Source organism: Corynebacterium sp. MSK047, assembly GCF_030232285.1.
Taxonomy (GTDB): domain Bacteria; phylum Actinomycetota; class Actinomycetes; order Mycobacteriales; family Mycobacteriaceae; genus Corynebacterium; species Corynebacterium jeikeium_D.
In genome coordinates, this window is the sequence record NZ_JASPJI010000017.1 from 1 (window position 1) to 57,671 (window position 57,671).

The window sequence follows — 57,671 nt, forward strand, 5'->3', positions numbered from 1 at the left end:
GGTAGTGCTCGGCGGGTTAACTCCCCGGGAGGTAATCTCTGGTGTTATCCATGATGCAATGACCGCCTGACCCTACCAGGTCATTTTTGTCATAAACGCAGTCAGTAACTCGCATTGGGGTAAGTAGCGAAGGGTGCCCGCCCGCCGACGCACCGGTCGACACGCCAGACGGACACACTTTTGCCAATAAACCCGATTTTGGTTTCTGAAAGTTTTAGTAGAACCGTTTTAAGAGAACCACTGAGTCGGAGGTCCCGCCATCAGCAACAGTGTGAAGACCACGACGAGAACAATCAGGATGACGAATGCCGAGATAAACGGGCGGCGAATAATCATCGCGAGTGCCCACTCGAAAATGCCCTGTGGCTCCTCGGATTCGTCGGTAAAGCGCCAGGGCCGATCCAAGAGGCCTGCCTTCAGTGTGTTTCGTTCAAACGGATAGGTTGCGAATGGAATGATAGAAGAGGCGAGGCCGATGACACCGCGGCCAAAGCTCCACTGCTGGTTGATCCACACCATGATGGTGGTGACTACGTAGCACAGGAACGTAAAACCGTGGATGCCGCCGAAGATGGTGGTGGCGATGTCAGTGACTTTGAACAGGTACTTCAGTGCCAGCCCCAAGAGCAGCAGAGCCCACGTGACCATTTCAGCTGCAGCGAGAACGCCGTAGAGCTTCTTCGGTGAATTCATGGTGTTAAACCTATCAGAACCAACGGTTGGTACCCCGTGTAGCTACGATACAAACAGCTGTTCGAAATGTGGTATTAGTGGAGAGGTGAATTATCGAGCTGGATCTCTGCGGGTGATGGGTATCGACCCTGGCCTTACTCGTTGTGGTCTCTCCATTGCGGAAGGTGCTCAGGGCAGGAAAGTCATTCCCATTGCGGTGGGGGTCGCCCGCACACCAACCACGGCATCGTTGGAAGATCGTCTTCTACGGCTTTCCAATGCCGTGGAGCAGTGGATGGATGAGTACGAGCCGGACGTGGTTGCGATGGAACGGGTATTCGAGCGCGGCAACGTGTCCACCGTAATGCAGACTGCGCACGCGGTTGGTGTCCTTGTCCTCGCTGCGGCGAGACGCGGTTTGGAAGTGCATATGTACACGCCGTCGGAGGTAAAGAAGGCGCTTACCGGCAACGGTCGGGCTGATAAGAAGCAGATGACCATGATGGTGACGAGAATCCTCGGGTTGGAAACTCCGCCAAAACCTGCGGACGCAGCGGATGCGTTGGCCATCGCTATCTGCCACTGTTGGCGTGGTCCGGTTCTGCAACGCCAGCGCGACACCTTGGCTGCGCTTGCTAGGCAACACGAGGAGCGGGAGTTGGAGCTTTCTCGCCGTGAGAATCCCTCGCGGTAGGGGAGCCTGCTAGAGCACACTTGTGAGTTCGGCGTTTATCGCGGTGTCTTTAGGGAAGCCGTAGTGAAAGGAATTGTGAGAAGTGATTGCATCTCTACGCGGTGAGGTTATCGATCTCGGTGCGGACTATTGCGTTATCGAGTGCGGTGGTGTCGGGCATTTGGTCACCATTACGGGCAGGTTAGCTTCTCAGTTGGTGAGGCATGAGCAAACTTTTATGTTGACCACAATGGCGGTTCGTGAAGATGCGATAACGCTTTTTGGTTTCGCCAACTCGCAGGAACGTGAGATGTTTGCGCTCTTGCGCACTGTCTCGACAGTGGGGCCAAAGGTAGCGATGTCTGTTCTTTCGGTACTGTCGCCGGCCGAGATTGCCAATGCGGTTGCCTCAAAGAATGCCAAGGCCCTGCAGGCGGCTAACGGCGTCGGCAAGCGATTGGCGGAGCGCCTGTTGGTTGAGTTGAAGGATAAGGTCGAGGTTTTCGCGGATAGGGCGGTATCCCAGCCGGAGGAAGCTGCAAGCGGAGCAGCGCCTGGCATTGTTTTGAAGGCAGATTTGGATCAGGTCGTTGGTGCTTTGGTCGGGCTTGGGTTCCCGGAAGCTGAGGCGAATGAGGCAGCGGAGACCGTTGTTCGGATTGATCCGACCTTGGATACATCAATGGCGCTGAAGGCGGCGTTAAAGACATTGGGCGAGAAGTAAATCCACGTCGAGGACCTGCAGCTACATTGATGATGAAAATTGGTAGTGCACTAGGATGAGGGGACTATGAGCGATATCGAGCGCACGGAGTTTAACGTGTCGGGCAATCCCTTCAGGGACTCTTTAGGTGGAGCAGCCAACGACCATTTTGGCGGTGGGGGAAATGGTGCACAACGTGATGTCGATGCCCGCGCTCAGGTCGAGGAAGTCGATGCGGAATCGAACCTGCGACCAAAGTCGTTAGGGGAGTTTATCGGCCAACCCAAGGTCCGCGAGCAGCTGGATTTGGTGCTCTCCGGGGCACGGGGACGAAATGTGACTCCGGACCACATTCTGCTGTCGGGACCTCCCGGCCTGGGTAAGACCACCATGGCCATGATTATTGCGCAGGAGATGGGGTCCTCCCTGCGAATGACGTCCGGTCCGGCGCTTATTCGCGCTGGCGATTTGGCAGCAATGCTGTCGAACCTGCTCGAGGGCGATGTACTATTCATTGACGAGATCCACCGCATTGCCAGGCCCGTGGAGGAAATGCTCTACATGGCAATGGAAGATTTCCGTATTGATGTCATCGTGGGAAAGGGGCCTGGAGCTACGTCAATTCCACTCGAGATTCCACCTTTTACGCTGGTAGGCGCAACGACGCGCTCGGGTATGCTGACTGGCCCACTGCGTGACCGTTTCGGTTTTACTGCGCAGATGGAGTTCTACGAGGTCGAGGATCTGACAAAGGTGGTTACCCGTGCCGCTGGGATCCTCGGGGTGGATATCAGCCCTGAGGCTGCAGTGGAGATTGCCTCGCGTTCGCGAGGTACGCCGCGAATTGCCAACCGTCTACTGCGTCGCGTTCGCGATTTCGCAGATGTTCACTCCGGTGGCGTTATTGATCTTGGTGCGGCCAAGGCGGCGTTGATTGTCTTCGATGTCGATGAGCTTGGGCTGGACCGCTTGGACCGCGCAGTGCTGACTGCCCTGGTCAAGGGGCACGGTGGCGGCCCGGTGGGCGTGAATTCCCTGGCGTTGGCAGTCGGTGAGGAGCCCTCGACTGTGGAAGAAGTGTGCGAGCCCTACCTGGTCCGTGCCGGGATGATTGCGCGTACATCGCGCGGACGCGTGGCAACTGCCCGAGCATGGCGGCACTTGGGGTTGCAGCCGCCGGAGGGAACTATCGGAGAATAGCTTTCTCATCGACCCGGCCGGGGCAGTGTGGAATTGCTAGCTGGCAATTCGTTAAACTCGGCAGACATGGATCAAACTATTCTCCTCCTACTTATTTTCTTGTTCCTGGCGCTGCCAATTTGGCAGATTATCAAGCAGAACAAGCAGGTGCGCACCATTCGGGACATGCAGGATAAGTTGGCCCCGGGCGCAGAGGTCATCACCGGTTCCGGTATGCATGGTGTGGTCGTTGATACGACCGAAACGACCGTCGACCTCATCATTGCTGACGGCATCGTGACCCGTTGGGAAAAGGGCGCCATTGCCCGCAACCTCACCACCGGTACCGGAGCTAGCTACGCTCACCGTGACCGACGTGGCCGTGTTTCCGATGCGCCAGATGACCACGTCGGCGACGTCCAAGAAATCACCGGCCACGGTCCGGCTGACAATGCAGCTTCGGACGCCAATGAGCAGGTTGAGAACCCAAATACTTCGAGTACCCCGGATAACCCGGGTACAGACGGTTCCGCTTCCACCGAAAAGCAGTAGCAGTTTTTTGCACGCCCACACTCCGCCGGTTTGCATGCATCCAAGCTGTCGCGTGCGCCGTGAGGCTAGCGGGCGCGTCCCAGGTTTCGCCGTCGGCAAGCGTGGGCAAGATTTTCACTAAATAGGTACAAGTCAAAACCGGCGCACTACGCTAAATCGGTTATTCTCTAGCGGTTGGTGTTTATAGCTTTGCTTAGCGACGCCCGCAATGCCTCTTCCTGGTATCGCGCGATTTCGCGGTGCGGTTATAGACCTGCGTTTCTACCCGAAGCGCTTAAGTACCTAAACGTCACGATTCAGGAGACTTTGCTTTGAACAGCAAATCCAGATCCGGTGCGAATACATTCAAGAGGAACTGGCCGCAGTGGCTGTTGGCACTGTTTGTTGGCTTCCTCATCCTTACGTACGCACTCGTCTTTTTCACCGGCGGCGGATCAGCCAAGCCAAAGTTGGGCATCGACTTGCAGGGTGGTACCCGAGTAACCTTGGTGCCGCAGGGCGAAAAGCCGACGCGCGATCAGCTGGACCAGGCTCGCAAGATTCTGGAGAACCGCGTAAACGGCATGGGCGTCAGCGGCGCTCAAGTTGTCACCGACGGTGACACGCTGGTCATTACCGTGCCGGGTGAAGACTCACAGGAGGCGCGTACGCTCGGCCAGACTTCGCAGCTCTTCTTCCGTCCGGTAGAACAGCCCACCCAGGGCCCTGATGAAGCTGCCTTTGGCGAGGTAGTTAAGAAGACTGCTGAAGATTGGGTGTCAGTCGGTGTCCTCTCGAAGGAGGACGCCACCAAGCGTGTTGATGACCTCTACAAGGACATGAACGAAACGCAGAAGCGTGCAATTGATGCCTTCAAGGAACAGAACCCAGATCAGCCGGTTCCCGAGGAGCTGTCCAAGTCGCTGGGCGAGGCCCCGAAGTTGGACGCAACAGCTCCGGCAAAGCCGGCGAACTCAATTGAAGCGGCCGAGCTGCGTACGAAGGTTCGTGACGTGCTGTTGGCGACTCGCCAGTCCGAAGACCCAACGACACAGTTTGCAGCCGCTGCGCTGATGACCTGCGATAACCGCGATGCAGTTGATCCGCTACAGGGTGCCGATGACCCGGCCAAGCCGCTGGTGACCTGTGCGCCCGAAGGCGGTAAAGCCATCTTCCTGGGCAAGGCTCCGCTGTTGATTGGGCAGGAGGACGAGGCCAAGGGCCAGCGTCTGTCCGGCGACGCTATTGATACCAATGCGCCGATTAACGGTGGTTACGATCAGCAGTCTGGTCAGATTCAAGTCTCCTTTAGCTTCAAGTCCGGGAAGAATGACACCGGCGCTCGCACATGGACCAAGTTGACCAATGACTACCTGCAGCGGCAGGTCGCTATCGTGTTGGACTCGAAGGTCATTTCCGCCCCGGTGATTCAGGAGGCAACCCCAGTTGGTTCTGCCACCCGCATCACGGGCGACTTCTCAATCGACGAGGCACAGGGGCTGGCCAATAACCTGCGTTATGGTGCACTGCCGCTGTCGTTCGCAGGTGAGGACGGCGAGCCGGGCGGCACCACCACGACTATCCCGGCCATGCTTGGTTCGGCTTCCTTGGAAGCCGGTCTGCTTGCCGGCATTATCGGTATCGCCCTGATTGTCGTCTACGCGATTGCTCTCTACCGCGGCCTGGGCGTGATTTCGCTGGTTTCGCTGGCAGCAGCTGGAGCGATGGTCTACGGCGTCCTTGTCCTTCTTGGTCGTTGGATTGGCTACTCGCTCGATCTCGCTGGCATCGCCGGCATCATCATCTCTATCGGCGTAACGGCTGACTCCTTCATCGTCTTCTTCGAACGCATTAAGGACGAAATCCGCGCGGGTAGAACTTTCCGCTCCGCGGTTCCGCACGCTTGGCGACGAGCACGGCGCACCATCCTATCGGGTAACTTTGTGTCCATCATTGCGGCTGTGGTTCTTTACATCCTGGCCGTTGGCGATGTCCGCGGTTTCGCGTTCACACTTGGTCTCTCCACAGCATTCGACATTGTGACGGCTTTCCTCGTGACTGCGCCGTTGGTCATCCTGGCTACTCGTAAGTGGCCAGCTTTGTCCAAGCCGTCGATGAACGGCTTCGGCTCGGTCATGGAGATTGCACAGAGGAATAAGACTGTAGCTGCCGGTAAGAAGGCCGGAGCCTCCGATGCCTCCGCCAGTACGGCTGCCGACACCGGTGCAGCTCACTCCAGCGCGAATGAGGGGAAGTAGGAATCCATGAATACTACTCAGACGAATCCGGCGCTAATCACTGAGCCAGAAAGCGTGAAAGACGACTCCTTCTTCCGCCGCCTCTACACCGGCGAGGGTGGAATCAACATCGTCGGCAAGCGGAAGCGCTGGTACCAGATTGCCGTCGCCATCATCGTTGTTGCTTTCGCAGCGATGCTGATTCGCGGGTTCAGCTTCGGTATCGACTTCGAGGGCGGTACCAAGATGACTATGCCGCCGGCCTCAGTGACAACTGAGCAGGCCGAGGAGGTTTTCACCGAGGCGACCGGCGTGAAGCCGGAGCTGGTGCAAATTATCGGTTCTGGTGAGGGCCGAATCCTGGAGATCACCTCTGAGAAGCTGACTCAGGACCAGATTAATAGTGCTCGTATCGCGTTGAATGATGCATTCAAGCCCGTCGATGTGCAGGGGCAGCAGACCCCGGATGCCATTGGTGACTCGACCGTGTCGGAGTCGTGGGGCTCTTCGATTACCAACCGAATGCTGCTGGCTGCAGTAGTGTTCCTGGGTCTGGTGTTCATCTACATCACCATTCACTTCGAGCGCGACATGGCCATTGCCGCAATTCTCGCCCTGGTTGTGGATGCAATCGTGATTATGGGCATCTACGCGCTCATTGGTCTTGACGTCACCCCGGCAACCATTATCGGCTTGCTGACAGTGCTGTCGTTCTCCCTGTACGACACCGTCGTGGTTTTCGACAAGGTCGACGAGAACACGGCAGGCTATCGTTCATCGACCCGTAGAAGTTACGCCGAGTTGGTGAACCTGGCGGTCAACCAAACCATCATGCGTTCTATCAACACCACGGTGTCGACGCTCCTGCCAATCCTGGCACTGATGGTCATCGCCGTGGGCATGCTAGGGGTCGGAACGCTGAAGGACCTTGCACTCGTTCAGCTCATCGGCATTATTCAAGGTACGTTCTCTTCGATCTTCCTGGCTTCGTCGCTGTTGGTGTCTCTTAAGTCGCGGCAGCGTGAATACCGCAAGCATGAAGAGGCGGTACTGTCTGCCCGCGCAAAGGCATCTGAGGGAGCCGGTTCGGGCACCGATTCCGCCACCACTGATGTTGCGGAGGACTCGGCCTCGAAGGAGCCGTCGGCAAGCGAGATGGAACATTCGACGCCGAAACGAACGGTGACGACTCCGAAGCTTGAGGGCGATGAAGACAAGCCGCTGTCCTGGCGTCCGGGGCAGTAGGAGGTAGCGCCTCCCAGTGGTTCGGGTGAAACTACTTTAAAAGCGCATTGTGCGGGTATCGTTGACAGGTACCCGCACTTTTTCTTTTCGCCGAAAAGGAGCTTAAACCTGTGTCGTATGCACACGCGCGTGAGGCATTAGCCGATCAGATTCGGTTCGTGCCCGATTTTCCAGTTGAGGGCGTACTCTTCGAGGACCTGACGCCGGCGCTTGCCGACGCCACGACGTTCGCCCTGATTGTGGACGAGATTTCCGCCAAGGTGGAAGAGTTCGGGGCTGATGTTATAGGCAGCCTAGATGCGCGTGGATTCCTGCTGGGTTCTGCGGTGGCGTACAAGCTTGGACTGGGAGTGCTCGCTATTCGTAAGAAGGGTAAGCTACCACCGCCTGTGCTGACCGAGACCTATGAACTGGAATATGGTACGGCTGCGCTTGAGATTCCGGCTAGTGGGTTTGAGCTGAAGGGCAAGAAGGCCGTACTTGTCGACGATGTGTTGGCAACTGGTGGCACCCTGTGTGCAGCTCGCGCCCTGCTGGAGACAGCTGGTGTCGAGGTAACCGGGCTGTGCACCGTGCTGGAGGTTGAAGGCCTGGGAGCTCGGGAGAAGCTTGCTGATCTGCCTTTGTACGTGGTTAATAAGGGGTGAATGAGTCATGGCTGAAGGGCCCGCACGCCGTTATGGTGCCCGCCTAGCGCGAAGCCTTACCGGCAACAGAACGAAAATCCGCCCGGTGCTAGATCCCCTTGTCGCGGTGCATCGACAGGTGCATCCGCGCGCAGATTTGGCTGTGCTTCAGCGTGCCTACGATACCGCCGAGCGCCTTCACGACGGCGTGTACCGGAAATCCGGCGAGCCATACATCACTCACCCGCTTGCAGTCGCCACTATTGCCGCCGAGATCGGCATGGATACCACCACGCTGGTGGCAGCGCTACTACATGACACGGTCGAAGATACCGATTACACGCTGGAGGACCTGGAGCGGGACTTCGGCCCAGAAGTCGCACGACTGGTCGACGGCGTGACCAAATTGGATAAGGTCGCGTTGGGCTCCGCCGCCGAGGCAGAGACCGTGCGAAAGATGATTATCGCCATGAGCCAGGACCCGCGCGTGCTGGTTATCAAGGTGGCTGACCGGCTGCATAACATGCGCACAATGCGCTTCCTGCCGCCGGAAAAGCAGGCTAAGAAGGCCCGTGAGACCCTCGAGGTGATTGCACCGCTGGCGCATCGTTTGGGAATGGCCAGCGTGAAGTGGGAGTTGGAAGATCTCTCCTTCGCCATTTTGTACCCGAAGAAGTACGACGAGATTGTGCGTTTGGTCGCAGATCGAGCGCCGCAGCGGGACCGGTACATCCAGGAAGTCTCCGAGATGATTCAGAAGGATCTGAAGGAGTCTCACATTGCTGCTGAGGTACAGGGCAGGCCGAAGCACTACTGGTCGATTTATCAGAAGATGATTGTCCGCGGCCATGAGTTCGACGAGATTTTTGACCTGGTCGGACTTCGAGTTCTGGTGGACACGACCAAGGATTGCTATGCCGCGATGGGTGCCGTCCACTCGCTGTTCAAACCTATGCCGGGGCGATTCAAGGACTATATTTCCGCGCCGCGTTTCGGGGTTTACCAGTCGTTGCACACAACGGTCATCGGTCCAGGTGGCTCCCCGCTAGAAGTGCAGATTCGCACCCATGAGATGCACTACAACGCTGAGTACGGCATTGCCGCACACTGGCGCTACAAGGAAACCAAGGGCTCTCACAAGGGAGATTCCGCCGAAGTCGATCAGATGGCGTGGATGCGTCAGCTGCTGGATTGGCAGCGGGAGGCCGCAGATCCTAACGAGTTCCTGGACTCCCTGCGCTATGACCTCTCAGTCACTGAAATTTTTGCGTTCACACCTAAGGGCGATGTCATCACATTGCCTGCGGACTCCACGCCGGTCGACTTTGCCTACGCGGTCCATACTGAAGTAGGTCACCGATGTATTGGTGCCAAAGTCAACGGCAAGCTAGTGGCGTTGGAATCACCGCTAAAAACTGGCGACCGCGTCGAGATTTTCACGTCCAAGGATGCCGATTCCGGTCCGTCTAAGGACTGGGAGAAGTTTGTTAAAACTCCACGTGCGCGGGCAAAGATCCGTCAGTGGTTTGCCAAAGAGCGCCGCGAGGAGGCACTCGATGCCGGCCGTGACGCGCTGGCTGCAGAGGTACAGCGCGGCGGTCTGCCGATGCACCGCCTGTTCACTCCGGCGTCCATCAAACAGATTGCCTCCGAGCTGCACTATGCGGATGTCGATGCGCTCTATACCGCTATCGGTAAGGGGCAGGTCTCAGCGCAGCATGTGACTCACCGGCTGATGGCGCAGTTCTCGAGCGCGGACGATGCCGAAGAGCAGTTGGTCTCCCGCACGCCAATTTCAAAGATGAACGTGCACAACACTCCGCGCCGCGCTGACAGCACGGGTGTGTTGGTAGAAGGCAGCGCGGATATGGCCGCTAAGCTTGCCAAATGCTGTACGCCTGTGCCGGGCGATGCCATCTTTGGCTTCGTCACCCGCGGCGGTGGGGTCAGTGTGCACCGTACGGACTGCACTAATGCGGAGAAGCTGCACCAGGAGCCGGAGCGCATTATCGAGGTCTCCTGGGCAACAGATTCCTCCGGTGCGGTCTTCATGGTTACGGTGCAAATCGAAGCACTTGACCGTCATGGACTGCTCTCGGAGATTACTCGCGTCTTCTCCGATCAGAAGGTCTCAATCCTGTCGACGTCCTCCCATACCTCCGATGACCGCGTTGCCGTAATGCGTTTTAGCTTCGAGGTTTCGGACACTAAGCAGATGGGCTATATCTTCAACATTCTGCGCGGTGTCGAGGGAGTCTTCGATGTCTACCGCATTACTTCTGGTCAGTAGGCGGTTTAGCAGCCCATCGATATGTGAAAAAGGATGAGGCCGCGTAGGTATTAAAACAGGGCCAAGGTGAAACACCTTGGCCCTGTTTTTGATTAATTTCTGAATCAATCAGTTGAGTCAGCTACTTGACTTCCGCCTTCTCAATACGGACTTCCTTAGCTGGCTTACCGTCAGAGGTACCGCCGCCCTCGATACCGTTCTTCGCAATGTCCGCAACCGTCTTGGTGCCCTCGTCAGTCATGGAGCCAAGCACGGTGTACTGCGGAGGCAGCTGAGAATCTGCCCAGTTGAGGAAGAACTGGCTGCCGTTGGCATCTGGGTCGCTCGGGTTTGCCATGGCGATAGAGCCCTTCGGGTACACCAACGGGGTATTCTGATCCAGACCAGAATCCTTGACCGGCCATTCGCCAGCGAACTTGAAGCCCGGGCCGCCGGTACCGGTACCAGTCGGGTCGCCACACTGCAGAACGTTCAGGCCACCACCGGTAATACGGTGGCACACAGTGTCATTGAAGTAGTCGGACTTGGCCATGTGCTCAATTGCATTGACGCCGCAAGGTGAAATAGCGCGGTCCAGCTCCATCGGAATGTCGCCCTGGTTAGTCTTCAGGGTGATGGTTACAGTGCCAGTGGCGGGAACGTTGTCGGTAGCTGGCTTATCTATGTCCTTCGATGCCTCGCCATCATCCGGGTAGTCACAGGTCACGGTTTCCGGAAGTGGGGAAGAGCGCTTCATTGGAACCTTTTCACCGCTGACAGGAGTAGCTGTCAGAGCTGCAGGTTCGACTGGAGTCGTGGATTCATCAGCGGCCTCATTGTCGTCAGCGCCGCCAGCCGTGGTCAGCAAGTAGATGCCGCCACCGATAAAGAGCAGGATAGCCAAGGTGGTTACGACAACGCCCAGTGGCTTCAGCTTCTCGGCACGTGCACGGCGCTTAAGTTCGCGCTCGAGCGTCCGCATCGCATCTTTGCGCCTTTGCTCATTATTGGCCACTAGTCTTTCTCCGTATCTGTTAGTCATCTATTGCTGGTGACGGAACACCAGCGGACGATTTTGCCCATTGATAGTGACCGCATTTGAAGTAACAGCTCAGTCGGTCACCGTCGCGTACACAATCGACCATTATGCCCGGGATTGCTTCCCATTTGCGAGATGACAGGCCAAGGCGCTAGGGGAAAGGTGCTCCTTCCTGTTTTCGGAAGGAGTAATCAGCCTGCCGGGGGCTGTACGGAATCGATACAATGGAGCGCCATGGAGATATTTGGTTTTGCAGCCGGCCCTTTTCAGACCAACTGCTACGTGGCAACAGGCGCTCCGGAAATGGACGGCCTGTCCACCCCATGCGTCATTGTTGACCCGGGCATGGGGGCGTTCGAGGTAGTACGCGGCGAGGTTGAGAAGCGAGATTGGAAGCCGGAAGCAATTCTGCTGACCCATGGTCATATCGACCATGTCCGCGATGTCGCGGAGGCCGCCGACTTCTGGGATATTCCCGTCTTCATTCACGAAAGCGACAATGTGTTGCTGGCCAATCCGAAGCTCGGCGGTTCTTCTTTCGGACACCTCTTTGACATCGATTCCATGCAGGCTTATACGAAAGCCGATTTCTTCGAGGATGGCGACGAAGTAAAGTGGGCAGGGTTGAATTTCGAAGTCATTCACGCACCGGGTCACTCTCCGGGCTGTGTAATGCTGCGCGCTTCCGATGGGGAAGATGAGATTGTCTTCAGCGGGGACGTCCTCTTTAAGGGGGCTATCGGTCGCGTAGATTTGCCGGGCAGTAGTCCGGAGCACATGCAGCAGTCGTTGAAGGATAAGGTCCTCCCGCTGGCGGATGACCTCATGATTCTTCCGGGCCATGGCTCCGCATCGTCGATAGGCGAGGAACGCGCGACCAACCCGTTCCTGCAAAACCTCACCTAGCCTGGCTGACACCTCGTGAGAGTTGGCAGGTAGAGTTAGCGGGGTGAACTCTAGCCAGAAGCCAAAGAAGTTGAAGCCATTCTCCGCGCCCAAGGGCGTGCCGGATTACGTCCCGCCGGTCTCCCGCGAATTCGAGGCGGTGCGAAACTCATTCCAGCACCGCGCACGACTTGCGGGCTATGAGCACATTGAGCTGCCAATTTTCGAGGACACCGGGCTTTTTGCACGTGGCGTAGGTGAATCGACGGACGTCGTCACCAAGGAGATGTACACGTTCGCCGACCGCGGCGACCGCTCCGTCACCCTGCGCCCGGAGGGTACCGCGGGCGTGATGCGCGCGGTCATTGAGCACAATTTGGACCGCGGTCAGTTGCCGGTCAAGCTTTCCTACGCGGGGCCGTTCTTCCGCTATGAACGCCCGCAGGCAGGCCGTTACCGTCAGTTGCAGCAGGTGGGCGTAGAGGCAATCGGCGTCGATGATCCTGCGCTGGACGCTGAAGTCATCGCGCTTGCCGACGCATGTTTCCGCGGCATCGGCCTGGAAGGATTCCGGCTTGAGCTGACAAGCCTCGGTGACAACACCTGTCGCCCCGAATACCGCGCTAAGCTGCAGGAATTCTTGTTTGACCTGCCTCTGGATGAGGAAACGCGCCACCGTGCAAACATCAACCCGCTGCGCGTTCTCGACGATAAGCGACCGGAAATGCAGGAAATGCTCGCCGACGCGCCGCTGATGCTGGACCACCTTTCCGACAGCGCCCGCAGTCACTTTGAAGCTGTGACTGGACTGTTGGATGACATGAAGGTGCCCTATGTCATCAATCCTCGAATGGTGCGCGGACTGGACTACTACACCAAGACGTGCTTCGAGTTTGTTCACGACGGCCTTGGTGCTCAGTCGGGTATCGGTGGCGGTGGTCGCTACGACGGGCTGATGGCGCAGCTCGGCGGCCAAGAGCTGTCTGGAATTGGCTTTGGTTTGGGTGTGGATCGCGCGCTGCTCGCACTGGAAGCAGAGGGCAAGCAGGCCAGCGATGGTCGACGCGTCGATGTGTATGGTGTTGCGCTCGGTGAAGAAGCCGCTCACGCTATGGCGGTGCAGATCAATAAGCTGCGCCAAGCGGGTATTCGCGCGGATATGTCCTACGGTGGCCGCGGGCTGAAGGGGGCAATGAAGGGTGCCGATCGCGCTGGAGCCCGATTTGCGTTGGTCCTCGGCGAGTCTGAATTGGCCGCGGGCGAGGTTCAGCTGAAGAACCTTGAGTCCCACGAGCAGCACGCAGTCGCCCTAGATGCACTGGTTCCGGAGTTGCAGTCGCGCATCTAGGAAACGCGCATTTGTTGAGTGCGGAGTCTAGCTGTAGACGCCGCGCTCGAGAGTGTCGCACTGAGACATCTTTCCTGACTTGTAGCCGGTCAGGAATGCCTTCGTACGCTGCTCGGCCGAGCCGTGGGTCCAGGAGTCCGGTTGAACACCACCGCCTGAATGCTGCTGGATGGTGTCATCGCCAATGGCCTTCGTAGTTTTGAGGGCATCGGCAACCTGCTCGTCGGAAAGCGGTTCGAGGATTGCGTCCGGACCCTTGTCCGCGTAATGAGCCCAGATACCCGCGTAGCAGTCGGCCTGCAGCTCAATCTTTACAGCGTCGGAATCGGGGCCCGGTTCGTTGTAGTTACTGCGGCCGAGGGTGCCCTCCAACTTCTGGATGTGATGTCCGAATTCGTGGGCCACGACGTATTCCTGAGCGAGCGGTCCGTTGCCTCCGCCCATGCGCTCCAGGGTGCTAAAGAACTCCGTGTCGAAGTAGGCCGTTTGATCAGCGGGGCAGTAGAACGGGCCGGTGGACGAGGACGCTGCGCCGCAGCCCGACTGAGTGGAGCCTTCAAAGAGGACTAGACCTGGGTTCGTGTACTCGATGCCGGCCTGTGCGGGGAGTTGTTCTTCCCAGACTCGGTCGACCGAAATACCGGTGAATTCCATCCGGCAATCGATGCGGCTGTTGGCATCTTCGCCGGTCTTGCAGGGATCCTCGCCAGGGGACTGCTGTGCAGTCTGCGAGGACTGGTTGTTCTGGGCACCTGTCAGCTGTCCCAATTGTCCCGGGTCGCCGCCGAGAAGTAAGTACAGGCCGATGAGGACAAGGCCGCCGATACCGCCACCGCCTACGGCGATAGCGCGGCCACCACCCGAGCGTCGCTCGGCACGAGCCGAGCTCTTTTGGAAGTCATTCCGGAAGGTCATAGGAGTAAGACTATTGCATAAGGTGCGGAAAACGGGCCATTGAATAGCGCTGCGTCATAGTATCCGCATGTAAATCAACGTCAGGATCTACGGAGAACTTTGTCTAAGTGAGTACATGAAGCCCGAGGTAGGCCCACGGCGATGACCGGTAATAAGCAAAATAGCCGGGGTCTTCTTCTCACCTTTCTGGCTTCAAGGTAGACTACACGGACGAAACCGCTATCCACAGCGTTAATCCCTATAGCACCAATTTTGGAAGGACCAATTCGCAGTGCTTCGTACGCATCTTGCCGGAGACCTCCGCGCTGACCTCGCCGGCAGCACAGTAACCCTGACCGGTTGGGTAGGACGCCGCCGTGACCATGGTGGCGTGATCTTCATCGACATGCGTGACCGCTCCGGTTACGCCCAGGTTGTGTTCCGCAACAGCGAAGTTGCTGAGCGTGCACACCACCTGCGCAGCGAATACTGCATTCAGGTCACCGGTGTCGTTGAGAAGCGCCCGGAGGGCTCCGAAAACCCGAACCTGGCATCGGGTGAAATTGAGGTCAATGTTACGGAGCTGACCATCCTCAACGAGTCGGCGGCATTGCCGTTCCAGCTCGAGGATGTTGGAACTTCTGGCACTGTGGGCGAAGAAGCCCGTCTGAAGTACCGCTACCTAGACCTACGCCGTGAAGGCCCGGCCAAGATTATGCGTCTCCGTGCGGCTGTCAACCGCGCAGCCCGTAAGGTGCTGGACAGCCACGACTTCACCGAAATTGAGACCCCGACGTTGACTCGCTCTACGCCGGAAGGTGCTCGTGACTTCGTGGTGCCGGCTCGTTTGAAGCCGGGCACTTTCTACGCACTGCCGCAGTCCCCTCAGTTGTTCAAGCAGCTGCTTATGGTCGCTGGCATGGAGCGCTACTACCAGATCGCCCGCTGCTACCGAGATGAGGACTTCCGCGCTGACCGCCAGCCGGAGTTCACTCAGCTCGACGTTGAGATGAGCTTCGCCGAGCAGGACGATGTCATTGCGCTGGCAGAAGAGATTCTGGTTGCTATCTTCGCCGAGGCCGGTGTCACTGTTCAGACCCCGATTCCACGCATGACCTTCAAGGAGGCCATGGAGAAGTACGGTTCTGACAAGCCGGACCTGCGCTTCGACATTCCGCTGGTGGAGTGCACCGAGTTCTTCAAGGACACCACTTTCCGTGTCTTCCAGAACGATTACGTCGGTGCAGTTGTTATGGACGGTGGCGCATCGCAGCCTCGTCGTCAGCTCGACGCCTGGCAGGATTGGGCCCGCCAGCGCGGCGCAAAGGGCCTGGCCTACATCCTTGTTGGGGAGGACGGCACCCTGGGCGGCCCGGTTGCCAAGAACATTACTGACGCAGAGCGTGAAGGCATCGCGGTGCACGTAGGCGCGAAGCCGGGTGACTGCATCTTCTTCGCTGCAGGTGACGCTAAGAGCTCCCGTGCACTGCTGGGTGCTGCTCGTGGAGAGATTGCCAAGAAGCTCGGCCTTATCAAGGAAGGCGACTGGGCATTCACCTGGGTCGTCGACGCACCGTTGTTCGAGCCGGCTGCCGACGCTACCGCTTCCGGTGACGTTGCGCTGGGCCACTCGCAGTGGACTGCTGTGCACCACGCCTTCACCTCGCCGAAGCCAGAGCACATGGATACCTTCGACAAGGATCCGGGCAACGCACTGGCTTACGCCTACGACATCGTCTGCAACGGTAACGAAATTGGTGGCGGCTCCATTCGTATTCACCGCCCAGATGTCCAGAAGCGCGTCTTCGACGTTATGGGCATCGGCGAGGAAGAGGCACAGGAGCAGTTCGGCTTCCTGCTGGATGCCTTCCAGTACGGCGCTCCGCCGCACGGTGGTATCGCATTCGGTTGGGACCGTATCGTTTCCCTGCTGGCCGGCGTTGACTCCATTCGCGAAGTTATCGCCTTCCCGAAGTCCGGTGGCGGCGTTGATCCGTTGACTGACGCCCCGACTCCGATTACCGCTCAGCAGCGCAAGGAGACCGGTATCGACTTCAAGCCGAAGCCAAAGCAGAAGGCAGACGGCGCTAAGGCAGCAGTCGCCGCAGGCGACAGCAAGTAAACAAAGAAATCACATTGCGAGGAATGTGATCTGCCACTCCAGCGTGAACAGCGCGAGTTGCACCAATTCCTCCTAACCAAGGCGGTACTGGCCACAACGCAACAACCGTATCGCCTGACTGAAACTGGCTCATTGAAAGGGCATTCAATGGAGTACTCGGACGACGCTGCAGCAGAAGTTGACAGCGTAGTTAAAGACGCAGCGACACTGCTTTCCGCACGATTCGGCGGCACTCCAGTGTTGTCGGATCCAGAAGTACTTACAGGCCAGTCAAACGCTCTTGTTGTCCGCGTACGGGTCGCCACAAATCCCTTTATGCAGGAACGCACGGTCGTCGTAAAGCAAATTCCTACGACGACTGAAGGCGTCGATCCCGCCGTTTTACGGGAAGTCGTGGCGTACCAGTTCATCAATACGCTGCCTGACGACGTCCGCCCGGGGCCTCAGCTCCTTGCTTACGATGTTTCAAAGCAGCTATTGGTTCTCAGCGACGTCGGTGTCGTGGACACTCTTGCGGACGTACTCTTTCGTGGCGATGAAGAGCGACGATTGCGCGCATTCCGCAGCCTCGGTGCTTCGCTGGGCCGGATGCATATTCACACGCATACTCGCGAAGAGGGGTTTGAGACCCTGCGTCGTCGTATGTGGGTGAAGAACAAGGTCGATCGTGAGGCTCTCGAGGCGCGTGACCACGGCATTGTGTCGGGGATTCGCTTTGGCATGCGAGCTATCGAGGGGTCCGGCATTCCCGTTCCCGACGCTGTGCGCTCTTTCGGTGAGGATGCTGCTCGTCGAATTGAGAAGGGCACGCATAGGGCGTTCACTCCGTTTGACCTCGCCCCGGACAACATTCTGCTGGCGGACAAGGTCCAGTTCCTCGACTATGAGTGGGCTGGTTACCGCGATGTCATCTTCGACGTGGCCAGCGTCGTCGCAGGCTTCCCGCTGCACGTTTTCGTGGAGCGTCCATCGGAGGCAGAGGTCGACGTGTTTGTCCGTGCCTGGATGGAAGAGATTCGTGACCATTGGTATCGCGGCACGAGCGACCGCCGTTTGATGGCGTTCATCGCTGCGGCGTTGCTCGGTTGGTTTTTCATCTCCGCAACGGTTTCCTTCTTCGGTTCTCCAAAACAAGCGCTGTGGGTGGGGCATGAAGGACGCACGGACCTGAAGCCGGAAGTTGGCGGCTCAGCACTGGAGCGGCGCGACATGGCTAACACGGCTCGCGCGATTGCACAGTTCGCCCATAAGTGTGAGGACGATCGTGCCGACGAGCTGGAACAGTTCGCGCATGCAGTCATCGATTTCTTAGAGCAAGAGGAAGGCTAGGGCACACGTGGCGGATCCGAATAAGCTGCCGTCAGGCGGTGCAAACGGCTCCGCCGATGACGCTCCAGGGCTTTTCGACGAGCCTTCGGTCGCCGGACCTACAGCGGCCAAGAGCCAAGGTCGGAGTGCGGGGCCAGCAAGCACTGGCCTGAACTCCGATGCGAGCGCCTATTTTCACCCAGGTGCACACGCGCCGTTGGCGGTTCGGATGCGACCGCGAAACCTCGATGAAGTCGTTGGTCAAGACCACCTGTTAGCCCCCGGAGCACCGTTGCGCCGTCTGGTCGAAGGTGGCGGCGACACCTCCGTTATTTTGTTTGGCCCTCCCGGAACTGGCAAGACCACTCTCGCCAGTTTGATTTCCGCGGCGACTGGACGACACTTTGAAGCGCTTTCCGCGCTTAATGCCGGGGTAAAGGAAGTGCGTGCGGTTATCGACACTGCTCGTCGCACGCTCGTTAACCAGGGCATTCAAACGGTGCTCTTCATCGACGAGGTGCACCGTTTTTCCAAGACCCAGCAGGATGCCCTGTTGGGTGCCGTGGAAAACCGGATTGTCCTTCTCGTCGCGGCAACGACGGAAAACCCATCCTTCTCAGTGGTGTCCCCGCTGCTCAGTCGGTCACTGCTGTTGCAGTTGCAGCCACTGGACGACGAAGCCGTCGGCACGCTCATTGATCGAGCACTTACCGATGAGCGCGGCCTGAATGGTCGCGTCAGTATGACAGACGATGCACGTAAACAACTCATTGCGCTGGCAGCTGGAGATGCCCGTCGTTCCCTCACGTACCTCGAGGCAGCCGCAGAAGCCGTAGCCGATGGTGAGCAGATTACCGCTGAGTCGCTTGCCAATTCGATCAACAGGGCTGTGGTTCGCTATGACCGCGACGGCGACCAGCATTACGACGTCACCAGCGCGTTTATTAAGTCCGTCCGCGGATCTGATGTCGATGCTGCCCTGCATTACCTGGCGCGGATGATTGAGGGTGGGGAAGACCCTCGGTTTATTGCCCGCCGAATCGTTATTCTGGCCAGCGAAGACATCGGTATGGCCGACCCGACAGCTCTGCAAACCGCCGTCGCCGCGGCGCAGGCAGTTGCCTTGATAGGGATGCCGGAAGCCCGGCTGACGCTGGCGCAGGCCACGATTCACTTGGCAACAGCACCGAAGTCGAATTCGGTCATAAGCGCAATCGACGGGGCATTGAAGGATGTTCGTTCCGGGAAGACCGGACCGGTGCCACCACATTTGCGCGACGGACATTACAGCGGGGCTAAGGACCTTGGTCACGCGGTGGACTATATCTACCCGCACAATGACCCCATGGGTGTCGTCGCCCAACAGTATCCACCAGATCAGTTGGTGGGCACTGATTATTTCGTCCCATCCAATCACGGTCGTGAAAACGGCATGGCTGAATACCTCGGACGCATTCGCCGAATTATCCGGGGGAGCCGCCGGAAATCGAAGTAGGCGAGATCGGTCGGAATCTACGGGGTGCCGGTGGGGTGGTTTTAAAGTTGCTCGAACCGAGCGGGTAGACTGCTAGTTTTGTATTAAACATCTCGGACGCTCGACGTGAAACGAGGAAGTAGAACACCGTGCAGACTCATGAAATTCGAAATCGCTTCATCCAGCATTTCGTAAAGGCGGGACACACCGAGGTCCCCAGTGCCTCCCTGGTTTTGGATGACCCGAACCTGCTGTTCGTTAATGCCGGCATGGTGCCGTTCAAGCCCTACTTCCTCGGCAATGAGACTCCGGACTTCTCCACCGCGACCTCAATTCAGAAGTGCGTGCGCACACTGGACATTGAAGAGGTGGGTATCACCACCCGCCACAACACCTTCTTCCAGATGGCGGGTAACTTCTCCTTCGGAAATTACTTCAAGGAAGGTGCCATCACTCATGCATGGAGCCTTCTGACTGGTGCTGTTAAGGACGGCGGCTTTGGCATCCCGGCTGAGAAGCTGTGGGTGACGGTTTTCCTCGATGACGATGAGGCCCATGACATCTGGCACGAGAAGGTTGGTGTGCCGGAAGAGCGCATTCAGCGCCGAGGCATGGCGGACAACTACTGGTCCATGGGTGTGCCTGGCCCGTGTGGCCCGTGTTCAGAGATTTTCTACGACCGCGGCCCGGAGTACGGTGCTGACGGTGGCCCAGAGGCGGACGAGGATCGCTACATCGAGATTTGGAACCTCGTCTTCATGGAAAACGAGCGTGGCGAAGGAACAGGCAAGGACTCTTTCGAGATTCTTGGCCCGCTGCCGAAGAAGAACATCGATACCGGTATGGGCATCGAGCGCGTTGCTTTTCTGCTGCAGGGTGTCGACAACGTCTATGAAACCGATCTGCTGCGTCCGGTTATCGACGAAGCTGAGCGGCTCACCGGTTCGAAGTACAGCTCCAACCACCAGGACAACATCCGTTTCCGCGTCATCGCCGACCACAGCCGCACCGGCTTGATGCTGATGCTCGACGGTGTCACCCCCTCGAACTCCGATCGTGGCTATATCCTGCGTCGCCTGCTGCGCCGCATCATCCGCTCTGCGCGTCTGCTCGGCGCTAACGGTCCAGTGCTGGAGAAGCTGATTGGTATTGCGGCCGAGACCATGACCCCGTCGTACCCAGAGATCGCGGAGAACTGGAACCGTATTCGCCGCGTCGCCGTCGCCGAGGAAAAGACCTTCACCAAGACTCTGTCCGCCGGTGAGGAGCTGTTCGAACGTGCTGCCACCAAGGCCAAGGCAGAGGGTAAAACCGTTCTATCCGGTCACGACGCCTTCACCCTGCATGACACCCACGGCTTCCCAATCGACCTGACCATCGAGATGGCCGAAGAGGCCGGCCTGACCATCGACCGCGAGGAATTCGATCGCGAGATGGCTGAGCAGCGTGCGCGCGCAAAGGCCGACAGCCAGGCAAAGAAGCAGTCTCACACCGACCTGCATGTCTACCGCGAGTTCATCGATGAACACCCGACGTCCTTCACTGGTTACGATCGGCTTGCCGACGAATCCACGATTCTTGGCATCATTGCCGATGGCCAGAAGCAGTCGTTTGCCGCAGAGGGCGATGAGATTGAGGTTATCCTCGATCGCACTCCGCTCTACGCCGAGGCCGGCGGTCAGCTGGCTGACCGTGGTCGTATCGTGACTGATTCCGGCGCTGTGGTCCACATCAACGATGTTCAAAAGGTGGGCAAGAAGCTGTGGCTGCACAAAGGCATTGTCACCGCTGGTGAATTCACTCCGGGTGTCTCCGCTGAAGCTTTGGTCGACGAGCAGTGGCGTCACGGTGCTCGTCAGGCGCACACTGCAACTCACTTGATTCACGGTGCTCTGCGTCAGGTACTGGGGGATACTGCAACTCAGGCTGGTTCCATGAATAAGCCGGGCTACCTCCGTTTCGACTTCAAGTACGGTGAGCAGCTCACACCGGAACAGCTCCGTGAGATTGAGCAGATCACCAATGAGGCTGTCGACAACGACTGGGCTGTCAATACTGCCGAGATGCCTTTGGAAGAGGCCAAGGCAGCTGGTGCCATGGCATTGTTCAACGAGAACTACGGCGACATCGTCCGCGTTGTCGAGGTCGGTGGCCCGTTCTCAATTGAGCTGTGTGGCGGTACCCACGTTTCGCATTCTTCGCAGATTGGTCCGGTAGCTGTGCTGGGCGAGTCCTCGGTCGGATCGGGCGTGCGCCGTATTGAGGCTTACTCGGGTATGGATTCCTTCCGCTACCTGTCCACCGAGCGTCTCCTGGCTGAACGACTGGCCACTGAATTCAAGGCTCCTTCTGCTGAGTTGCCAGACCGCATTGCAGCACTGGCTGAAAAGCTCAAGGCTGCAGAGAAGCAGCTCGCTGATTTCAAGGCCGGACAGCTGCTGGCCAATGCCGCGTCTCACCTGGAGTCCGCTCGCACCATCGGCGATGTCACCTACCTCGGCCTTAAGCTTCCCGACGGTACGGAGATGAAGGACATCCGTTCGCTGGCTAATGACTTGGCGAAGCGCCTTGCGGATCGCCCAAGCGTCATTGCGTTGATTTCCGACGCTGGCGGCAAGGTTCCGTTTGTGGCCTCGGTTTCGGATGAAGCCGTCAATCGCGGTATTAAGGCCGGCGATTTGGTGAAGCTGATGGGCGCTGAGGTCGGCGGCAAGGGCGGCGGTAAACCGGCAATGGCACAGGGCTCCGGCTCTGATGCTTCCGGAATCGACGCAGCATTGGCCGCGGTTGAGGCCGAACTGTCCAAGTAGCCAATTAACGGCTGTGCTATCGGAAGAGCAGTAAACAATGGCTAAGCCCCGTATTGATACCCCCGGTCAGGATGATCCCGGTCGGGGTCGACGGCTCGGAATCGACGTCGGCGATGTCCGCGTTGGCGTCGCGGTCTCTGACCCCGACTGTATCCTGGCGACCCCGGTTGAAACAGTCACTCGAGCAACCGGGCGAAAAGATCCTGACGGGCCGGATATTGACCGGCTCGTGGAACTTGCCACTGAACTTGAGGTCGTCGAGATTGTTGTCGGCATGCCCCTTATGCTCGACGGCTCGTTCGGGACTTCTGCGCGGAAAGCTACTGACGTTGGATTCCGGCTGCAGCGCCGACTCGGTGATCGAGTCGTAGTGCATTACGCCGACGAGCGGATGACGACGGTAATGGCCCAATCACGACTGCACGCAGCAGGTATTGATGTTAAGTCCGGTCGGAAGATTATTGACCAGGCTGCGGCAGTAGAAATTCTGCAGTCCTGGTTGGACAGACGGGCAAAAGCTTTGGACGAAAATACCGAGTAGGGGCACACAAAAGTTACCGAAAGGTGACAATTCACCCACCTTTGCGCAATTATTAAGTGTGTAATACCTAAGCACGTTTGTCGCGTGCATAGGATTTGAAAAGTTGAAGTGGCGATTCACACCTACAATGCAACCTAGTGCTACGACTTCGTCGTAAAGCTATGTCGCACCAGTCGTTATCAGTCGCGTGTCGTACCCGAATGGGAAGACTCCTTGCTGATACCGATGGGAGAGTGAGCTGCATTCGAGGAGATTATTGATGAGTAAAGACGCGCAGACTGCGCGCCGCACTGATAGCGGCGGTGCCGACCGGGACCGCGCTGGTGCTCGCAGCGGTGGGGCAAAGCCTCGAGTTCGTCACCGCCAAACGGCAGTGGCAATCAATGTGACTTCTGTCCTGTTATGCGTGTTGGTCCTCGGAGTGATTGGCCTCGTCTGGAATCGTGGCGGCATTGTTGACGATTACGATGGCAAAGCTGAGGGTCCATTGACGATTGTTGAGGTCAGTGAAGGCACGTCACTTACTGATTTGTCCAACCAGTTGGTGGAAAGCGGCGTCGTCAAGTCTTCCCGTGCGTTCATCCAGGCCGCGAATGAGAACTCTCATGCAAGTGAATTGCAGCCTGGTTTCTACCGACTCCATCAGCGGATGAAGGCCGACGAGACCGTCGAGGCTCTTCTGGATGTCGAAAATCAGGTCGGTACCGTTGACATTCCGACTGGCGCCCGTTTCGCCGATACCCGCATTGTGTCCTCATCGGATGTACGTAAGGGAATTTTCTCGCTTCTTTCTGAGGCCACTTGTGTTGAGGACAATGACTGCGTATCCAAGGCCGATCTCGAACGTGCTGCTGGCGAGGCCGATTTGGCCGCGCTGGGTGTTCCAGAATGGGCACGGGACGCGGTAGCTGCGCGTGGCAACGACCCTCGTCGTCTTGAGGGACTCATTACGCCGGGTATTCATCACCTTGACCCGCAGCAGACGCCCGAACAGATGCTGGCAAAATTGGTCAAGGAATCGGTGAAGAATTATGAGGACACGGGTCTCATGGCTTCAGCGGACATGGTTGGTCTTACTCCATACGAGCTTCTTACCGCAGCTTCTTTGATCCAGATGGAGGCGCCAGATGGCGACTTCGATAAGGTCGCTCGCGTTATTCTCAACCGTCTCGACGAACCGATGCAGCTGCAGTTCGACTCGACAGTCAACTACGACCTGCCAGATCAGGAAATCGCAACCACGGATGAGGACCGCGCGCGAAAGACCGCGTGGAACACCTACGCCAAGGAGGGGCTGCCGGAAACCCCCATTGCTTCGCCCTCCATCGAGGCGATTCGTGCCATGGAAAATCCGGCTGACGGCACCTGGCTGTACTTTGTCACGGTGGACAAGGAAGGAAATACTGTCTTTAGCACGACCTTCGAAGAGCACGAGGCCGCTATCGACGAGTCACGCAACAATGGCGTGCTGGATTCCAACCGCTAAGAGGTAGAACTCCTATGCCTATAACTCATCGCGCAGCCGTCCTGGGAGATCCGATTGATCACTCGTACTCGCCGGCTATTCACAACGCCGGTTACCGCGCTGCGGGAATGAATGACTGGTACTATGACCGCATCCGATGCAACGCCGAAGAACTTGCCGACGTCGTTGGTGGCGCAGACCCCAGTTTCCAGGGGTTTTCCGTCACGATGCCCGGCAAGTTTGCCGCGCTGGACTTCGCCGATGAAGTCAGTGAGCGCGCGCGGCTCATTGGTTCAGCGAACACCCTGGTCCGTCGTGATTCGGGCTGGTTTGCCGACAACACCGATGGCGACGGCGTACTGGGAGCACTGCGCGAGATAGACTGCACGACCGCACCACGTGGCCGCGCCGTTGTTGTTGGTGCCGGTGGCACAGCACGGCCGGCACTTTGGGCGCTGTCGCAGCTGGGGGTCAATCATGTGACCGTGGTAGCGCGCTCCGAGCGCGCATATGACATTGAACCATTAGCTGCCGCGCTGGGGATGGAATTTGTTTGGGTGACTTTTGATGTTCCAAACCTGGCAGATATTGCTGGTAATGCCGACGTGCTGGTCTCTACGGTGCCGTCAGCCGCAATTGAGTTGGTTGCTGGCTACCTCGCTCGAGCACCGAAGATTCTCGACGTCATTTACAATCCCTGGCCAACCCCACTTGTGAAAGCAGCGGAACGCGGAGGGACACAGGCGGTCGGTGGATTGTCCATGTTGCTACATCAAGCGGTGGGACAGTTTGAGCAGTTTACTGGACGCACTCCCGATGTCGAGGCGATGCGTGCAGCGCTGCCGAACTAGCTCACAACCGTTACAATCCCAAAGTTATGGGGTGGGGAATAACTGAGATAGGGCTGTCTCCGATTGGACAGCACAGGATTGACCCGGTCTACCTTGACCAGGTTTTCTATTTCCTAGTCGTGATGCTTGTACTCGGCTGGGGCGGTATTGGCTGCTGGTTGGATGTGACTCGGCGAAGACTACCGAACTGGTGGTTAGTGCTAGGGGCAGTGGGTCTGATAGCAACCACTGGAATGGTGCTCCAGCAAAAGAGCACCTTGGCTGACAATCTCGCCAGTGCAGTCGCAGCCATAGGAACAGGAATAGGCCTCTGGTTTGGCCTCTATGTAGCAGTCTTCATCTTCAACCCACGCTCTATGGGGGCTGGAGATGTGAAGCTCGCAGCAATTCTCGGGGGCGGTGTCGGTCTGGTATCGGGCGAGCCAGTGGCGACAGCAATTTGGATTGCAGTGGCAATTCTGTTGGCTGCCGGACTCACTCTCCTCATGGCAGGAGTCACCGCGGGAAAGCGGGGCTGGGGTGACCGTCGTAAAGCAAAAACAGCGCCTGTACCGGCGAGCGTGCCTCATGGGCCTGCGATGCTTGCAGCAACCGCCATTGTGTGGGGGATAAGCGGAGGGTACCTACAAGTCCCCTGAAGCGGTAGACCAGGGGCGATGAATTGGGGCATATTTGAAACTTGTATGCCCCCAAATGCACAAGAAGTACGGCAAACGTGACATTATGATACCTATGCTTCGTTGGACTACCGCGGGTGAATCTCACGGCAAAGCGCTTATCGCTCTCGTAGAAGGCGCGCCAGCCGGACTTCCCCTGACTACAGATGACGTATCACGCCACCTCGCACGCCGCCGCCTCGGCTATGGTCGCGGGGCGCGAATGAAGTTTGAGGCTGATGAGGTCACCCTGCTGACTGGCATTCGACATGGTGAGACGCTGGGATCGCCGATTGGCATTATGGTCGGCAACTCCGAATGGCCCAAGTGGACTGAGGTCATGAGCCCGGATCCAGTTGACCCAGTTGTTTTGGATACAGCTCGTGGCGCCACCTTAACCCGCCCGCGCCCGGGGCATGCCGATTTCAACGGCATGCTGAAGTACAACCACACCGATGCTCGAAACATCCTGGAGCGTTCATCGGCTCGTGAGACCGCAGCACGTGTGGCGGCATCAGTTGTGGCACGCTCAATTCTGCGTGAGACTCTCGGTGTGGAAGTTGTCAGCCACGTTATTTCCATCGGTCGTTCGGAGCCCTACGAGGGGCCACTGCCGACCTTCGCTGATCAGGACAAGATTGACGAGTCGCCAGTGCGTGCATTCTCCGCAGCTGCGGAGGAGTCGATGATTGACGAAATCAAGGCCGCCAAGAAGCAGGGCGACACCCTCGGTGGCATCGTCGAGGTCGTTGTCCACGGTCTGCCGGTGGGTCTGGGATCGCACATTTCCGGTGATGCCCGTCTGGATTCGCAGCTTGCGGCTGCCTTGATGGGAATTCAGTCCGTCAAGGGCGTGGAGATCGGCGACGGTTTTGAGGAAGCCCGTCGCCGTGGCACCGAGGCTCACGATGAAATGGTGCGCACCGACGACGGCGTGAATCGGGAAACTAACCGCGCCGGTGGCCTGGAGGGTGGCATGACTAATGCTCAACCTCTCGTTGTGCGTGCTGCGATGAAACCAATTTCGACCGTTCCGCGTGCGCTGAAGACCGTCGATATGGCCAGCGGCGATGCAGCTACCGCAATCCACCAGCGCTCTGATGTCTGCGCGGTCCCGGCCGGCGGTGTTGTCGCAGAGGCAATGGTCGCGCTGGTACTGGCGCGTGCAGTGATGGAAAAGTTCGGCGGCGATAGCCTGGAGGAAACCAAGCGTAACGTTGAGGGCTACTTGGAGCAGACTCGACGTCGCCTTGATTGGAAATAGCGCCACAGTCGCGCACACGAAGAAGGGTAAAACGAGGGGAATGTCCGTTCCTACTATTGTCCTTGTCGGACCGCCCGGATCGGGAAAGTCCACCATCGGTCGTCGACTGTCTCGTGCATTGAGCACAAGACTCACCGATACCGATGAGATGATTGAACAGCGCATGGGCAAGACTTGTGGGGAAGTCTTTTCCGAGCTGGGAGAGCCGGAATTCCGCCGTATCGAGGAACAAATCGTGGCGGAGGCTCTGACCCACGACGGAATCGTCTCACTTGGCGGTGGTGCCGTGATTTCGCAGGCGACCCGTGACCTGCTGGCAGACCATAACGTCGTCTACCTCGAGATCAGCATTGCAGAGGGGGTCCGTCGTACAGCGGGTAACAATTCGCGCCCGGTGCTCCAGGCGGATGACCCTGAGGCTCATTACCGCGCGCTCTATGAGGCTCGCCGAGCTTTTTACGAAGATGCAGCCACTTTCAAGGTGCGTTCCGACGAACGTTCCCCGCAGCGCGTTGTGGCCGAGATCCTCAGCTACCTCGATGAAACCTGCGACGAGGCTTAACTGGCGACTCTTAAAAGGGGGCAGCTAATCACTGCCGTATAACCAGCAACTCCATACATTTCTTACGCTAACGACTAGGGACTGACAATGAACTCAACCCGCACAATCCGTGTTGAAGGCCCATCCCCGTACACGGTGACCATGGGGCATGGACTCACCGAGCAGATTGCGGAGGCCGCTACGTTTGCCTCCCAGGTTGCGGTGATTCACCAGGAGAGCGTTCAAGAGCTGAGCTTCGGCGTCATCAAGGCTCTGGCGGACAAAGGAGTCGACGCCTTTAGCATCCAGGTTCCGGATGCGGAGGAGGGCAAGACGCTCGCAGTTGCTGAAACAGTTTGGGACACTTTTGGTGAACGCGGTCTGGGCCGGCGTGACGCGGTAATCGCGATTGGCGGCGGTGCAGCTACAGACTTCGGTGGATTCGTCGCCGCCGCGTGGATGCGTGGAGTGAAGGTTATCCAGGTCCCGACGACGCTGCTCGGCATGGTCGACGCAGCTGTCGGCGGTAAGACCGGTATCAACACTGCAGCCGGCAAGAACCTGGTCGGCGCTTTCCACGAGCCTGCCGCGGTGTTCTGTGACCTTGATGTCCTGCGCACCTTGCCGAAGGCCGAGCTAATCGCGGGCTCGGCAGAGATTATCAAGGCTGGATTTATCGCGGACACGAAGATTCTCGATCTTTACGAGGCAAACCCGCAGGCCTGCCTCGATGTTGACGGTGACCTGCCAGAACTGGTCGAGCGCGCGATTGCTGTCAAGGCACGCGTTGTCGCTGAGGATCTGAAGGAATCTGGCCTCCGTGAGATCCTGAACTATGGCCACACTTTCGGTCATGCCGTTGAGCACTTTGAAAACTACCGCTGGCGCCATGGCCATGCCGTAGCTGTAGGCATGGTTTATGTTGCCGAGCTGGCCAAGATCACCGGACATATTGATCAGGAACTCGTAGACCGCCACCGTCGCATCCTAGAGTCCATTGGTCTGCCAACGACCTACCAGACAGGTCGTTTTACCGAGCTCTACGATGCGATGACCAGGGATAAGAAGAACCGCGACGGTGCGATCCGATTCGTTATTCTAGAAAACCCCGGTGAAACAGCCCGTCTTGAAGGCCCGGGCATGGATGACCTCGAGCGTGCGTACGAACTGCTCTGCAACAATGGGCAGGCCGCATCGGAGGAGTCAACCCGCTCATGACCTCTCTTCGCGCAGCAACGGATGCCACAGCGGCGATTCCGACCGTGCTTGTTCTGAACGGCCCGAACCTCGACCGACTGGGCAAGCGTCAGCCAGAAATTTACGGAGCCACTACTTTAGCCGATGTCGAATCTGAACTTCGCACCCTGGCCAAAGAGCTTGGCGTCGTAGTGGATTGCCGCCAATCCAACTATGAAGGTCAACTCATCGAGTGGGTTCATGAAGCTGCCGACTACGGTTGGCCAGTCATTATCAATCCAGGAGGGTTGACACACACCTCCGTCGCCCTGCGTGACGCGCTTGCCGAAGTTGCCGACGGTGCGGGCTTCCACGAGGTCCATATTTCAAACATTCACGCCCGGGAGGAGTTTCGGCACCACTCGTACCTGTCAGCGCTTGCCGCGGGCGTTATCGTCGGGTGCGGAACTGATGGCTATTCCATGGCACTGAGAAGGGTGAGTACGACACTATGACAGATATCTCCACGAACTACGCCGCCCGCCGAGCTGCTCTTATCGACGCATTGTCCGACAACGACTGCGACGGTTTCCTCACAGTCGACCCGACGCATGTTGGCTGGCTTACGGGATTCCACGGCTCGAATGCTGGTTTGATTGTTGCGGCCAGTGGGGAAGCGCTGCTTTCCACCGACGGCCGCTATACGGTTCAGGCTGGCAAACAGGCACCGGACGTGGAGTTACTCACCGCTCGCAACACCGGCGTGGCACTCGTCGGTCAATGCCGAAAGCTGGATATCTCGCGTCTTGGTGTTGAATCTGAGTTCCTCACTATGGCCGCTTACCAAGAGCTAGAGGATGCCCGGCCACAGGCACTCGAGCTGGTATCGACTACGGGCGTCGTCTCTAAACTGCGGGAGGTCAAGTCCGATACGGAACTCGTCGCTCTGCGCCACGTCGCCGACATCGCGGTCCGCGCATTCGAGGACTTGCTTCACGACGGCATCGTGGTCGCCGGCCGCACGGAGCGCGAAGTCGCCGCAGAGTTGGAGTACCGCATGCGCATGCATGGCGCCGATCGGCCAAGCTTCGACACGATTGTCGCGAGCGGCCCGAATTCCGCCAAGCCACACCACGGAGCGGAAGATCGCGTAATCGAGGCAGGTGACCTGGTCACTATTGACTTTGGCGCCTTTGCCGGGGGCTACAACTCAGATATGACACGTACCCTCTTTGCCGGTGAGGCGGGAACGTCGTCAAGCGAAAACGATCCGAACAATACGTCGTCAGATTTGGACGGCGCGATTGTTGCCGGGGTGGAGTTCGCAGACGAGAAGGCCCGAGAGATTTACAATGTCGTGCTGGAAGCCCAGCTGGCTGGCGTAAAAGCGGCCGTGCCAGGGGCTGATGTTGTGACTGTTGACGCAGCATGCCGGAACATTATTGAAAAGGCTGGTTATGGGGAGCACTTCGTTCATTCCACCGGCCACGGAATCGGTATTGAGGTGCATGAGGCTCCATTTGCTGCTCGCACTGGCAAGGGGAAGTTGGCAGCTGGCATGACGTTGACCATCGAGCCTGGTATCTATGTGCCGGGGTTCGGCGGTGTGCGCATCGAAGATACGTTGATTATCACGGACAACGAGCCGGAAATTATTACGCAGCTGCCGAAACCGCGAGCCTAACATCACGGCGTTTTATTTTTCTCTCGATGAGATACGGAGTATCGTGGTTTCGTCAGAGAGCTTTTTAACAATTTCAGGAGAGTTTAGTTGGCTACCACCGCAGATTTTAAAAACGGTCTAGTTATCAAGCACGACAATAAGCTTCAGCAGATCGTGGAGTTCCAGCACGTCAAGCCAGGTAAGGGTCCGGCATTCGTCCGCACCAAGCTGAAGGACGTTCTGACCGGCAAGGTTGTTGACAAGACTTTCAACGCTGGCGTCAAGATTGAGACTGCTACCGTCGACCGCCGCGACATGACGTACCTGTACCACGACGGTGAAGGATACGTCTTCATGGATGACAAGACCTACGACCAGATTTCCATCCTGGACGCTCAGATGCCGGAGGGTGCTAAGTTCCTGCTTCCGGAAACCACCTGCCAGGTGTCCTTCCATGAGGGCAACGTTCTTTTCGCTGAAATGCCTGTTTCGGTTGAACTGAAGGTTGAGCAGACCGACCCGGGTCTGCAGGGCGACCGCTCCACCGGTGGCACCAAGCCGGCAACTTTGGAGACTGGCGCTGAGATTCAGGTGCCGCTGTTCATCGAAACCGGCGACGTACTGAAGGTCGACACCCGTGACGGCTCCTACCTGTCCCGCGTCAACCACTAATTCCCTCATCTAGTTCACCCTTTTGTTGAGAGCGATACATACACATCCATGACTGAAAAGGATCACAAGTCCGTCGAGACCCCGGATGCGCAGGAGTCCGCGAAAGTTCGCGAACCTAACTACAAGCGCCACGGCGCGCGCTACCGTGCGCGCCGTCGTGCGGTAGATCTGCTATTTGAGGCCGAGCAGCGAGGCGTCGACGTCGTCAAGCTTCTTGAAGAGCGGCTGGAAATGGTCCGTAATCCCGATCTGGATGTGAATCCAATTGCGGAGTACACCGAGCAGATCGTGCGCGGTGTAGCTGCGGAAATTATCGGTATCGACTCGACGATTTCTTCGTACCTGACGGAGGAGTGGCCGCTGCGTCGCCTACCGGCAGTCGACCGTGCTATTTTGCGTCTTTCCACCTGGGAGCTGTTCTACAACTCCGACGTGCCTCCGCGTGTGGCCGTGGTGGAAGGCGTTGAGCTGGCATCGGAATACTCCACTGATGTGGCGGCACCGTACATCAACGCAGTTCTCGATGCCGAGGCCAAGATTGCCGACCAGGCACGCCTGGCAGCAGCAGCTGTTAGCACTTCGGTGGGCGAGTCCCAGTTCGACGAGGCTATTCAGGCACAGGCTGCTGCAAATGAGGAAGCTGACAAGGCACTGGCTGACTCCGATGAGATGGCTAAGATTACCGGCCTGGACATGAGCGATATTGCCAAGCTGGTGGCTGAAGACGTGGCTAAGAGCGAGAACGGGTCCTAGCCAATCAAAGCGGCCGGGCTCACTGCGAGCCGATCGCAGTCGGTTCTCGCGGATTGTCTGAAACTCCAAGTCCCTTTTTTGGGGGCTTGGAGTTTTGTTGCATTTAGAGGCAATTTAAATGTGAGTGCTATTCTGGTCAGCGGAAGTTTGCACCGCGCCCGTAGTTGCGGGTCACGCAAACTGATAATCAAATATCCACAATCAAGACATCCTTTAACGGACCGCACTGAGAGGCGGGGAAGGAGGTCACGATGAGCGAAGGAACGCCGCAAACAACCGAGCTGCTCAATGCAGACGAAGTTGCACGTACCATCGCGCGCATCGCGCACCAAATTATTGAAAAAACTGCGCTGGATAGCCCAAATGCTGGGCGCGTAGTTCTCCTCGGTATTCCATCTGGTGGCGTACCGCTGGCGGAGAAGCTAGCCGATTTGATTGAACAGTTCTCCGGCATTCGCCCGGAAACTGGATCGCTTGATATCACCCTGTACAGGGATGACTTGCGCAAGGGCCCGCACCGCGCCCTGCAGCCCACGAACATTCCAAACTCCGGAATCGACGGCACCACCGTTGTTCTCGTAGACGATGTCCTCTTCTCAGGTCGCACAATTCGTGCCGCACTCGACGCTATTGCTGACATCGGTCGCCCGCGAGTAATTCAGCTTGCAGTGCTGGTTGATCGTGGTCATCGTCAACTACCAATTCGCGCCGATTACGTCGGTAAGAATCTGCCAACTTCCCGCGACGAAGACGTCGATGTGCTGGTAGAGGCACTTGACGGCCGTGACGCGGTTATTCTCACCCGGGCGGAGGAACAGTGAAACACCTGATTAGCATTGCGGATTTGACCAAGGATGAAGTTGTCGGCCTGATGGATGAGGCCGATCGTTTCAAGGAGGTCATCCGCGGTCGGGAAATTAAGAAGCTGCCGACCCTGCGCGGCCGCACTATTTACAACCTCTTTTACGAGAACTCCACGCGTACCCGCTCTTCTTTTGAGACTGCGGGTAAGTGGATGAGCGCCGATGTTATTAATATCTCGGCTTCCTCTTCCTCTGTGAAGAAAGGCGAAAGTCTGAAAGACACCGCGCTGACTTTGGATGCTATCGGCGGCGATGCCATCGTCGTTAGGCACCCATCGTCGGGCGCGGCACAGCTGATCGCCAAGTGGACTGAGGAATTTGGCAACGGCCCATCGATCATCAACGCGGGTGACGGAAAGCACCAGCACCCGACGCAGGCTCTCCTGGACGCGGTGACGTTGCGTCAGCGCCTCGGTGGAATTGAGGGGCGCAAGGTCGTCATCGTTGGCGATATTTTGCACTCTCGCGTCGCTCGCTCTAACGCCGATCTGCTAAGCAAGCTCGGCGCCGAGGTCGTCTTCGTCGCGCCACCGACGCTGCTGCCGTTTGGCATCGAGACCTGGCCGGTGCGTGTTGCCTACCGCATGGAAGACGAGATCCGCGATGCTGATGCCGTGATGATGCTCCGCGTTCAGCAGGAGCGCATGAACGGAGGCTTCTTCCCATCTCATCGCGAATACGCCACTCGCTACGGGATGTCGAAGGCTCGCGAGAAGATGCTTCGCGACGACTGCATTGTGATGCACCCAGGCCCGATGCTTCGTGGCATGGAAATTAACGATGCCGTCGCTGATTTGCCGCGCACTGCCGTGCTGCAGCAGGTAGCCAACGGTGTCCACGTCCGCATGGCAGTTCTTTTCACACTGCTGACCTCAGGTGTTTCCGCCAACTTGGAAGGGCAGGCATAAATGTCGAATCGCAATGAGTATGACGAAGCCTCGTACCCCGAGGTAGGACCGCTGGCAGCGTCCGCGAGGGGACAGCTGCTGCTGAAGGGCGTGCGTCCCTACGGTGAAGGCGAAGATGTCGACGTTCTGATTGAAGATGGCGTCATCGCTGAGATTGGTGAAAATCTCACGGCCGAGGACGGGGTAGAGGTCCTGGAGTTCGACTCCCTCGTTCTCTTGCCAGGCCTGGTTGACATCCATGTGCACCTGCGCGAGCCGGGCCGTGAAGATACGGAAACCCTGGCCACTGGTTCCGCCGCCGCAGCACGCGGTGGTTTCACCGCAGTGTTCACTATGGCCAATACCGCGCCGGTAACCGATGACCCCTCGATTGCTGAGTCGGTGTGGCTCAAGGGCCAGGCGCTGAACCTCTGCGACGTTCACCCGGTCGGATCCATTACTAAGGGGCTGAAGGGCGAGACGCTGACTGAGTTCGGCATGATGGCAGACTCGCAGGCGAAGGTACGCATGTTCTCCGATGACGGTAAGTGCGTTGATAATCCGCTGATTATGCGCCGCGCGATTGAATACGCCCGCGGCGAAGACGTATTGCTTGCGCAGCACTGCGAAGATCCGCGTCTGACCGCAGATGCATCGGCTCACGAAGGTCCGACCGCCGCACGACTCGGCCTGACCGGGTGGCCGCGCGTAGCTGAGGAGTCCATCGTGGCCCGAGATGCCATTATGGCTCGCGACTACGGCGGACGCATGCACATCTGCCACGCTTCCACCGAAGGCACGGTTGAGCTGGTCAAGTGGGCAAAGGAGCATGATATTCCGCTGACCGCCGAGGTTACCCCGCATCACCTGATTCTCACCGATGAGAAGTTGGAGACCTACGACGGCGTCTACCGCGTCAATCCGCCGCTGCGCGAGCAGCGCGACACCCTGGCTCTGCGTCAGGCTCTGATTGACGGGATCATTGACTGTGTCGCTACCGACCACGCTCCGCACGGCTCTGAAGAAAAGTGCTGCGAGTTCGAGCACGCTAAGCCCGGCATGCTTGGTCTGGAGACCTCGATGCCAATCATCGCCGAAGAGTTCGTTTTGAAGGGCGATTGTGATTGGCGCTGGCTGGCCAAGGTCATGAGTGAGCGTCCCGCTCAAATCGTGAAGCTACCGGGGCACGGCCGTCCGATTGCTGTCGGTGAGCCTGCCAACCTGACCGTTGTTGACCCGGGCAAAAAGTGGACGGTCCGCGGTGAAGACCTGGCGTCGAAGTCTGAGAACACTCCATATGAGGAAATGGAGATGGCCGTGTCCGTGGCAGCTACCGTGCTGCGCGGTAAGGTGACCGCTCTTAACGGAGAGGTCGCTGGATAATATTCATGTCAACGCATAAACATTCACATGCGTCCCGTATGATTAATGTAAATTCCTCGCACGCTACCCAACTGAAAGGCAATAACGTGAGCAACGAGTCGCAGGCCGCGGCCGCTACAGCGGCAGTCCTGGTATTGGCAGATGGCCGAGTGTTCCGCGGACGCGGTTTCGGCGCCACCGGTACAACCCTGGGTGAGGCAGTTTTTACCACCGCTATGACGGGCTACCAGGAAACCCTGACGGACCCGTCCTACCACCGCCAGCTGATTGTGGCTACCGCACCACAGATCGGCAACACCGGTTGGAACGATGAGGACTACGAGTCCCGCGGAAACAAGATTTGGGCAGCTGGCTTTATTATCCGCGATTTGTCGCGCATTCCCTCCAACTGGCGCTCGGAGCGCAGCTTGGAAGATGAACTGAAGGCACAGGGCATCATCGGTATCCGCCAGATTGATACCCGCGCGCTGGTTCGCCATTTGCGCGACAATGGCTCGATTGCCGCTGGTATTTTCTCCGGTGAGGACGCACAGCAGCCCGTCGATAAGCTGGTGGAAATCGTTCGCGCTCAGCCTGCGATGAAGGGCGCGGATCTGGCTCGCGAGGTCAGCACCGATGAGGCCTATGTCGTGGAACCACAGGGGGAGAAGAAGGCACGTGTTGTGGCCTACGACCTGGGCATCAAGTCCAACACCCCGCGTGAGCTGGCTAAGCGTGGCCTGGAAGTCGTAGTTGTTCCGGCTAACACTCCGTACGAAGATATTAAGAAGGAATACCAGCCGGACGGTGTCTTCTTGTCCAACGGCCCGGGTGACCCGGCAACTGCTGATGAGATGGTTGCGGTCGCCAAGGCTGCCCTCGATGACGGCATGCCGCTATTCGGTATCTGCTTCGGTAACCAGATTCTTGGTCGCGCACTCGGCCTGAATACCTACAAGCTGGTCTTCGGTCACCGCGGCGTCAATGTTCCGGTGAAGGACCACCGCACTGGCCGTATTTTTATCACCGCTCAGAACCACGGTTTCGCACTTGAAGGCAAGGCCGGCGAGAGTTTCGATACCCCGTGGGGCGAGGCAGAGGTTACGCACACCTGCCTTAACGACGACGTCGTGGAAGGTGTCGCACTGAAGAACGGCATGGCCTTTTCTGTGCAGTACCACCCGGAGTCCGCAGCCGGCCCGCACGATGCGCACTCTCTCTTTGATGACTTCCTGGCGCTGATCCAGAAGGTCGATTTCAACAAGTCCGCAACCGGAAACTCGAACAAGTAGGAAAGGGCTAAGGGACCTAACACCATGCCACGTCGTACAGACATCAACCACGTACTGGTTATCGGCTCCGGCCCGATTGTTATCGGTCAGGCCTGCGAGTTCGACTACTCCGGCACCCAGGCTTGCCGCGTGCTGCGCGAAGAGGGCCTGAGAGTCACGCTGGTCAACTCCAACCCGGCAACGATTATGACTGACCCGGAGTTCGCAGACTCCACCTATATCGAGCCGATTGAAACCAAGTACATCGAAAAGATCCTGGCCAAGGAAGCTGCAGAGGGCAACCCGATTGACGCTGTCCTGGCAACTCTCGGTGGCCAGACTGCACTGAACGCAGCTATTCAGCTGGACCGCGAGGGCATTCTGGAGAAGTACAATGTCGAGCTGATTGGTGCTGATATTCCGGCCATTCAGCGCGGTGAGGATCGCCAGATGTTCAAGGACATCGTCGCCAAGATTGGTGGCGAATCCGCTCGTTCCCGCGTCTGCCACAACATGGAAGAAGTCCATGAGACTGTTGCAGAGCTCGGTCTTCCGGTCGTTGTTCGCCCGTCGTTCACCATGGGCGGTCTGGGTTCCGGTCTGGCCTTCAACCAGGAAGACCTCGACCGTATTGCAGGTGGCGGCCTGGCCGCATCGCCCGAGGCCAATGTTCTGATCGAGGAGTCCATCCTCGGCTGGAAGGAATTTGAGCTCGAGCTCATGCGCGATGGCGACGACAACGTTGTCGTGGTCTGCTCCATTGAAAACGTTGATGCCCTCGGTGTCCACACTGGTGACTCGGTGACTGTCGCTCCGTCGATGACTCTGACCGACCGCGAGTTCCAGACCATGCGTGACCAGGGCATCGCAATTCTGCGTGAGGTCGGCGTTGACACCGGTGGCTGTAACATCCAGTTCGCCATCAACCCGAATGACGGCCGCATCATCACCATTGAGATGAACCCGCGCGTCTCCCGCTCGTCGGCGCTTGCTTCCAAGGCAACTGGTTTCCCGATTGCAAAGATTGCTGCCAAGCTGGCTATCGGCTACACCCTTGATGAGATCACCAACGACATCACCGGTGAAACCCCGGCAGCGTTTGAGCCGGTGCAGGATTACGTGATTGTCAAGGCTCCACGCTTTGCTTTCGAGAAGTTCCCAGGTGCTGACGATACGCTGACCACCACCATGAAGTCCGTCGGTGAGGCCATGGCTATCGGCCGTAACTACATCGGCGCGCTCGGTAAGGTCATGCGTTCGCTGGAGAACAAGCCAGCTGGTTTCTGGACTGTTCCGGATGAGGACTTTGCAGGTAAGCGCGCAAACGATGTCAACGCTGTCCTTGAGGACCTGAAGCGTCCGACTGAAGGTCGCATCTACGACGTTGAGCTGGCTCAGCGTCTGGGTGCTTCCATCGAGCAGATCCACGAAGCTTCCGGCCTGGATCCGTGGTTTATCGCCGAGATGGAAAACCTGCAGGATATCCGCAAGGAGCTTATCGACGCTCCGGTGCTGACCTCCGACCTGCTGCGTGAGGCTAAGTACTGGGGCCTGTCCGACGCCCAGATTGCTGCGCTGCGTCCGGAGTTGGCCGGGGAAGACGGCGTGCGCGAGCTGCGCTGGCGCCTGAACATCCACCCCGTATTCAAGACTGTCGATACCTGCTCCGCCGAGTTCGAAGCACAGACTCCGTACCACTACTCGGCATACGAGCTGGACCCGGCTGCTGAGTCCGAGGTCGCCCCGCAGACCGAAAAGGAAAAGGTCATCATCCTCGGTTCCGGTCCTAACCGCATCGGCCAGGGTATTGAGTTCGACTACTCCTGTGTCCACGCGGCGCTCGAGCTCTCCCGGGTTGGGTACGAGACCGTCATGGTCAATTGCAACCCGGAAACGGTGTCCACCGACTACGACACCGCAGATCGCCTCTACTTCGAGCCGTTGACTTTCGAGGATGTCCTCGAGGTCTACCACGCTGAGAGCCAGTCCGGAAAGGTCGCAGGCGTCATTGTTCAGCTCGGTGGCCAGACCCCGCTGGGCCTGGCGGAGCGTCTGCAGGCCGCAGGCGTTCCGATCGTCGGCACTAGCCCAGAGGCAATCGACCTGGCTGAGGACCGCGGTGAGTTCGGCAAGGTGCTGGCTGAGGCCAAGCTGCCGGCGCCGGAGTTCGGTACCGCCACCTCTTTCGCAGAAGCTCGCCAGGTTGCCGCTGGTATCGGTTACCCGGTGCTGGTCCGTCCGTCCTACGTCCTCGGCGGCCGTGGCATGGAAATCGTCTACGATGAGGCCACTCTGGAGGACTACATCAACCGCGCTACCGAGCTGTCCAATGAGCACCCGGTACTGGTTGACCGCTTCCTGGACAACGCCATCGAGATTGATGTTGATGCACTGTGTGATGGGGAAGAGGTCTACCTCGGCGGCGTTATGGAGCACATCGAGGAAGCCGGTATTCACTCCGGTGACTCCGCGTGTGCGCTGCCTCCGATGACTCTGTCTGCAGGCATCATCGACAAGGTGCGTGAATCCACCAAGGCACTGGCACACGGCATCGGTGTCAAGGGCCTGATGAACGTTCAGTACGCACTCAAGGACGAGACCCTCTACGTCATCGAGGCCAACCCGCGTGCATCTCGCACCGTACCGTTCGTCTCCAAGGCAACCTCGGTTCCGCTGGCTAAGGCCGCGTCCCGCGTCATGATGGGCGCTACTATCGCGGAACTGCGCGAAGAGGGCATGATCCCGTCCAACTTCGACGGCGGCTCTCTGCCTGCTGACGCTCCGATCGCGGTTAAGGAAGCGGTCCTGCCGTTCAACCGCTTCCGCGACTTCGAGGGCCGCGCTCTCGACAGTCTGCTGAGCCCGGAGATGAAGTCCACCGGTGAAGTCATGGGCCTGGCCGACAACTTTGGTGCCGCTTTCGCCAAGGGCGAGCTGGCCGGTTTCGGTGAGCTGCCGACCGAGGGCACGATTTTCGTTTCGCTGGCCAACCGCGATAAGCGCACTCTGGTCTTCCCGATCCTCACGCTGGCGGATATGGGCTTCCGCATCCTGGCAACGGAGGGTACGGCCGGTATGCTGCGCCGCAACGGTGTTGAGTGTGAGGTCGTCGCAAAGCGTACGACTGATTCCGAAGCACCGACGGACGAGCGCGACATCGTCGACATGATTCGCGACGGTGAGGTTGACATCATTATCAACACCCCGTCCGGTTCTGCTGGCGCACGCTCTGACGGATACGAGATTCGCGCCGCTGCTGTGAGCCAGGGCGTAACTTGTGTGACCACCGCTCAGGGGGCCGTCGCCGCACTGCAGGGCATTCTGGCACTGCGCAACGGTGAGATGAGCGTTAAGGCTTTGCAGGAACTCCACCCGGCAGAGTTGGCTGCTCAGGAGCAGGCATAACATGACCGCGAAGGCTGAAGGTTCCGCAGTGCGGACAGTCAAAGGTTTCGGCGATCGCCTCAGCGAGGTTGTCGCCGAGCGCGGTCGGCTCTGCGTGGGCATCGACCCGCACCCGGGGCTGCTGGATGCCTGGCAGTTACCGCATTCGGCTGACGGTCTAGAGCGCTTTGCCGCCACATGCGTCGAGGCGTTCGGTGACATCGTTGCCGTCGTCAAGCCCCAGGTGGCGTTCTTCGAAGCCTACGGTTCCAAGGGCTTTGCCGTCCTGGAGCGGACGTTGGCGGATCTGAAGGACGCCGGTGCGCTGTCGATTGCAGATGCCAAGCGTGGCGATATCGGTTCGACGATGGCTGCATACGCTGATGCCTGGCTATCGGATGGCTCGCCGCTAGCCGCCGACGCACTGACGGTATCTCCGTACCTCGGGTTCGGTGCTCTTGATCCGGCGGTTTCGTTGGCGTTGGAGAACGGACGCGGCCTGTTCGTGCTGGCCGCAACGTCCAATCCGGAAGGTGCGTCCGTACAGAAGGCGACGGTTTCGGGTGAGAGTCTGGCTCAGACCATGGTCAACCAGGCAGCCGCTATTAATGCCCGCCAGATTGACGTTGGTGCAAAGGCGGGCAGCATCGGCGTTGTTGTTGGCGCAACGCTTGACGACGCCCCGGTGCTCAGTGACCTGCGTGGTCCCATTCTCATGCCCGGTGTGGGAGCTCAGGGTGGAACCCCGGCCGATGTAGATCGTCTGGCAGGGGAATCCAAGGGGCTTGCACTGCCAAATATTTCGCGTGCAATTCTCTCCGCTGGGCCTGATCCTGCTGCGCTGCGGCGCGCAACTATTGAAGCTGCGGCTCCGTTCCTATCCGAGAGTTAGCAGCGAATCGACGATTTGGCAGAGGCCCGCAGGGCGCACCTCATAGAACAGGTGCCCCTGCGGGCTTCTTCCGTACCTAGCTGCCGAGATTTTCCTAATGAGCCTCAGGTGGCGGCGGAGTAGGTATGGGCAAGTTACTGTGACGATTCCTGGGAGATTTCGTACAAAAACCGTGGTCAATTTCCATTCTCCTGGGCAAACGGTGCTACAATCGCCGGAGTTGGTTGACCACGACCGAAAGGTGGGGCGGATAAAGCCCTGGTGTCATTTTTATCGACACCCCGTCAGCATTTGCCTCAACAACCGGTAAGTGCGGTACGGTCTCCAATCGTTAAGCACGGTGTCGTTGCCTGCCCTTGGTGGACGCGAGGCTCGTGCAAGTAAATAAGAAGCTAACCAATCTATTTTTACGGAGGAACACGTGGCCCTTCCGCAGTTGACCCCGGAGCAGCGTGCAGCAGCACTCGAGAAGGCAGCTCAGGCCCGCAAGGTACGCGCAGAGCTCAAGGACAAGCTGAAGCGTGGCGCTATCGACCTGCCAGAGGTTCTCAAGCAGGCTGACGAGAACGAGATCATCGGCAAGATGAAAGTCTCCGCTCTGCTCGAGGCTCTGCCGAAGGTCGGCAAGGTCAAGGCACAGGACATCATGAATGACCTGGAGATTGCTCAGACCCGCCGCCTGCGTGGCCTGGGTGACCGTCAGCGTCGCGCTCTGCTGGAGCGCTTCGGCTACGCAGTGGAGGACTAGTCGCAGTGGCCGGGAATGAAAACGGTCAGCTGGTAGTCCTTGCCGGCCCTGCCGGTGTGGGAAAATCCACTGTTGTCAGTCGGCTCCGTGCCGAGGTTCCCGGACTGTACTTCAGCGTTTCCATGACCACCCGCGCCGCACGGCCGGGTGAGGTCGATGGCCGCGACTATTTCTTCGTGACCCCGGAGAAGTTCCAACAGCATATTGATGCAGGAGAGATGCTCGAGTGGGCTGAAATCCACGGTGGTCTGCAGCGTTCTGGTACGCCGCGTGGCCCGGTGGATAAAGCTCTCGCCGAGGGACGTCCGGTACTCGTTGAGGTGGATTTGGCGGGAGCCCGCTCCATCCGTAAGGTAGCGCCGAATGCTCACCTGCTGTTCTTGGCTCCGCCAAGCTGGGAGATTCTCGTCAGCAGGCTCACTGGTCGTGGCACGGAAACCGAGGCGCAAGTCAAGCGTCGCCTGGAAACCGCGCGAGTGGAAATGGATGCTCAGCACGAATTCGATGAGGTTGTTGTCAACGACAATGTCGATGATGCTGTGGCGGCCATCGCTCGGGCGCTGACTACTGGCAAGTAACAGGGCGACTCCACATCATCGATAGTAGAAATCGTTTCCAAGCAATGGTGTTTCTATTGCTACGACGGTTCCTATTGTCACCCCAGTAACTCACGTTCTATTGAGGAAAGATTTCTCGTGACCCAGGAAAATACCGCCACCGAGGCAGTGTTCGACCCGCCAATTGGTATTACCAATCCGCCGATCGATGAGCTGCTTGGTAAGGCTTCTTCGAAGTACGCTCTGGCTATCTTCGCTGCCAAGCGTGCACGCCAGATTAATGACTACTACCAGCAGATTGACGAAGGCATGCTGGAGTACGTTGGCCCGCTGGTTACTCCGGGGGTCGCTGAGAAGCCTCTGTCCATCGCTCTTCGTGAAATCAACGCTGGTCTGCTGGACCACACTGAGGGCTAGAGCATTTCCTTAAGGGGAGATATCTGTATGCATGCCGCCGGTAATGCTGACGTATCCGAATGTTTAAAGGTTGTCGTCGGGGTTGCCGGCGGCATCGCTGCATATAAGGCCGCACACGTTGTTCGTGGCTTCAAGGAACTCGGTCACGATGTTCGCGTCGTTCCCACCAAGTCCGCATTGAACTTTGTAGGTGCGGCTACTTTCGAGGCGCTGTCGGGGAACCCGGTGTCGACTACGGTTTTTGACGCAGTCGATGAAGTTCAGCATGTCCGGGTGGGGCAGGAGGCCGACCTCGTCGTCGTGGTTCCCGCGACTGCCGACTTTATGGCGCGTGCCGCACACGGGCGTGCCGACGACCTTCTCACCGCAACTTTGCTTGTGGCGACCTGCCCGGTGGTTCTGGCTCCTGCCATGCACACTGAGATGTGGAACCATCCAGCTACGCGCGATAATGTCGCGATTCTTCGTCGCCATGGCACTATTGTCCTCGATCCGGCCCATGGCCGTTTGACTGGTAAGGACACTGGTCCAGGTCGTCTGCCGGAGCCAGAGCAGATAGTTTCGCTGGCATTAGCGGCAGTCGAGAATCCGCGCCACTTCCGCCGCGACTTCGAGGGCGTGCGCTTCATGATTACTGCCGGTGGCACCCGTGAGGCTATCGACCCGGTACGTTTTATCGGCAACCACTCCTCAGGGCGTCAGGGCTTCGCGCTAGCTGAGATGGCAGCACAGCGTGGCGCTCAGGTCACTGTGGTGGCAGGACATACAGATCAGTTGCCGACACCGCTGGGCGCGAATGTTGTAAAGGTTGATTCCACTTTGGCGATGGCCGAGGCCGCCCACGAACACTCCAAGTTGGCCGATGTCTGCATTTTTGCCGCTGCCGTCGCCGACTTCCGTCCGGCATCGACCGCTGGGGCCAAGATGAAGAAGGGCGTCGCAGACGACGCTTTGAGCAGCATCCAGCTCGTAGAAAACCCTGACATTCTGGCTACCACTGTGGAGCGGCGTAAAGCGGGCGAGATTCCGGCAACCACGACGATGGTGGGCTTTGCGGCTGAGACCGGCGACGAGACGACGACGCCACTCGAGCTTGCGAAGCAGAAAATTGTGCGCAAGGGCTGCGATTTGCTCATGTGTAACGACGTCTCAGGTGGGCAAACTTTCGGTGCGACGGACAATGTCGGATGGTTGCTGTCTCTCGATGGCGAGCAGTGGGACGTGCCGCGAGGCTCAAAGTTCTCGGTAGCCGGTTCGATTTTGGATGTAGTCTCCGAGCTGCGACAGGAACCTCAGCCAGCGGAGTAGCCGGTGCCTACTACGGCGACTGAACCGCTTGGTCTATAATTATCGAATCAAACGAAAACCCACGCCGCAGCGACATCGCAGGGCTGGGGAAATGATCTAGAAGAAAGTTGTACTGCTCGTGGCCTCTAATCTTCGGCTGTTTTCCAGTGAATCTGTTACCGAGGGGCACCCAGATAAGATTTGCGACTCGATTTCGGACTCCATCCTTGACGCTATGCTCGCGCAGGATTCTGCATCGATGGTCGCCGTTGAGACTGTGGTGACTACCGGTTTAGTCCATGTTGTTGGCGAGGTTCGCACGAAGAGCTACGTTGACATCCCTGGAATTGTCCGGAGTCGACTGAAGGAGATCGGTTTCGATTCTTCTGAAAAGGGCTTTGACGGCAAGACCTGTGGCGTCTCCATTTCGATCGGTGAGCAATCTTCAGACATCCACGACGGTGTGCACACTTCTCTGGAAGCACGCAGCTCTGGTGGCGAAGTCGAAGCAGAAGATCTCAAGGGCGCTGGCGACCAGGGGCTGATGTTCGGCTACGCTACCAACGAAACTCCGGAGTACATGCCGCTACCGATTGCGCTGGCACACCGCCTGGCTCGCCGCTTGACGCAGGTACGCAAGGAAGGCATCGTCCCATCGCTTCGACCGGATGGTAAGACTCAGGTCACCTTCGCTTACGACGAAGACAATAACCCGGTGTACTTGGACACTGTTGTGGTGTCCACGCAGCACGACCCGGATGTGACCCAGGAGTGGATTACCGAGCAGATTAAGACTCACGTAGTCGATTGGGTGCTCGACGACGCTAACTTGCGCGAGCGCTTTGTTACCGAAGAATTGAATCTGCTGGTCAACCCGTCTGGCCAGTTTATTATCGGTGGCCCGATGGGCGATGCCGGCCTGACCGGCCGCAAGATTATCGTCGACACTTATGGCGGTATGGCTCGTCACGGTGGCGGCGCATTCTCGGGTAAGGACCCGTCAAAGGTGGACCGCTCCGGCGCCTATGCCACCCGTTGGGTTGCGAAGAATGCCGTGGCCGCAGGTCTGGCTGACCGCCTGGAGATTCAGGTCGCCTACGCTATCGGCCGCGCTCGCCCGGTAGGCCTTTACGTCGACTCTTTCGGCACCGGTCACGTTTCGGACGACGCCATCCGCGAAGCTATCAACAAGGTCTTCGACCTTCGTCCGGCCGCTATTATTCGTGACCTGGACTTGCTGCGCCCGATTTATGCGCAGACCTCCACCTACGGTCACTTCGGCCGAACTGATTTGGACCTGCCGTGGGAGCAACTCAACCGTGTTGAAGAGCTCCGTGCAGCCGCTGGCCTGGGATAAACACCACCCGCCAGCATGACCCTGGGTTGGGGAAGTAGAGTAAGACTCTATGACCGACGCCCCCTTCGCACCCGCCGCCGCAGCTGAGAAGCTGCCAGTCGCGCGGGTGCTTCCACTTTTGGGGCTGCCGCAGTTGGATCGCCCCTTCGATTACCTGGTTCCGCGCGCGCTAGCGGAAGAAGCGGTCGTCGGTTGCCGCGTGCGAATTCGTTTTCACGGCCAATTGGTCAATGCGCTGGTACTGGAGCGCTGTGCCACGCCCACTCACGACGGCAACCTGTCCTATCTCAAGGATGTCATCAGCACTGAGGTTGTCTATCCGCCACAGCTTCGACGGTTGGTGGATTCTCTGGCGGAGTATTACGGCGCAACACGCTCAAACATCATTCGCTCCGCCATCCCAACCCGCCATGCACGGGCCGAACGTGCCCGCAAGGAGAACATGCCCCCGACATGGGAGGAGTTGGGAAAGCTTGCCACCGAAGATCCGGACCTTTCCGCTTGGGGCAACTATGTCTTCGGCGAATCCTTTGTCGATTCCGTCCGCAAGGGCGCCCCGGCACGCGCAGCGTGGCAGCCAGTTCCAGGGGAACAGGTGGCAGCCATGCTCGCCGCGCTCAGCGTTTCGGTCGCCCGCGATGGTGGCGGTGTTCTCATCATTGTGCCGGACGGACGCACGCAGGCACGCTTCGAGAGCGCTTTTCGCGAGCTCATTTCTGCCCGTCAGCTCACTCTTCTCGGGGCTGGCCTCGGGCCCGAGTCCCGCTATCGCCGGTACCTGGATATCCTGCACGGCCAGGGGCGCATAGTCGTCGGAACGCGCTCGGCAGCGTACGCCCCAGTGCAGAATCTGCGTTTAGCAGTGATTGTCGATGATGGCGATGACAACCTCGTAGACCCCCGCGCACCCTACGTCCACTCTCGCGAGGTGCTGGTCACGCGAAGTGCGCAGGAGGGATGCGCTCTTATTTTTGCATCGTATAGCCGTACAGCAGAGGTGCAGCTGCTGGTCTCCTCAGGTTGGGCGCACAATCTGGTTGCAGGCGCCGACGCCCTGGCTGAATCCATGCCGGAGATGATTGCCTCCACGGACACTTCCGAAGACCCGGATGACGTCAGTAGGGGACGCCTTCCTGCCATCGCTTTTCGACGGGCAAAAGCCGCGCTGCGCGAAGAGCTTCCGATTCTGGTCCAGGTACCCCGCAAGGGATATGTACCGACATTGTCGTGTCGTTCCTGTGGTGCTCCTGCGCGCTGTCGCTGGTGTAACGGTCCACTGGGAATTCCACCGTCCGATAACCCGGACGATCCGGCGCCGCCGACCTGTCGGTGGTGTGGCCGCATCGACATCCACCACCGTTGCCATAGCTGCGGTTCCACCAAGATTCGGCCAGTCGTGGTCGGCAGTGAACGTACGGCGGAAGAGTTTGGTCGTATTTTCAGTCCATTCCCAGTCGTCGCTTCCTCTGGCGAACGGATTGTTGACGACATTCCCGAAGGCCCGAGGGTCGTGGTGGCCACGCCGGGAGCCGAGCCTTATGCGCCGGAGGGCTACGGAGCAGTGATGCTGCTGGACACTTGGGCGATGCTCGGCCGGCAGGACTTGCGCGCTCATGAAGAGGCCTATGCGCATTGGTCTCGAGCTGTCACGCTTGCGCGCCCGCGGGAGCGAGGAGGGGCAGTGGTTATCGATGCGGATGCTGCAGTCCCGACTGTGGCCGATCTTCTGGCATGGGACGCGGTAGGCGCTGCGAACAGGGAATTGGCCGACCGTACAGCCGCCGCTCTGCCTCCGGCCTTTCACGTGGCAGCGGTGGACGGGACTGAAGAGGGCCTGCGTAACTTCATGGAGTCCCTGGAGGTTCCATCGGGCGCGGAAATCCTGGGGCCGGTAGACCTTCCCCGCAACGCCAGACCACCAGCAGGCGTGGAACCGGGTACACCTATTCAGCGGATGTTGGTGCGCTGTGACCGTCGGCAAGCACGGGCGGTGGGAGCGGCGTTGAAGGCAGCACAGGTCGTTCGAGCGACCAGGAAGGACCCGACGCCGGTGCGCGTTGTCGTCGATCCGATTAATTTCGGCTAGCTGCTAAAATGAGCGCGTTATCGCTTGATTCACACCAGTTTTCTTGGAGGCTCTAAGTTCATGGCAGTTCGTGAGGTACGTCTTTTCGGCGATCCGGTGTTGCTGTCCAAGGCGGATACCGTCACTGATTTCGACGCGACGCTGTCGCACCTGATTGATGACATGTTCGACACGATGGACGAGCAACAGGGCGTCGGGCTCGCGGCAAACCAGGTCGGTGTGCTGCAGCGCGTTTTCGTCTACGACTGCAATGGCACCCGCGGGCACATCGTCAATCCGGAATGGGAAGCCATCGGCGACGAGACTGTCCACGAAATCGAAGGATGCCTATCTATCCCGGGTATTAATGGACCCGTGACTCGACACGCACGTGTGCGCGTTACTGGCCAGGATCGCCACGGCACACCGGTGAGCTTCGAAGCTGATGATTTGCTGGCTCGCTGCGTGCAGCATGAAAGCGACCACCTGGACGGTGTGCTGTTTTTGAAGCGTCTCGAGGGCGACGAGCGCAAGACCGCGATGCGTTCTCTGCGTGAGCAGGACTGGTTCCTCAACCGCGGTTAACTCACCTGCGCCTAGCCCCCTGGGTGTGGCGCCCCGAGTTTCATCACTAGATTAACTAGAACAACTAGGTCCACCAGGAAGGAATCCACTTACTGTGCGCCTGATTTTTGCCGGAACCCCGGAACCCGCTGTCGTTGCCCTGAAGAAGTTGCTCGAAGACTCCCGTCATGACATCGTCGCTGTTCTCACTCGCCCCGATGCCCGCCGTGGCCGCGGCAAGTCGCTTTCGCCCTCGCCGGTGAAGGCTCTGGCCTTGGAACACGACATTCCCGTGCTCACCCCGACGACCCTGCGCGATGGGGAGATCCAACAGCAAATCCGCGAACTAAATGCCGATTGCATCCCGGTGGTCGCCTACGGCAATCTCGTGCCGGAGGATTTGCTCGATGTACCGACGCACGGCTGGGTCAATCTGCATTTCTCGCTGCTTCCTTCTTGGCGAGGTGCCGCGCCGGTGCAGGCAGCTATCGCCGCTGGCGACGAGGTCACGGGTGCCAGTACCTTCCGGATTGAAAAGGGCCTGGATACCGGACCAGTTTTCGGTACCGTCACCGAAGCGATTCGCCCGACCGATAATGCCGACGACCTCTTGACCCGCCTGGCATACTCCGGCGCGGATCTTCTAGCCGCCACCATGGACGGCATCGAAACCGGTGCGTTGCGTCCGACCGCTCAGCCAGAACAGGATGTCAGCTACGCCGCTAAGTTCGGGCCGGAGGATGCCCGAATCGTTTGGACTCAGCCGCGACATCTTCTTGACCGCCGCGCTCGTGCATTCACGCCTGCCCCAGGTGCGTGGACGACTCTCGACGGTGCACGTTTGAAGGTCGGAGAGCTCACCCCGCTTTCCGACGAGGACAGCGCCGCGGTCGACGAGGTGCGAAAGGCAGCTGCTCCGGAGGCGGCAGCCGCCACACCGGGTGAGTTGGTAGTGGAGAAGCACCGAGTATCTGTGCGTTGTGCCGATGGCTATGTGCAGCTGGTGAAGGTGCAGCCACAGGGTAAGAAGATGATGGATGCGTCCGACTGGGCGCGAGGTAGCCAACCCGGCGGAAAGGTCTGCGAGTAAATGGGCAACGACAAACCCCGCCACACCGGTGGCGGACGGCAGCGCGGCAACCGCAGCGGACAGAACCGCAATGACCGCAACCGTAACCGTGACAACAGAGGTGGGGACAATCGCGGTGGCATTGACCAACCGCGCAAGGTCGCACTGAAGGTACTAGCCGACGTTCGCGAGAATGATGCTTACGCGAACCTGCTGCTGCCCAAGTTGCTGAAGGCACACAAGCTCAAGGGTCGGGATGCTGCTTTTGCAACTGAGCTGACGTACGGCACACTGCGGGCGGAAGGCCTGTTGGATGCCGTGATTGAGGCATCGTCGTCACGCCCGTTAAACGATATTGCTGGACCGGTGATGGATGTGTTGCGCCTGGGCACGTACCAGCTGCTGCGTACGCGCGTCGATGCCTACGCGGCGGTCGATACCTCGGTGCGGGCGGTGGCGAAGGTAGCGGGACCTGGTGCGCGCGGCTTTGTCAATGCCATTTTGAGGAAAGTTTCCTCGAAGACCGAAGGCGAATGGGTGGCTGAGGTCGCGCCGGATCCTGCGACCGATCCGATTAGCTACGTAGCGATGAAGCATGCCCACCCGCGCTGGATTGCGATGGAGTTTGCCCGCGCACTCGGTGCACAAGCCGGTGAGCTGCAGCAGGCACTCGCTGCCGACGATGCGCGCCCGTTGGTGCACTTGGTCGCTCGTCCGGGCGAGATTACTGCTGAGGAATTGGCACTGATCACCGGCGGTGAAGAGGGACCGTGGTCGCCGTACTGCGTGCGCTTGGATTCCGGTGCCCCAGGAGAATTGGAGCCGGTCCGACAGGGCTTGGCTGCGGTGCAGGACGAGGGTTCTCAGCTCATTGCGCGTGCCGTCACCATGGCACCCGTTGCCGGTGAAGACAGCGGCCGCTGGTTAGATTTGTGTTCCGGCCCCGGTGGTAAGTCAGCTTTCATCGGCGGCATCGCAGCTATTGAGGGCGCGAAGCTCGACGCTGTTGAGGTATCTGCGACTCGCGCAGAACTGGTGAAGAAGGCCACGGCCGGGCTGCCAGTGACTGTAACCGTTGCGGATGGTCGCGATACCGGGCTGGAGGCAGGCTTTGACCGCATTTTGGTAGACGCGCCGTGCTCTGGTTTGGGCTCGCTTCGCCGTCGCCCGGAAGCGCGCTGGCGGAAGTCGCCGTCCGATCTGAACTCCTTGACTGCGCTGCAGTTTGAACTGCTCAGTGAAGCTGTGCGTCTGGCACGGCCGGGTGGCATCATCGTCTATTCCACGTGTTCTCCGCATCTGCGGGAAACCAGGGGCATTGTCGATAGGGCAGTGACGGAATTGCCGGTGACGGAGCTGAATGCACACGAGTTGGTAGCGCCGATGACTGATGTCGGACCGTATCCATCTGTGCAGATGTGGCCACACCGCCACGGTACCGATGCGATGTTCTTCTCAGTTTTGCGCAAGAACGACTAGGCTCAGAGGTTATGAGCGCACCAATTATTGCCCCGTCCATTCTCGCTGCTGACTTCGCTCGCCTCGACCGCGAGGTTGAGGCTGTAGCCAATGCAGATTGGCTGCATATCGACGTCATGGATGGCCACTTCGTTCCCAACCTGTCCTTCGGCGCTCCGGTGCTGGAGGCCGTAGCTGCGGTGACGGACAAGTACTTGGATGTCCATCTCATGATTGAGAACCCGGAGAAGTGGGTCGACACCTACATTAAGGCGGGGGCGAGCTCCGTTATTTTCCATGTGGAAGCCGCCGACGACGCCATCGCACTGGCACGCCACATTCGTTCCCAGGGCGTGAAGGCCGGGTTCTCGCTGCGCCCGGGTACCCCAATTGAGCCGTGGCTGGATCACCTCGCCGAATTCGACGAGGTGCTGGTCATGAGTGTCGAACCCGGTTTCGGGGGCCAGTCCTTTATGCCGGATCAGCTAACCAAGGTCGAGAAGCTGCGTCAGCGCATTGATGCCGAAGGTCTGGATACTCTGATCGAGATTGACGGTGGTATCTCCGCCAAGACCATCGAATCCGCTGCCGCCGCCGGTTGCGACGCCTTCGTTGCAGGGTCGGCCGTTTTCGGCGCTGATGATCGTGCGGCGGCTGTCGATGAGCTGCGCGCATTGGCCACTACTGCTGCAACTAAGTAGACGGCGGTGAAGCACGGTGGCACAGTTTCCGGATCTCGTCTCCGCACAGCCGCTGACTGACGCCCAAGCTATGGCATTGGCCATAGAAGCCGGCCAGCGAGTTCGAGGCACCACCTATCCCAATCCACCGATTGGTTGCGTCATCCTCGATACCGCAGGGATTGCGGTAGGAGTGGCCGGAACTGAGCCGGTAGGTGGCCGACACGCAGAGCCACAAGCATTAGAAATGGCGGGGGCACGAGCTCAGGGCGGTACTGCAGTGGTCATACTAGAGCCGTGCAATCATATCGGCCGTACACCACCGTGCACCGAGGCACTTGCGGCAGCCGGAGTTTCCCGCGTCATATTTGCGGTCGCCGATCCTAATCCCGTGGCCGCTGGCGGCAGCGAGTGGTTGCGATACAAGGGAATCGACGTGGTCGAGGAGTTCCAACGCAATCGTGTGGCGGATGGCTATCTGCGTCCATGGTTACACTGGCAGCGCACTCGGCGCCCACACATCACGCTGAAGACGGCGGGCACGCTGGATGGTTTCGCCGCCGCTACCGACCGCACCTCGCAGTGGATTACGGGGGAGCAGGCGCGGGCACGGGTACATATCGATCGTGCACGTCGGCAAGCGATTGTCGTCGGAACGGGAACAGTGCTCGCTGACAATCCGCGATTGACCGCGCGCACACCAGACGGCGAGGAGCTGTCAACGCAACCCCTGCGCATCGCGATCGGCACCTCGGAGGTCGCCGCCGATGCGAATATCCGCGGCGATAACTTCCGCCACATTCGCACTCACGATGTGGAAGTGGCGCTGGAGACAATGGCGGATATGGGACTTATTGACGTGCTGGTAGAAGGCGGCCCACGGCTCGCCAGCGCTTTCTTAGAAGCCGATGCTGTCGACGCGATTGAGTCTTACATTGCCCCGGCGTTTCTCGGAGCTGGTCTGCCGGTGACATCGGCCAACCATGAGACCACCATCACTGACATCTCGCGCTTTCGTACCGTCGCGGTCGAGACTCTGGGAGATGACATTTTGATTACGGCTCTCCGCAGTGGCAAAGATCGCGGGTAGACCGGCTAGAGTTAATTTTGTAAAAATCTTTCAATTTATAACAAACGGTAAAGGATTTTCCTGACCACTATGTTTACGGGAATTGTTGAGGAACTCGGCGAAATTCGCGAAATCCACCGCGAAGCCGATTCCATTACTCTGACCATTCGCGCGACCACCGTGCTTGACGACGTGCACCACGGTGATTCCATTGCTGTCAATGGCGTTTGTTTGACCGTCGTGGAGTTTGGCGATGATTTCTTTACCGCTGATCTCATGCAAGAGACTCTGGTTAGGTCGAGCCTCGGCCAGGTTGAGGTCGACTCCAAGGTCAACCTCGAACGTGCAACCGCAGTCGGTCAACGCCTCGGCGGCCATATCGTGCAGGGACATGTCGATGGCACCGGCGAGGTTATTTCGCGCACGCCAGGGGAGCGCTGGGAAGTAGTGCGGATTTCGCTGCCGGAGCATCTCTCCAAGTATGTCGTGGAAAAGGGCTCAATTGCCGTGGATGGTACTTCGTTGACCGTCTCTGCAGTAGGCGAGGGGTTCTTTGAGGTCAGCCTGATACCGACGACGCTGACGGACTCCGTTATTGGTTCGACCGCGGTAGGCGCCAAGGTCAATTTGGAAGTCGATGTGCTAGCCAAGTACGTCGAGAAAATGTTGGAAAGATAAGCTACAAGACTGTGATTAAGTTCGATTCTGTAGAGCGGGCCATTGCGGACATCGCAGCCGGTAAGGCCGTGGTCGTCGTCGACGATGAAGATCGTGAGAACGAGGGCGACATCATCTTCGCCGCCGAGAAGGCGACGCCTGAACTTGTTGCCTTTATGGTTCGCTATTCCTCTGGTTACATCTGCGCGCCGTTGACCGCCGAGGACTGCGAGCGTCTGAATTTGCCACCGATGGTGTCAGAGAATGAGGATGCCCGCGGTACCGCATACACAGTGACCGTGGATGCCAACACCGGTACGACCGGTATTTCCGCCACAGATCGTGCGAACACCATTCGTACTCTGGCTGACCCCACGTCGAGCCCGCACGATTTCACCCGACCAGGACACGTGGTTCCGTTGCGAGCTCGCGATGGAGGCGTCCTCGTCCGTGCCGGCCACACCGAGGCTGCGGTCGATCTCGCCCGCCTGGCAGGGCTCCGTCCTGCCGGCGTGCTGTGTGAGGTTGTCTCCGAGGAAGACCCGACCGGTATGGCGCGCGCGGAGGAACTGCGTCGCTTCTGCGACAAGCACGATTTAGCGCTGATCTCCATTGAGCAGCTGATCGAATACCGTCGCCACAACGAGCACTTGATTGAACGCGTTGTCGAAACCAAGCTGCCGACCGACTACGGCGAGTTCCGTGCCATTGGGTACCGGAGCCTTATCGACGGTGTTGAGCATGTCGCTCTCGTTGTGGGGGATGTGTCTTCCAACGATGGTCAGGACGTCCTCGTGCGTGTGCACTCCGAATGCCTCACTGGCGACGCACTGGGATCTCGCCGCTGCGACTGCGGTCAGCAGCTGCACAACTCCATGCGCATGGTTCACGAAGCGGGGCGTGGCGTCATCCTCTACATGCGCGGTCACGAAGGCCGAGGCATTGGTCTGATGCCGAAGCTGCAGGCCTACCATCTGCAAGATGAAGGCGCTGACACCGTTGATGCCAATCTTGCGCTCGGTTTGCCGTCGGATGCCCGTGAGTACGGCACTGGTGCACAGATTCTGCAGGATCTTGGAGTCACCACTATGGCGCTGCTGACGAACAATCCGACCAAGCGTGCCGGCCTAGGTGGTTATGGACTAGAGATGAGCCGCCGGGTACCGGTGCCAGTTGAGGTCAACGAGGATAACTTGAAATACTTGTTGACAAAGCGCGAACGCATGGGCCATGAGCTCCCTTGGTTGGATGAGTACATGGAGACCCACGGCATTTCGACAGAAGGAGCACAGTAGATGAGTGGCGCAGGTCTTCCTGAAATTTCCGTTCCCGATTCCACTGGTGTGACCGTCGGTCTGGTCACCTCTCACTGGAACGAGGAGATTACTGGGCAGCTTCGTCGTGAAGCGCTGTCCCAGGCCGAGGAGGTCGGCGCTGTAGTCACGGATGTGACTGTCGTCGGTGCTCTGGAGATTCCGGTTGTGGTGCAACAGCTCGCGCGAACTCACGACGCCGTGGTGGCGCTGGGGTGCGTTATCCGCGGTGGTACGCCGCACTTCGACTATGTCTGCGACTCGGTGACTGAGGGCCTGACGCGGATCGCACTGGACTGTGAAACGCCAGTTGGCAATGGTGTGTTGACCTGCAACACTGAACAGCAAGCAATTGATCGTGCCGGCGGTGAGGGCGCCGCGGAGAATAAAGGTCGCGAGGCCATGGCCGCAGCGCTGCACACCGTCGCAGTGTTGAAGTCCCTTCGTGAAGGTGGAGCTGAGTAAGAATGGGTAACTCCGAACGCCACAGCAATTCGACTGCCGTCGACACCGGTAGCGAAGACAAATGGCTGTTGGAAATCACCTCGCAAAAGCTGCGTCTGTGGGCGATTATCGCTGCAGTTGTGGTTTTCGCTATCCATATCTTCATGGGTATCGTGGTGGACTTTGGTAACACCGGAGCTTCGGTGACCATTATTGACCAGCTGGCTTTCCCGATGATTGGTTTGATCATCGCCGGGGTGATTCTGCTACTGACTCGGGCTCGCGTTCGCGTCAATGCCAGGGGCGTGGAAGTCCGCAATCTGCTCAATGCGAAGTTCTACCCGTGGGTCGATATCTACGGCCTGAGTTTTCCAAAGAAGTCCCGCTGGGCTCGCTTGGAGCTGCCTGACTTTGAGTTTGTGCCGATGCTCGCGATCCAGTCGGCCGACGGCAGCCGCGTCGTGGAAGACATCCGCCGGTTCCGTGAACTTGAAGACAAGTTCATGCCGGAGGACTAACCCAAGGACACGTTTTAAGGACACCGTAAGTGACTGACCCTTCTCAGTACCGTCCCGCCCCCGGCACCATTCCCACGGAGCCGGGGGTGTACCGTTTTCTCGATTCAACCGGGCGCGTTCTCTACGTCGGCAAGGCGAAGAATCTCCGTGCGCGTTTGTCTAACTATTTCCAGGACTTAACTCGGCTTCATCCCCGCACCCGCCAGATGGTGCAGTCCGCTTCGAAGGTGACGTGGACTGTCGTCCACAATGAAGTCGAAGCGCTGCAGTTGGAGTACACCTGGATCAAGCGCTTTAATCCGCGGTTCAACGTGATGTACCGCGACGACAAGTCGTATCCGATGTTGGCCGTCAGCGTTGGAGAGCTGTACCCGCGGCTCTTTCTCTACCGAGGACCGCGCCGGAAGGGCGTGCGTTATTTCGGGCCTTATTCACACGCGTGGGCTATCCGAGAAACGCTCGACTTGCTTACACGAGTTTTCCCAGCCCGCACCTGTTCAAAGGGAGTCTTCAACCGGCAGCAAGCCCTGGGGCGGCCCTGTTTGCTCGGCTATATCGACAAATGCTCGGCGCCTTGTGTCGGCCGTGTCAGTGCCGAGGAACACCGCGAAATTGTCCGTGGTTTTACCAGCTTCATGTCGGGAAATACGGGCCCGGTCACGAGGCGCTTAAAGAAGGAAATGGAGGAAGCTGCCGGCGAGTTAGACTTCGAGCGCGCCGCTAGTCTGCGCGACAACCTCGCTGCCATCGACAAGGTCATGGAGCGGCAGTCAGTCGTGCTTTCCGACGCCGCCGATGCCGACTTTATTGCGCTAGCAACCGACGAACTGGAAGCGGCCGTGCAGATTTTCCATGTTCGGGCGGGACGTATTTACGGTCAGCGCGGCTGGGTAGTGGAGAAGTCCGGCGAGTACGCGACTACGGAGTTTCGAGAGGGAGAAACTGACCCCAGCTTGGGTGGGCTGCTAACGCAGTTCCTGACACAGTTCTATGGCGACGCCGCCAAGCACGCGGATGTCGACGGCGATGAATCAACCACTGCCGCCCAGGTTGTGCCACGCGAAATTCTCGTTCAGGCCACGCCCGACGAGCTTGACGAGGTTACTGCATTTTTGGCCGATATTCGTGGCACTAATGTGGATATTCGCGTCCCACAGCGCGGTGACAAGCGGACGCTCATGGAGACCGTGCAGAAAAATGCAGCTGAAGCGCTGCGCCAGCACAAGCTAAAGCGAAGTGGAGATCTAACTACTCGATCGCAGGCTCTCTCCGAACTTCAGGACGCGCTGTTTATGGATGAAGCGCCGCTGCGTATCGAATGCACTGACATCTCGCATATTCAGGGCACCGATGTGGTGGCCTCGTTGGTGGTCTTCGAGGATGGATTGCCCAAGAAGTCCGACTACCGCCGCTACCGAATCAAAGATGCAGCGGGTGACGGTCGCTCGGACGACGTCGGTTCTATCGCTGAGGTTGTGCGCCGTCGTTTTCTGCGCCATAACGAGGACAAGCTCGCCATGCCCGATGATGCAAGCGAGATGTTCGTCGAAGAGACGACTGATGCCGTCGATGAGCAGTCGCGGAGTAACCGCAAGTTTGCCTACCCGCCACAGTTGTTCATCGTCGACGGTGGTGCACCGCAGGTCGCAGCCGCACAGGCGGTCCTCGATGAACTCGAGGTCACCGATGTGACGTTGGTGGGGATTGCCAAGCGCTTAGAAGAGCTGTGGATTCCCGACGATGATGAGCCGCTCATTCTGCCGCGTAATTCGGAAGCGATGTACCTAATCCAGCGAATTCGTGATGAGGCGCACCGCTTTGCCATTAATTATCACCGCCAGCAGCGATCTAAACGCATGCGCTCGTCGATGCTTGATGGCATTAAGGGGCTGGGGCCAGCACGCCGCAGTGAGTTGGTCAAGCACTTTGGTTCCGTTGCGGCGCTGAAGAAGGCCAGCGTCGAGCAGATCGAAGAAGTGGCTGGTTTCGGGCCGATGCTCGCGAAAACTGTTTACGATTACCTCCATCCAGACGAGAAGTCGTCAGAACCAAACTCGGATGTCGGTCCGGGAGAGTAGGCGTAGAAGTAGGTAAACAAGTGGCTAAAACCGCACTTGAAACAGTGCTAGGGGGTTTACTTCCGCTAGTAAAACCGAGAGCGGTTGGGCGGAATTGTATTAGAGTGATGGCATGATTACTTCGGGTTATTCCCCTCAGGCTGAAAAGTCACTTGTGTTGATTACCGGCATGTCCGGTTCCGGACGCAATACGGCCGCCAGCGTCTTGGAGGAGATGGGCTGGTATGTCGCAGACAACCTGCCCCCGGAGTTGATTATGCGCATGGTCGAGTTGTCGTTTGAAGCGGACTCTCCAGTAGAGCGCCTCGCTATCGTCACCGACGTGCGCTCGCGCGCGTTCGCCGGCAGTTTGGGGGAGGTGCTCGACGGACTCCGCAATGAGGGGCGCCAGCCCTATGTCATCTTCTTTGATGCCAACGACGACACCCTCATCGCCCGCTACGACTCTGTCCGCCGCACCCATCCGCTGCAGGAAAATGGCACGCTTTCACAGGGTATTGCCGCTGAACGTCAGATGTTGCTGCCAATAAAGGGCATGTCGGATTTAGTAGTGGATACCTCTGACATGAGCGTGCACGATTTGCGCCGTGAGTTAGAGCATCAGTTGTCGGATACCGCTAGCAAGATTCAGCAGATCACCATCGAATCTTTTGGGTTTAAGCACGGTGCGCCGCGCGATGCCGACATGCTTTTCGACGTCCGTTTTCTCCCCAATCCCTATTGGGTACCTGAGCTGCGTGCGGGCCGCGGTACCAATAAAGCCGTGGCCGACTACGTGCTGTCCCAACCTGAGTCTCAGGGGTTTTTGGACAACGTCACAAACTTGATTGAATTGGTTTTGCCCGGGTATCGCCGTGAGGGCAAGGGTTTTATGACTATCGCTGTGGGATGCACCGGAGGCCATCACCGAAGTGTGGCCATGTCGGAGGCGCTGGCTAAGAAGCTCGAGGGAGTTTCCGGGATCAACGTCAACGTCGTCCACCGCGATATTGACCGCAACTAGCGGTTTTCGTGGAGGTGTAGAAATTGACATCAATTACCAGTCTGGGTGGCGGTCATGGTCTATTTGCCACGCTGAGAGCTGACCGTCAGGTTGCGGACCATGTCACTGCGGTGGTCACTGTTGCCGACGAT

51 protein-coding genes and 1 pseudogene (1 of these 52 running past the window's edge) are annotated in these 57,671 nt (G+C 58.5%); 49 read left to right on the forward strand and 3 right to left on the reverse strand.

Translation table 11 applies throughout. The features are described from left to right. Positions 1–228: 228 nt before the first annotated feature. Positions 229–693: a DUF3817 domain-containing protein gene (locus tag QP981_RS07925; protein ID WP_187405387.1), complete on the reverse strand. Its 465-nt coding sequence runs from the start codon at positions 691–693 to the stop codon at positions 229–231. A 115-nt stretch (positions 694–808) separates the two neighbouring features. Here QP981_RS07925 and ruvC point away from each other — a divergent pair, with 115 nt between their 5' ends. The 8 genes from ruvC to QP981_RS07965 all read left to right on the forward strand — a co-directional run bounded on the left by ruvC (position 809) and on the right by QP981_RS07965 (position 10,156). Further along, entirely contained in the window at positions 809–1,366 is a 558-nt protein-coding gene (gene ruvC, locus QP981_RS07930) for a crossover junction endodeoxyribonuclease RuvC (RefSeq protein ID WP_284857778.1), read from the forward strand. A gap of 82 nt (positions 1,367–1,448) precedes the next feature. Continuing rightward, entirely contained in the window at positions 1,449–2,069 is a 621-nt protein-coding gene (gene ruvA, locus QP981_RS07935; RefSeq protein WP_070438350.1) for a Holliday junction branch migration protein RuvA, read from the forward strand. Positions 2,070–2,135: 66 nt separating this feature from the next. Continuing rightward, positions 2,136–3,248, forward strand: a complete 1,113-nt coding sequence (gene ruvB, locus QP981_RS07940) for a Holliday junction branch migration DNA helicase RuvB (protein ID WP_070438353.1) — start codon at positions 2,136–2,138, stop codon at positions 3,246–3,248. A 66-nt stretch (positions 3,249–3,314) separates the two neighbouring features. Then, on the forward strand, positions 3,315–3,779 hold the full coding sequence (gene yajC, locus QP981_RS07945) for a preprotein translocase subunit YajC (protein WP_070642999.1): 465 nt from the start codon (positions 3,315–3,317) through the stop codon (positions 3,777–3,779). A 311-nt stretch (positions 3,780–4,090) separates the two neighbouring features. Continuing rightward, complete coding sequence (secD, locus tag QP981_RS07950; RefSeq protein WP_070602553.1) at positions 4,091–6,016, forward strand: protein translocase subunit SecD; 1,926 nt, start codon at positions 4,091–4,093, stop codon at positions 6,014–6,016. 6 nt (positions 6,017–6,022) lie between these two features. After that, the gene (secF, locus tag QP981_RS07955) at positions 6,023–7,240 is read left to right on the forward strand and encodes a protein translocase subunit SecF (RefSeq protein WP_070602555.1); all 1,218 of its coding nucleotides are present in this window, start codon (positions 6,023–6,025) and stop codon (positions 7,238–7,240) included. A 110-nt stretch (positions 7,241–7,350) separates the two neighbouring features. Further along, on the forward strand, positions 7,351–7,887 hold the full coding sequence (locus tag QP981_RS07960) for an adenine phosphoribosyltransferase (protein ID WP_016422687.1): 537 nt from the start codon (positions 7,351–7,353) through the stop codon (positions 7,885–7,887). 7 nt (positions 7,888–7,894) lie between these two features. Next, entirely contained in the window at positions 7,895–10,156 is a 2,262-nt protein-coding gene (locus QP981_RS07965; RefSeq protein WP_016422688.1) for a RelA/SpoT family protein, read from the forward strand. A gap of 121 nt (positions 10,157–10,277) precedes the next feature. On the opposite strand, the gene QP981_RS07970 is transcribed toward QP981_RS07965, so the two are convergent. Then, a complete protein-coding gene (locus tag QP981_RS07970) occupies positions 10,278–11,117 on the reverse strand; it encodes a peptidylprolyl isomerase (protein ID WP_049190815.1) in 840 nt (279 codons plus the stop codon). A gap of 291 nt (positions 11,118–11,408) precedes the next feature. Between QP981_RS07970 and QP981_RS07975 the strand changes: the two genes are divergently transcribed. Together QP981_RS07975 and hisS are read left to right on the forward strand one after the other, a co-directional pair. After that, positions 11,409–12,080: an MBL fold metallo-hydrolase gene (locus QP981_RS07975; protein ID WP_070866358.1), complete on the forward strand. Its 672-nt coding sequence runs from the start codon at positions 11,409–11,411 to the stop codon at positions 12,078–12,080. Between the two features lie 43 nt (positions 12,081–12,123). Then, a complete protein-coding gene (gene hisS, locus QP981_RS07980) occupies positions 12,124–13,407 on the forward strand; it encodes a histidine--tRNA ligase (protein ID WP_284847264.1) in 1,284 nt (427 codons plus the stop codon). A 27-nt stretch (positions 13,408–13,434) separates the two neighbouring features. Here hisS and ypfJ read toward each other — a convergent pair whose 3' ends face one another. Continuing rightward, entirely contained in the window at positions 13,435–14,322 is an 888-nt protein-coding gene (ypfJ, locus tag QP981_RS07985; protein WP_005511486.1) for a KPN_02809 family neutral zinc metallopeptidase, read from the reverse strand. A gap of 271 nt (positions 14,323–14,593) precedes the next feature. Between ypfJ and aspS the strand changes: the two genes are divergently transcribed. The 39 genes and pseudogenes from aspS to QP981_RS08180 all read left to right on the forward strand — a co-directional run. Next, positions 14,594–16,423: an aspartate--tRNA ligase gene (gene aspS / locus QP981_RS07990; RefSeq protein WP_284857777.1), complete on the forward strand. Its 1,830-nt coding sequence runs from the start codon at positions 14,594–14,596 to the stop codon at positions 16,421–16,423. Positions 16,424–16,570: 147 nt separating this feature from the next. Next, positions 16,571–17,752, forward strand: a complete 1,182-nt coding sequence (locus tag QP981_RS07995) for a phosphotransferase family protein (RefSeq protein WP_070602564.1) — start codon at positions 16,571–16,573, stop codon at positions 17,750–17,752. Between the two features lie 148 nt (positions 17,753–17,900). Beyond that, the gene (locus QP981_RS08000; RefSeq protein ID WP_232250888.1) at positions 17,901–19,226 is read left to right on the forward strand and encodes a replication-associated recombination protein A; all 1,326 of its coding nucleotides are present in this window, start codon (positions 17,901–17,903) and stop codon (positions 19,224–19,226) included. A 128-nt stretch (positions 19,227–19,354) separates the two neighbouring features. Further along, a complete protein-coding gene (gene alaS, locus QP981_RS08005; protein ID WP_284797285.1) occupies positions 19,355–22,015 on the forward strand; it encodes an alanine--tRNA ligase in 2,661 nt (886 codons plus the stop codon). A 37-nt stretch (positions 22,016–22,052) separates the two neighbouring features. Further along, positions 22,053–22,556: a Holliday junction resolvase RuvX gene (ruvX, locus tag QP981_RS08010; RefSeq protein WP_049193736.1), complete on the forward strand. Its 504-nt coding sequence runs from the start codon at positions 22,053–22,055 to the stop codon at positions 22,554–22,556. A gap of 259 nt (positions 22,557–22,815) precedes the next feature. Then, positions 22,816–24,042 carry an endolytic transglycosylase MltG gene (gene mltG, locus QP981_RS08015; protein WP_284857776.1) on the forward strand — a complete coding sequence of 409 codons (1,227 nt, stop codon included), beginning with the start codon at positions 22,816–22,818 and terminating at the stop codon, positions 24,040–24,042. Between the two features lie 14 nt (positions 24,043–24,056). Beyond that, entirely contained in the window at positions 24,057–24,872 is an 816-nt protein-coding gene (locus QP981_RS08020; protein WP_284857775.1) for a shikimate dehydrogenase, read from the forward strand. 26 nt (positions 24,873–24,898) lie between these two features. After that, positions 24,899–25,510: a prepilin peptidase gene (locus QP981_RS08025; RefSeq protein ID WP_284857774.1), complete on the forward strand. Its 612-nt coding sequence runs from the start codon at positions 24,899–24,901 to the stop codon at positions 25,508–25,510. A 94-nt stretch (positions 25,511–25,604) separates the two neighbouring features. After that, positions 25,605–26,792: a chorismate synthase gene (aroC, locus tag QP981_RS08030; RefSeq protein ID WP_284797282.1), complete on the forward strand. Its 1,188-nt coding sequence runs from the start codon at positions 25,605–25,607 to the stop codon at positions 26,790–26,792. Between the two features lie 40 nt (positions 26,793–26,832). Beyond that, complete coding sequence (locus QP981_RS08035) at positions 26,833–27,354, forward strand: shikimate kinase (protein ID WP_048731844.1); 522 nt, start codon at positions 26,833–26,835, stop codon at positions 27,352–27,354. A gap of 87 nt (positions 27,355–27,441) precedes the next feature. Then, positions 27,442–28,551, forward strand: a complete 1,110-nt coding sequence (aroB, locus tag QP981_RS08040; RefSeq protein WP_070602574.1) for a 3-dehydroquinate synthase — start codon at positions 27,442–27,444, stop codon at positions 28,549–28,551. Beyond that, entirely contained in the window at positions 28,548–29,024 is a 477-nt protein-coding gene (gene aroQ, locus QP981_RS08045; RefSeq protein WP_070602576.1) for a type II 3-dehydroquinate dehydratase, read from the forward strand. Before aroB ends, aroQ begins: the two co-directional genes overlap by 4 nt. Next, complete coding sequence (locus QP981_RS08050) at positions 29,021–30,193, forward strand: M24 family metallopeptidase (RefSeq protein ID WP_284857773.1); 1,173 nt, start codon at positions 29,021–29,023, stop codon at positions 30,191–30,193. Before aroQ ends, QP981_RS08050 begins: the two co-directional genes overlap by 4 nt. 87 nt (positions 30,194–30,280) lie before the next feature. After that, a complete protein-coding gene (gene efp / locus QP981_RS08055) occupies positions 30,281–30,844 on the forward strand; it encodes an elongation factor P (protein WP_016422706.1) in 564 nt (187 codons plus the stop codon). 48 nt (positions 30,845–30,892) lie between these two features. Beyond that, a pseudogene (gene nusB, locus QP981_RS08060) lies at positions 30,893–31,414 on the forward strand (transcription antitermination factor NusB); the annotation flags it as partial. Positions 31,415–31,848: 434 nt separating this feature from the next. Beyond that, entirely contained in the window at positions 31,849–32,418 is a 570-nt protein-coding gene (gene pyrR, locus QP981_RS08065; RefSeq protein ID WP_016422708.1) for a bifunctional pyr operon transcriptional regulator/uracil phosphoribosyltransferase PyrR, read from the forward strand. Continuing rightward, positions 32,415–33,368, forward strand: a complete 954-nt coding sequence (locus QP981_RS08070) for an aspartate carbamoyltransferase catalytic subunit (protein ID WP_284857772.1) — start codon at positions 32,415–32,417, stop codon at positions 33,366–33,368. The genes pyrR and QP981_RS08070 overlap by 4 nt, the downstream gene beginning before the upstream one ends. Continuing rightward, a complete protein-coding gene (locus QP981_RS08075) occupies positions 33,369–34,730 on the forward strand; it encodes a dihydroorotase (protein ID WP_049193729.1) in 1,362 nt (453 codons plus the stop codon). Between the two features lie 38 nt (positions 34,731–34,768). Further along, positions 34,769–36,001, forward strand: coding sequence for a glutamine-hydrolyzing carbamoyl-phosphate synthase small subunit (gene carA / locus QP981_RS08080; RefSeq protein ID WP_255465687.1), 1,233 nt, complete (start codon positions 34,769–34,771; stop codon positions 35,999–36,001). 24 nt (positions 36,002–36,025) lie between these two features. Continuing rightward, positions 36,026–39,385, forward strand: coding sequence for a carbamoyl-phosphate synthase large subunit (carB, locus tag QP981_RS08085; protein WP_284857771.1), 3,360 nt, complete (start codon positions 36,026–36,028; stop codon positions 39,383–39,385). A 1-nt stretch (position 39,386) separates the two neighbouring features. Continuing rightward, a complete protein-coding gene (gene pyrF / locus QP981_RS08090) occupies positions 39,387–40,256 on the forward strand; it encodes an orotidine-5'-phosphate decarboxylase (RefSeq protein ID WP_284857770.1) in 870 nt (289 codons plus the stop codon). Between the two features lie 421 nt (positions 40,257–40,677). Further along, the gene (gene mihF, locus QP981_RS08095) at positions 40,678–41,004 is read left to right on the forward strand and encodes an integration host factor, actinobacterial type (protein WP_016422714.1); all 327 of its coding nucleotides are present in this window, start codon (positions 40,678–40,680) and stop codon (positions 41,002–41,004) included. Positions 41,005–41,009: 5 nt separating this feature from the next. Then, positions 41,010–41,582 carry a guanylate kinase gene (gmk, locus tag QP981_RS08100; RefSeq protein WP_016422715.1) on the forward strand — a complete coding sequence of 191 codons (573 nt, stop codon included), beginning with the start codon at positions 41,010–41,012 and terminating at the stop codon, positions 41,580–41,582. A 117-nt stretch (positions 41,583–41,699) separates the two neighbouring features. Next, entirely contained in the window at positions 41,700–41,978 is a 279-nt protein-coding gene (gene rpoZ, locus QP981_RS08105; protein WP_005510796.1) for a DNA-directed RNA polymerase subunit omega, read from the forward strand. Between the two features lie 27 nt (positions 41,979–42,005). Then, positions 42,006–43,286: a bifunctional phosphopantothenoylcysteine decarboxylase/phosphopantothenate--cysteine ligase CoaBC gene (coaBC, locus tag QP981_RS08110; RefSeq protein ID WP_284857769.1), complete on the forward strand. Its 1,281-nt coding sequence runs from the start codon at positions 42,006–42,008 to the stop codon at positions 43,284–43,286. A gap of 118 nt (positions 43,287–43,404) precedes the next feature. Continuing rightward, positions 43,405–44,622 (forward strand): methionine adenosyltransferase, encoded by a 1,218-nt coding sequence (gene metK / locus QP981_RS08115; RefSeq protein WP_048731861.1) that lies wholly within the window; start codon positions 43,405–43,407, stop codon positions 44,620–44,622. Between the two features lie 49 nt (positions 44,623–44,671). Next, complete coding sequence (locus QP981_RS08120) at positions 44,672–46,708, forward strand: primosomal protein N' (RefSeq protein WP_284857768.1); 2,037 nt, start codon at positions 44,672–44,674, stop codon at positions 46,706–46,708. Between the two features lie 60 nt (positions 46,709–46,768). Then, complete coding sequence (def, locus tag QP981_RS08125; protein ID WP_016422719.1) at positions 46,769–47,272, forward strand: peptide deformylase; 504 nt, start codon at positions 46,769–46,771, stop codon at positions 47,270–47,272. A 94-nt stretch (positions 47,273–47,366) separates the two neighbouring features. Continuing rightward, positions 47,367–48,341 (forward strand): methionyl-tRNA formyltransferase, encoded by a 975-nt coding sequence (gene fmt, locus QP981_RS08130; RefSeq protein WP_284857767.1) that lies wholly within the window; start codon positions 47,367–47,369, stop codon positions 48,339–48,341. After that, positions 48,342–49,799: an RsmB/NOP family class I SAM-dependent RNA methyltransferase gene (locus QP981_RS08135; protein WP_224433703.1), complete on the forward strand. Its 1,458-nt coding sequence runs from the start codon at positions 48,342–48,344 to the stop codon at positions 49,797–49,799. Positions 49,800–49,810: 11 nt separating this feature from the next. After that, on the forward strand, positions 49,811–50,479 hold the full coding sequence (gene rpe, locus QP981_RS08140) for a ribulose-phosphate 3-epimerase (protein WP_070642965.1): 669 nt from the start codon (positions 49,811–49,813) through the stop codon (positions 50,477–50,479). A gap of 16 nt (positions 50,480–50,495) precedes the next feature. Continuing rightward, a complete protein-coding gene (gene ribD, locus QP981_RS08145) occupies positions 50,496–51,548 on the forward strand; it encodes a bifunctional diaminohydroxyphosphoribosylaminopyrimidine deaminase/5-amino-6-(5-phosphoribosylamino)uracil reductase RibD (protein ID WP_284857766.1) in 1,053 nt (350 codons plus the stop codon). Positions 51,549–51,617: 69 nt separating this feature from the next. Further along, positions 51,618–52,205: a riboflavin synthase gene (locus tag QP981_RS08150; protein WP_070653097.1), complete on the forward strand. Its 588-nt coding sequence runs from the start codon at positions 51,618–51,620 to the stop codon at positions 52,203–52,205. An 11-nt stretch (positions 52,206–52,216) separates the two neighbouring features. Then, positions 52,217–53,479, forward strand: a complete 1,263-nt coding sequence (locus QP981_RS08155; protein WP_016422725.1) for a bifunctional 3,4-dihydroxy-2-butanone-4-phosphate synthase/GTP cyclohydrolase II — start codon at positions 52,217–52,219, stop codon at positions 53,477–53,479. Continuing rightward, positions 53,480–53,962 carry a 6,7-dimethyl-8-ribityllumazine synthase gene (gene ribH, locus QP981_RS08160; protein WP_016422726.1) on the forward strand — a complete coding sequence of 161 codons (483 nt, stop codon included), beginning with the start codon at positions 53,480–53,482 and terminating at the stop codon, positions 53,960–53,962. A gap of 2 nt (positions 53,963–53,964) precedes the next feature. After that, entirely contained in the window at positions 53,965–54,459 is a 495-nt protein-coding gene (locus QP981_RS08165) for a PH domain-containing protein (RefSeq protein ID WP_069358696.1), read from the forward strand. A gap of 29 nt (positions 54,460–54,488) precedes the next feature. Continuing rightward, on the forward strand, positions 54,489–56,537 hold the full coding sequence (gene uvrC, locus QP981_RS08170; RefSeq protein WP_070642962.1) for an excinuclease ABC subunit UvrC: 2,049 nt from the start codon (positions 54,489–54,491) through the stop codon (positions 56,535–56,537). 112 nt (positions 56,538–56,649) lie between these two features. Next, positions 56,650–57,540: an RNase adapter RapZ gene (rapZ, locus tag QP981_RS08175; RefSeq protein WP_005510809.1), complete on the forward strand. Its 891-nt coding sequence runs from the start codon at positions 56,650–56,652 to the stop codon at positions 57,538–57,540. A gap of 23 nt (positions 57,541–57,563) precedes the next feature. Continuing rightward, positions 57,564–57,671: the beginning of a gluconeogenesis factor YvcK family protein gene (locus QP981_RS08180; RefSeq protein ID WP_070602594.1), read on the forward strand. Its footprint extends 840 nt past the window's final position; only the first 108 of its 948 coding nucleotides appear in the window; it begins with the start codon at positions 57,564–57,566; its stop codon lies beyond the right edge, outside the window.

Bases quoted from the DNA above. Each gene is read 5' to 3' on its own strand.
- pyrF (WP_284857770.1), top strand. From the start codon at position 39,387: ATGACCGCGAAGGCTGAAGGTTCCGCAGTGCGGACAGTCAAAGGTTTC.
- QP981_RS08025 (WP_284857774.1), top strand. From the start codon at position 24,899: ATGGGGTGGGGAATAACTGAGATAGGGCTGTCTCCGATTGGACAGCAC.
- QP981_RS07925 (WP_187405387.1), bottom strand. From the start codon at position 693: ATGAATTCACCGAAGAAGCTCTACGGCGTTCTCGCTGCAGCTGAAATG.
- carB (WP_284857771.1), top strand. From the start codon at position 36,026: ATGCCACGTCGTACAGACATCAACCACGTACTGGTTATCGGCTCCGGC.
- QP981_RS08075 (WP_049193729.1), top strand. From the start codon at position 33,369: ATGTCGAATCGCAATGAGTATGACGAAGCCTCGTACCCCGAGGTAGGA.
- QP981_RS07995 (WP_070602564.1), top strand. From the start codon at position 16,571: ATGGAGTACTCGGACGACGCTGCAGCAGAAGTTGACAGCGTAGTTAAA.
- carA (WP_255465687.1), top strand. From the start codon at position 34,769: ATGATTAATGTAAATTCCTCGCACGCTACCCAACTGAAAGGCAATAAC.
- QP981_RS08020 (WP_284857775.1), top strand. From the start codon at position 24,057: ATGCCTATAACTCATCGCGCAGCCGTCCTGGGAGATCCGATTGATCAC.
- secF (WP_070602555.1), top strand. From the start codon at position 6,023: ATGAATACTACTCAGACGAATCCGGCGCTAATCACTGAGCCAGAAAGC.
- aroB (WP_070602574.1), top strand. From the start codon at position 27,442: ATGAACTCAACCCGCACAATCCGTGTTGAAGGCCCATCCCCGTACACG.
- def (WP_016422719.1), top strand. From the start codon at position 46,769: ATGGCAGTTCGTGAGGTACGTCTTTTCGGCGATCCGGTGTTGCTGTCC.
- ribH (WP_016422726.1), top strand. From the start codon at position 53,480: ATGAGTGGCGCAGGTCTTCCTGAAATTTCCGTTCCCGATTCCACTGGT.
- ruvB (WP_070438353.1), top strand. From the start codon at position 2,136: ATGAGCGATATCGAGCGCACGGAGTTTAACGTGTCGGGCAATCCCTTC.
- QP981_RS07965 (WP_016422688.1), top strand. From the start codon at position 7,895: ATGGCTGAAGGGCCCGCACGCCGTTATGGTGCCCGCCTAGCGCGAAGC.
- aroC (WP_284797282.1), top strand. From the start codon at position 25,605: ATGCTTCGTTGGACTACCGCGGGTGAATCTCACGGCAAAGCGCTTATC.
- QP981_RS08035 (WP_048731844.1), top strand. From the start codon at position 26,833: ATGTCCGTTCCTACTATTGTCCTTGTCGGACCGCCCGGATCGGGAAAG.
- aroQ (WP_070602576.1), top strand. From the start codon at position 28,548: ATGACCTCTCTTCGCGCAGCAACGGATGCCACAGCGGCGATTCCGACC.
- ypfJ (WP_005511486.1), bottom strand. From the start codon at position 14,322: ATGACCTTCCGGAATGACTTCCAAAAGAGCTCGGCTCGTGCCGAGCGA.
- rapZ (WP_005510809.1), top strand. From the start codon at position 56,650: ATGATTACTTCGGGTTATTCCCCTCAGGCTGAAAAGTCACTTGTGTTG.
- ruvC (WP_284857778.1), top strand. From the start codon at position 809: ATGGGTATCGACCCTGGCCTTACTCGTTGTGGTCTCTCCATTGCGGAA.
- ruvX (WP_049193736.1), top strand. From the start codon at position 22,053: ATGGCTAAGCCCCGTATTGATACCCCCGGTCAGGATGATCCCGGTCGG.
- QP981_RS08050 (WP_284857773.1), top strand. From the start codon at position 29,021: ATGACAGATATCTCCACGAACTACGCCGCCCGCCGAGCTGCTCTTATC.
- QP981_RS07975 (WP_070866358.1), top strand. From the start codon at position 11,409: ATGGAGATATTTGGTTTTGCAGCCGGCCCTTTTCAGACCAACTGCTAC.
- coaBC (WP_284857769.1), top strand. From the start codon at position 42,006: ATGCATGCCGCCGGTAATGCTGACGTATCCGAATGTTTAAAGGTTGTC.
- QP981_RS08150 (WP_070653097.1), top strand. From the start codon at position 51,618: ATGTTTACGGGAATTGTTGAGGAACTCGGCGAAATTCGCGAAATCCAC.
- QP981_RS08135 (WP_224433703.1), top strand. From the start codon at position 48,342: ATGGGCAACGACAAACCCCGCCACACCGGTGGCGGACGGCAGCGCGGC.
- QP981_RS07970 (WP_049190815.1), bottom strand. From the start codon at position 11,117: ATGCGGACGCTCGAGCGCGAACTTAAGCGCCGTGCACGTGCCGAGAAG.
- rpe (WP_070642965.1), top strand. From the start codon at position 49,811: ATGAGCGCACCAATTATTGCCCCGTCCATTCTCGCTGCTGACTTCGCT.
- yajC (WP_070642999.1), top strand. From the start codon at position 3,315: ATGGATCAAACTATTCTCCTCCTACTTATTTTCTTGTTCCTGGCGCTG.
- QP981_RS08165 (WP_069358696.1), top strand. From the start codon at position 53,965: ATGGGTAACTCCGAACGCCACAGCAATTCGACTGCCGTCGACACCGGT.
- QP981_RS08120 (WP_284857768.1), top strand. From the start codon at position 44,672: ATGACCGACGCCCCCTTCGCACCCGCCGCCGCAGCTGAGAAGCTGCCA.
- mltG (WP_284857776.1), top strand. From the start codon at position 22,816: ATGAGTAAAGACGCGCAGACTGCGCGCCGCACTGATAGCGGCGGTGCC.
- pyrR (WP_016422708.1), top strand. From the start codon at position 31,849: ATGAGCGAAGGAACGCCGCAAACAACCGAGCTGCTCAATGCAGACGAA.